This is a genomic window from Streptomyces sp. 2-1, assembly GCF_048564895.1.
Classification (GTDB): Bacteria; Actinomycetota; Actinomycetes; order Streptomycetales; family Streptomycetaceae; genus Streptomyces; species Streptomyces phaeochromogenes.
On record NZ_CP183383.1, the window covers coordinates 10,875,586 to 10,933,256 of the forward strand.

The 57,671-nt window shown below is 68.7% G+C and carries 47 protein-coding genes (2 of these 47 only partly in view); 16 read left to right on the forward strand and 31 right to left on the reverse strand.

What is annotated here, in order from left to right; translation table 11 throughout:
* A protein-coding gene (locus ACN20J_RS47545; protein ID WP_419668533.1) for a hypothetical protein crosses the window boundary here: on the reverse strand, positions 1-3,207 show its 5' portion. Its footprint begins 540 nt before the window's first position; 3,207 of the gene's 3,747 nt are visible here — the first part of the coding sequence; the start codon lies at positions 3,205-3,207; its stop codon lies beyond the left edge, outside the window.
* A 292-nt stretch (positions 3,208-3,499) separates the two neighbouring features.
* On the opposite strand from ACN20J_RS47545, the gene ACN20J_RS47550 reads away from it, so the two are divergent.
* A complete protein-coding gene (locus tag ACN20J_RS47550) occupies positions 3,500-4,138 on the forward strand; it encodes a DUF1707 SHOCT-like domain-containing protein (protein ID WP_361994037.1) in 639 nt (212 codons plus the stop codon).
* A 51-nt stretch (positions 4,139-4,189) separates the two neighbouring features.
* Here ACN20J_RS47550 and ACN20J_RS47555 read toward each other — a convergent pair whose 3' ends face one another.
* Complete coding sequence (locus ACN20J_RS47555; RefSeq protein WP_364180904.1) at positions 4,190-5,152, reverse strand: LysR family transcriptional regulator; 963 nt, start codon at positions 5,150-5,152, stop codon at positions 4,190-4,192.
* 123 nt (positions 5,153-5,275) lie between these two features.
* Here ACN20J_RS47555 and ACN20J_RS47560 point away from each other — a divergent pair, with 123 nt between their 5' ends.
* Together ACN20J_RS47560 and ACN20J_RS47565 are read left to right on the forward strand one after the other, a co-directional pair.
* The gene (locus ACN20J_RS47560; RefSeq protein WP_419668534.1) at positions 5,276-6,523 is read left to right on the forward strand and encodes an MFS transporter; all 1,248 of its coding nucleotides are present in this window, start codon (positions 5,276-5,278) and stop codon (positions 6,521-6,523) included.
* A gap of 204 nt (positions 6,524-6,727) precedes the next feature.
* Positions 6,728-7,465, forward strand: coding sequence for a hypothetical protein (locus ACN20J_RS47565; RefSeq protein ID WP_419668535.1), 738 nt, complete (start codon positions 6,728-6,730; stop codon positions 7,463-7,465).
* 111 nt (positions 7,466-7,576) lie between these two features.
* Here the strand turns inward: ACN20J_RS47565 and ACN20J_RS47570 are convergent, their stop codons facing one another.
* The 3 genes from ACN20J_RS47570 to ACN20J_RS47580 all read right to left on the reverse strand — a co-directional run bounded on the left by ACN20J_RS47570 (position 7,577) and on the right by ACN20J_RS47580 (position 9,956).
* Positions 7,577-8,371 carry an SDR family oxidoreductase gene (locus tag ACN20J_RS47570; RefSeq protein WP_189842475.1) on the reverse strand — a complete coding sequence of 265 codons (795 nt, stop codon included), beginning with the start codon at positions 8,369-8,371 and terminating at the stop codon, positions 7,577-7,579.
* A gap of 332 nt (positions 8,372-8,703) precedes the next feature.
* Positions 8,704-9,180 carry a nitroreductase/quinone reductase family protein gene (locus ACN20J_RS47575; RefSeq protein ID WP_419668536.1) on the reverse strand — a complete coding sequence of 159 codons (477 nt, stop codon included), beginning with the start codon at positions 9,178-9,180 and terminating at the stop codon, positions 8,704-8,706.
* Positions 9,177-9,956 carry a glucose 1-dehydrogenase gene (locus tag ACN20J_RS47580; RefSeq protein WP_419668537.1) on the reverse strand — a complete coding sequence of 260 codons (780 nt, stop codon included), beginning with the start codon at positions 9,954-9,956 and terminating at the stop codon, positions 9,177-9,179. The genes ACN20J_RS47575 and ACN20J_RS47580 overlap by 4 nt, the downstream gene beginning before the upstream one ends.
* A gap of 145 nt (positions 9,957-10,101) precedes the next feature.
* Between ACN20J_RS47580 and ACN20J_RS47585 the strand changes: the two genes are divergently transcribed.
* The gene (locus ACN20J_RS47585; RefSeq protein WP_361994053.1) at positions 10,102-10,746 is read left to right on the forward strand and encodes a TetR/AcrR family transcriptional regulator; all 645 of its coding nucleotides are present in this window, start codon (positions 10,102-10,104) and stop codon (positions 10,744-10,746) included.
* A 317-nt stretch (positions 10,747-11,063) separates the two neighbouring features.
* Here ACN20J_RS47585 and ACN20J_RS47590 read toward each other — a convergent pair whose 3' ends face one another.
* Positions 11,064-12,050, reverse strand: a complete 987-nt coding sequence (locus tag ACN20J_RS47590; RefSeq protein WP_419668538.1) for a helix-turn-helix domain-containing protein — start codon at positions 12,048-12,050, stop codon at positions 11,064-11,066.
* 170 nt (positions 12,051-12,220) lie between these two features.
* On the opposite strand from ACN20J_RS47590, the gene ACN20J_RS47595 reads away from it, so the two are divergent.
* Complete coding sequence (locus ACN20J_RS47595; RefSeq protein WP_190231441.1) at positions 12,221-13,006, forward strand: SDR family NAD(P)-dependent oxidoreductase; 786 nt, start codon at positions 12,221-12,223, stop codon at positions 13,004-13,006.
* Between the two features lie 90 nt (positions 13,007-13,096).
* On the opposite strand, the gene ACN20J_RS47600 is transcribed toward ACN20J_RS47595, so the two are convergent.
* Complete coding sequence (locus ACN20J_RS47600; RefSeq protein ID WP_419668539.1) at positions 13,097-13,924, reverse strand: GntR family transcriptional regulator; 828 nt, start codon at positions 13,922-13,924, stop codon at positions 13,097-13,099.
* 137 nt (positions 13,925-14,061) lie between these two features.
* On the opposite strand from ACN20J_RS47600, the gene ACN20J_RS47605 reads away from it, so the two are divergent.
* On the forward strand, positions 14,062-14,361 hold the full coding sequence (locus ACN20J_RS47605) for a hypothetical protein (RefSeq protein WP_361911203.1): 300 nt from the start codon (positions 14,062-14,064) through the stop codon (positions 14,359-14,361).
* Here ACN20J_RS47605 and ACN20J_RS47610 read toward each other — a convergent pair.
* From ACN20J_RS47610 to ACN20J_RS47645, 8 genes are all read right to left on the reverse strand, one after another.
* Positions 14,358-14,891, reverse strand: a complete 534-nt coding sequence (locus ACN20J_RS47610) for a CbrC family protein (protein ID WP_419668540.1) — start codon at positions 14,889-14,891, stop codon at positions 14,358-14,360. The two genes, ACN20J_RS47605 and ACN20J_RS47610, sit on opposite strands and share 4 nt — an antisense overlap.
* 103 nt (positions 14,892-14,994) lie before the next feature.
* A complete protein-coding gene (locus ACN20J_RS47615; RefSeq protein WP_189842583.1) occupies positions 14,995-15,315 on the reverse strand; it encodes a hypothetical protein in 321 nt (106 codons plus the stop codon).
* Between the two features lie 173 nt (positions 15,316-15,488).
* Positions 15,489-16,490, reverse strand: coding sequence for a hypothetical protein (locus tag ACN20J_RS47620; protein WP_189842466.1), 1,002 nt, complete (start codon positions 16,488-16,490; stop codon positions 15,489-15,491).
* 66 nt (positions 16,491-16,556) lie between these two features.
* Positions 16,557-17,864 (reverse strand): TRAP transporter large permease subunit, encoded by a 1,308-nt coding sequence (locus tag ACN20J_RS47625; RefSeq protein ID WP_189842465.1) that lies wholly within the window; start codon positions 17,862-17,864, stop codon positions 16,557-16,559.
* Between the two features lie 3 nt (positions 17,865-17,867).
* Positions 17,868-18,467: a hypothetical protein gene (locus ACN20J_RS47630; protein ID WP_364180945.1), complete on the reverse strand. Its 600-nt coding sequence runs from the start codon at positions 18,465-18,467 to the stop codon at positions 17,868-17,870.
* On the reverse strand, positions 18,464-20,593 hold the full coding sequence (locus tag ACN20J_RS47635; RefSeq protein WP_419668541.1) for a hydantoinase/oxoprolinase family protein: 2,130 nt from the start codon (positions 20,591-20,593) through the stop codon (positions 18,464-18,466). The genes ACN20J_RS47630 and ACN20J_RS47635 overlap by 4 nt, the downstream gene beginning before the upstream one ends.
* Positions 20,594-20,691: 98 nt before the next feature.
* Entirely contained in the window at positions 20,692-22,290 is a 1,599-nt protein-coding gene (locus ACN20J_RS47640) for an FAD-dependent oxidoreductase (RefSeq protein WP_419668542.1), read from the reverse strand.
* A gap of 51 nt (positions 22,291-22,341) precedes the next feature.
* Positions 22,342-23,439 (reverse strand): LacI family DNA-binding transcriptional regulator, encoded by a 1,098-nt coding sequence (locus ACN20J_RS47645; RefSeq protein WP_419668543.1) that lies wholly within the window; start codon positions 23,437-23,439, stop codon positions 22,342-22,344.
* 824 nt (positions 23,440-24,263) lie between these two features.
* Here ACN20J_RS47645 and ACN20J_RS47650 point away from each other — a divergent pair.
* Complete coding sequence (locus tag ACN20J_RS47650; RefSeq protein ID WP_419668545.1) at positions 24,264-25,397, forward strand: serine hydrolase domain-containing protein; 1,134 nt, start codon at positions 24,264-24,266, stop codon at positions 25,395-25,397.
* A gap of 49 nt (positions 25,398-25,446) precedes the next feature.
* Here ACN20J_RS47650 and ACN20J_RS47655 read toward each other — a convergent pair whose 3' ends face one another.
* Together ACN20J_RS47655 and ACN20J_RS47660 are read right to left on the reverse strand one after the other, a co-directional pair.
* The gene (locus tag ACN20J_RS47655) at positions 25,447-26,190 is read right to left on the reverse strand and encodes a spermidine synthase (protein WP_419668546.1); all 744 of its coding nucleotides are present in this window, start codon (positions 26,188-26,190) and stop codon (positions 25,447-25,449) included.
* A gap of 143 nt (positions 26,191-26,333) precedes the next feature.
* Entirely contained in the window at positions 26,334-28,019 is a 1,686-nt protein-coding gene (locus tag ACN20J_RS47660; RefSeq protein ID WP_189842459.1) for a ribonuclease J, read from the reverse strand.
* A 424-nt stretch (positions 28,020-28,443) separates the two neighbouring features.
* Here ACN20J_RS47660 and ACN20J_RS47665 point away from each other — a divergent pair, with 424 nt between their 5' ends.
* The 4 genes from ACN20J_RS47665 to ACN20J_RS47680 all read left to right on the forward strand — a co-directional run bounded on the left by ACN20J_RS47665 (position 28,444) and on the right by ACN20J_RS47680 (position 31,480).
* A complete protein-coding gene (locus ACN20J_RS47665; protein ID WP_419668547.1) occupies positions 28,444-29,547 on the forward strand; it encodes a hypothetical protein in 1,104 nt (367 codons plus the stop codon).
* Positions 29,548-29,685: 138 nt separating this feature from the next.
* Positions 29,686-30,714: an RNA polymerase subunit sigma-70 gene (locus ACN20J_RS47670; RefSeq protein ID WP_419668548.1), complete on the forward strand. Its 1,029-nt coding sequence runs from the start codon at positions 29,686-29,688 to the stop codon at positions 30,712-30,714.
* A 5-nt stretch (positions 30,715-30,719) separates the two neighbouring features.
* Entirely contained in the window at positions 30,720-31,016 is a 297-nt protein-coding gene (locus tag ACN20J_RS47675; protein ID WP_419668549.1) for a hypothetical protein, read from the forward strand.
* Positions 31,013-31,480, forward strand: coding sequence for a DUF6069 family protein (locus ACN20J_RS47680; protein WP_419668550.1), 468 nt, complete (start codon positions 31,013-31,015; stop codon positions 31,478-31,480). Before ACN20J_RS47675 ends, ACN20J_RS47680 begins: the two co-directional genes overlap by 4 nt.
* Positions 31,481-31,513: 33 nt before the next feature.
* Here ACN20J_RS47680 and ACN20J_RS47685 read toward each other — a convergent pair whose 3' ends face one another.
* Positions 31,514-33,508: a hypothetical protein gene (locus ACN20J_RS47685; protein WP_419668551.1), complete on the reverse strand. Its 1,995-nt coding sequence runs from the start codon at positions 33,506-33,508 to the stop codon at positions 31,514-31,516.
* 253 nt (positions 33,509-33,761) lie between these two features.
* Here ACN20J_RS47685 and ACN20J_RS47690 point away from each other — a divergent pair, with 253 nt between their 5' ends.
* Entirely contained in the window at positions 33,762-34,757 is a 996-nt protein-coding gene (locus ACN20J_RS47690; RefSeq protein ID WP_190231456.1) for a LacI family DNA-binding transcriptional regulator, read from the forward strand.
* 137 nt (positions 34,758-34,894) lie between these two features.
* On the forward strand, positions 34,895-36,751 hold the full coding sequence (locus tag ACN20J_RS47695) for a right-handed parallel beta-helix repeat-containing protein (RefSeq protein ID WP_419668552.1): 1,857 nt from the start codon (positions 34,895-34,897) through the stop codon (positions 36,749-36,751).
* 136 nt (positions 36,752-36,887) lie between these two features.
* Here the strand turns inward: ACN20J_RS47695 and ACN20J_RS47700 are convergent, their stop codons facing one another.
* Both ACN20J_RS47700 and ACN20J_RS47705 read right to left on the reverse strand, forming a co-directional pair.
* On the reverse strand, positions 36,888-37,538 hold the full coding sequence (locus ACN20J_RS47700) for a response regulator (RefSeq protein ID WP_190231457.1): 651 nt from the start codon (positions 37,536-37,538) through the stop codon (positions 36,888-36,890).
* Complete coding sequence (locus tag ACN20J_RS47705; protein ID WP_419668553.1) at positions 37,535-38,680, reverse strand: sensor histidine kinase; 1,146 nt, start codon at positions 38,678-38,680, stop codon at positions 37,535-37,537. The genes ACN20J_RS47700 and ACN20J_RS47705 overlap by 4 nt, the downstream gene beginning before the upstream one ends.
* A gap of 132 nt (positions 38,681-38,812) precedes the next feature.
* On the opposite strand from ACN20J_RS47705, the gene ACN20J_RS47710 reads away from it, so the two are divergent.
* Positions 38,813-39,538, forward strand: a complete 726-nt coding sequence (locus ACN20J_RS47710) for a class I SAM-dependent methyltransferase (protein WP_419668554.1) — start codon at positions 38,813-38,815, stop codon at positions 39,536-39,538.
* Positions 39,535-40,215 (forward strand): DedA family protein, encoded by a 681-nt coding sequence (locus tag ACN20J_RS47715; RefSeq protein ID WP_419668555.1) that lies wholly within the window; start codon positions 39,535-39,537, stop codon positions 40,213-40,215. Before ACN20J_RS47710 ends, ACN20J_RS47715 begins: the two co-directional genes overlap by 4 nt.
* Here ACN20J_RS47715 and ACN20J_RS47720 read toward each other — a convergent pair.
* The 11 genes from ACN20J_RS47720 to ACN20J_RS47770 all read right to left on the reverse strand — a co-directional run bounded on the left by ACN20J_RS47720 (position 40,185) and on the right by ACN20J_RS47770 (position 56,464).
* Positions 40,185-40,841 (reverse strand): response regulator, encoded by a 657-nt coding sequence (locus tag ACN20J_RS47720; RefSeq protein ID WP_189842448.1) that lies wholly within the window; start codon positions 40,839-40,841, stop codon positions 40,185-40,187. The genes ACN20J_RS47715 and ACN20J_RS47720 overlap by 31 nt on opposite strands.
* Before the next feature lie 71 nt (positions 40,842-40,912).
* Complete coding sequence (locus ACN20J_RS47725) at positions 40,913-42,118, reverse strand: sensor histidine kinase (protein ID WP_419668556.1); 1,206 nt, start codon at positions 42,116-42,118, stop codon at positions 40,913-40,915.
* Positions 42,119-42,702: 584 nt separating this feature from the next.
* Positions 42,703-43,638, reverse strand: a complete 936-nt coding sequence (locus ACN20J_RS47730; protein WP_419668557.1) for an SGNH/GDSL hydrolase family protein — start codon at positions 43,636-43,638, stop codon at positions 42,703-42,705.
* A gap of 432 nt (positions 43,639-44,070) precedes the next feature.
* Positions 44,071-45,378 (reverse strand): sensor histidine kinase, encoded by a 1,308-nt coding sequence (locus ACN20J_RS47735; RefSeq protein ID WP_419668558.1) that lies wholly within the window; start codon positions 45,376-45,378, stop codon positions 44,071-44,073.
* Positions 45,379-45,517: 139 nt separating this feature from the next.
* Positions 45,518-47,968 carry an MMPL family transporter gene (locus ACN20J_RS47740; RefSeq protein ID WP_419668559.1) on the reverse strand — a complete coding sequence of 817 codons (2,451 nt, stop codon included), beginning with the start codon at positions 47,966-47,968 and terminating at the stop codon, positions 45,518-45,520.
* A gap of 304 nt (positions 47,969-48,272) precedes the next feature.
* Complete coding sequence (locus ACN20J_RS47745; protein WP_419668560.1) at positions 48,273-49,394, reverse strand: phosphotransferase; 1,122 nt, start codon at positions 49,392-49,394, stop codon at positions 48,273-48,275.
* Positions 49,395-49,533: 139 nt separating this feature from the next.
* Positions 49,534-52,005, reverse strand: a complete 2,472-nt coding sequence (locus ACN20J_RS47750) for a CBM35 domain-containing protein (RefSeq protein ID WP_419668561.1) — start codon at positions 52,003-52,005, stop codon at positions 49,534-49,536.
* Positions 52,006-52,105: 100 nt separating this feature from the next.
* Positions 52,106-52,948, reverse strand: a complete 843-nt coding sequence (locus ACN20J_RS47755) for a carbohydrate ABC transporter permease (protein WP_419669084.1) — start codon at positions 52,946-52,948, stop codon at positions 52,106-52,108.
* Positions 52,949-52,992: 44 nt separating this feature from the next.
* Positions 52,993-53,922: a carbohydrate ABC transporter permease gene (locus ACN20J_RS47760; protein WP_419668562.1), complete on the reverse strand. Its 930-nt coding sequence runs from the start codon at positions 53,920-53,922 to the stop codon at positions 52,993-52,995.
* Positions 53,923-53,952: 30 nt separating this feature from the next.
* Positions 53,953-55,287 (reverse strand): ABC transporter substrate-binding protein, encoded by a 1,335-nt coding sequence (locus ACN20J_RS47765; RefSeq protein ID WP_419668563.1) that lies wholly within the window; start codon positions 55,285-55,287, stop codon positions 53,953-53,955.
* Positions 55,288-55,396: 109 nt separating this feature from the next.
* On the reverse strand, positions 55,397-56,464 hold the full coding sequence (locus ACN20J_RS47770; protein ID WP_419668564.1) for a LacI family DNA-binding transcriptional regulator: 1,068 nt from the start codon (positions 56,462-56,464) through the stop codon (positions 55,397-55,399).
* Between the two features lie 85 nt (positions 56,465-56,549).
* Between ACN20J_RS47770 and ACN20J_RS47775 the strand changes: the two genes are divergently transcribed.
* Positions 56,550-57,671, forward strand: the 5' portion of a protein-coding gene (locus ACN20J_RS47775; RefSeq protein WP_419668565.1) for a glycoside hydrolase family 36 protein. Its footprint extends 1,014 nt past the window's final position; the window shows 1,122 of its 2,136 coding nt (coding positions 1-1,122); it begins with the start codon at positions 56,550-56,552; its stop codon lies off the right edge, out of view.

Consider the following 57,671-nt stretch of genomic DNA (forward strand, 5'->3'; position numbering starts at 1 on the left):
GGAGACGGTGAGCCGGAACGGTGCCTCCCGGCGGCAGAACGCGAAACCGACCTCCAACGTGCCGCCGATGAACGGCACTTGGAGGGAGGCGCTGAGCGCGATGTTCTCCAGGCTGAACACCCCGACCGCCGCACTCGGCAGCGGCATCGAGTAGTTCGCCGTGATGCCGGACCTGGTCACCTCGATCGCCGGCGGGTCGCTGAAACCGTCCAGCGGGATCAGCTCGCGCAGCGTCTCCACGAAGGACAGCTCGTTGACGAACCGGACGCGCCCGAACTTCACCTCGATGTCCGGCTTCTTGCCGATCCGCATGATGAAACGGATCCGGTCGAAGTGCAGTTCCAGGCCCGTGAGCACACCGGGAACCAGGATCAGGTCGAAGTTGGACAGCGTGCAGGTCACGTCGGCGCCCTGCGGGACGCCCTCGCGCAGCGCGCCACGCCGGTCCACGACGAGGGTGAGGTGCCCGGCCGCTTCACCGGGCAGATGGAAGACGGGGCACTTCGGGGGCTCCGGCCAGTCCCTGAGATCGGGCGCCCATTCCATCCGGGCGTTCATCACGTCGGGCAACTTGGCGCCCTTGGCGGCGAGTTGGATCGCGTCCTTGAGCGCCAGGGCGCCGCCCACCGTGTCCTGCCAGGTCGCCACCTGCTGCTGCACGCGTTCCAGTACGCCGCGGACGCCGGCGTCCGCGGCGGCGGGGAGGTTGTCGCGCAGCAGGGTCAGCGCGGTCGAGAAGGCCCGGAACGCGTTCTCCACGTCGTCGAGTCCGGGTGCCTCGTGGTCGTCCTTGAGCCGGCCCACGATGAACGCGGTCAGGGTCTCGGCGAAGATCGCCGCCGAGTCGGTCGTCCTGATCACCAGGGTGGCGATCTCCGGGAACAACCGTTCCAGCGAGGCGGTGAGCCCGCGCACCCGGCGCAGATCGCTGAGGAAACCGGTGACGGCGTCGACCGTCTCGGCGAAGAAGTTCGGTGCCTGGAGGTTGTCGAGACCCGTCGCCTTGAGCAGTTCCACCAGCGGGATGACCCCGAACAGCTTGGCGTTTTCACCGAAGAACGCTGTCGGGTCGAAGCCGCCCCCGGCGATCGCGGACCAGTCGTATTCATCCACCTCCACAGCGCTCACGCCTGGGCGGCGGGGCACCGGTGGCGCCGCGACCGGGCCGGTCAACCGGGAGACGCCCGCAACCGAGAAACTCGGCGTCACCAGGGCGCCGGACTTCTCGCCCGCGTCATGGAAGGTCATCGGCGCGGAATCGAGGAGCTCCACGAACACCTCTCCGCGGTTGCCGTCCCCGAACCCGTGCTTGACGAAGGGAGGCGGGTAGCGCAGGGGCACCGCCGACCTGAACCCGCTCAGATTGCGGACCTGCGGAAGCACACCGCGCGCCCAGCGCAGCCGTGGCACGAACCGAGGAGCGGCCTCACTGTCCCCGGCCAGCAGCTCCTCGGTGGTCTCCATGCCCCATACGGCTTCCGCGACATCGAGAGCGGTGTCACCCGGTGTCCTGCTCGGAGCCAGCGCCATCGACTGGCCGCGCAGGGCTGCGGTCACGCGCCCGATGGATGCGGTCTCGTCCGGCGGGCCGGGGGTGGGCCGACTGTCCTGCTTGTTGTACTGGTCGACGACGGTGGTCACATGGGCGGGCTCGTCGTGTGCGGTCTTCCCCAGGAACAGCAGGGGCACCTGGAATTCGACCAGCTTGCCGTCCCGGTCGACTGCACTGACGGAGAACCGGAACGCGTCCTCGGGCTTGGTCGGATCCTTGCCGTACGGAACGGCGAAGAAGGCGTACTCGCTCGGCAGGATGCCGTCCAGATTGGCGGGCACGGCCAGATCCGGGGTCACCGAGGTGAGCAACTGCACGCTGGTGAAGGGGAACAGCAGATGCAGCTGATCCCGCGGCGGGTCGCCAGGCCCGTACACCTCACGGTCGTAGTTGATGACGGGCTCGCGCACCACGATGAACATGCGCTGAGACAGATAGGCGCCGCGGTCCGGACGAGCATGGTCGAACTTGCGCTCGGTGACCTTGACCAGCTCGGCCCGGTGGCCGAACGGACACAGCCGACCGGCGTACATGACCCGCACATAGTGGTCCCGGCCGAGGGCCACGCGGTGCCGCCACTGGGTGACGTCCAGGTCCGCCGGTGGCGCCGGCCAGCGGCCGATCGAGTCCAGGCCGCCGCCGAGGCTGGACAGGGTCAGGTTGCGTACGTCCACCGGCTCGGGCGGCCGGTCGCCGGTGAGTGCGAAGTTCGAGGTCAGGTGCACCAGTTGGTGGCGGTCCCGGGAGTCCAGGGGCATGCGGAACTCGTACTGGCGCGGCGGGGGCAGGCTGACCCGGTCCGGCACGAAGTCGGGGTCCCGGGTCCACACGACCCTGGCGGTCTCCTGGCGCAGTCCGGTGTGCCACAGCGCGATCCGCTCCTGGGGCTGCGGCGGGTCGAGCGCGACGGTGTGGGTCCAGCGCGCGTCCTGGGTGGGCGACAGCAGCAGGCGGTAGGGGAGTTCGATGCCCGTGCGCGGGTTGGAGGGGTCGGCCAGGGGGTTCGCCGGCCCGGGCTTCGGTTCCAGGCTCGGTTCCGGCCTCGGTTCCGGGCCCGCTTCCGGTGCGGGGACGGCGGGTGGGTGCGCGACGGGGCGGCCGGTGCCGAGCACCGCGGACAGTGCGGCCTCCGCGTCGAACCGGGCGGTGAGTTCGGCCAGGGTCCGGACCGCCCGCAGGACGTGTTCGGCGCGATGATCCGCTACGGCCATCGCCTCGGCGAGTCGTGTGGTGACCGTGGGTGTGACCGGCGCCCGCGCCGCGTCGACCACGCGCATCGGCAGAGTGCGCATCGCGCCCAGCAGGCCGGCGGGTGAGTAGTCGATCCGGTCCTGCTCACCGACGACGAAGACCAGGGCGCTGCGCCCGCCGATCCGTGCGGGCACGGGCGGCGCGGGGTGGGGTTCCCCCGCAGCGGGCTCGCCCTCGACCGGCAGTCCGGGTCCCGCGGACTCGAAGAACGCCTGCTCGGTGACATGTTGAGGGCCGAACTCGACCACCACCCAGCCTTCGACCGCCGGGTCGGCCCGCAGGAGTGTTCGCCTGCCGAGCAGCGGATCGTCCAGGCGGAGCCCCAGGAAGCTGAATCTGAGATCCAGCAGATCTTCCGTACGTAACAGCCTGATGGGTGCCGGATTCGGATTCGAAGAGGTCACCAGCCGCTCCTGCCCAGGTGAATGAGTGTCCGCGCCGGTCGACGACGGTAGCCGCGGCCCCATATTTGACTCAATAGGCCAATTAAGCTGTATGGGTGATTAATCCTCGAAATGCATCCGAACGAGTGGGTGGCCTTCGAGTGGAAGGTTTGGCGTGCGCACCGGCTTGTGTCGGACCGCTGGCTTCATGGGGAGTTGGGGCCCGGGACTCGCATCGCGATATAGCGCTAGTCTTCTGGTCGCGCCGCTGCCCGCGTCGCGCGGAGACGTTCGACTGGACCAGGACGGAAGCATGTCGGGAGAGATTTCGCCCACCGGAAAGAGCTCCGGCCCCGGCTCGTCGCCCGAGTTGCGAGCCTCTCACGCGGACCGGGACCGGGTGGTGGATGTGCTCCGCATCGCGGCGGGCGACGGCCTGCTGACCGCGGACGAGTTGGACGAGCGCCTCGAAGCCGCCCTGTCGGCGCGGACACTGGGTGAACTGGCCACGCTCACCGCCGACTTGCCGCCCGTATCGGCCGCGACCGGCACGACTGTGGCCGAGGTCAAGGACGTGGTCCGGATCGAACAGGTCCACAGCGGTGCGATCGAGCGCGTGGGGCGCTGGGTGGTACCGCGGAGGCTGGAGCTCGCGGTGACGTTCTGCGAGGTGACACTCGACTTCACCGACGCGGTGATCACACACGACACCTTGCGGATCGACGTAGCCATGACTGGCAAGACCCTGACGCTGGTCACGAGGCCGGGCGTCGTGGTCGATACCGATGGTCTGCAGCTGATGCACAGCAGCGTCAAGTACCGCCAGAATCCAGCGAATCCGGACACGCCGGTCGCTCTGCGAGTGGAATTGGTCGGCCAGAAGGCCCACGGCCGCGTGGTGGTGCGGCCTCGGCGCCGAACGTTCGGGCAGTGGCTGCTGCGCAGGCCCTGATCCCTTTCCGCAGGCGCTGGCAGCTGCCCTCGCAGCTCGCGACCGTCGGTGTCAGGTGTGTTCGGCGGGTCCGTCGCTGCGGCGTGGTGTCGTTGCCCAGGAGGGGCGCCAGACGGTTTCGGGGAGCGGTGCCAGGCTTCCGAAGTGGTTGATGATCGCCCGGAGTCCTGGGTGCGGGTTCTCGCGGGGGAGGATGAGCGAGAGCGGGTACGCGAGGGTCGGATTCACGATCGGGATGCGGCGCAGGTCGTGGTTCGTCGGCCAGATGTACCGGTCGCGCGAGCCGACGAGGGTTGCCACGTCCGCGGAGTCCGCGAGGATGTCGAGGAGTACCTCGTTGCCGAAGTTCGGGCCCGTGGCGTCGATGCGGAGGTCGAATTCGGTGGCGAGCTGATCGTAGAAGTCCGCCCACTCGCTTCGTGGCGCGATACCCGGCACCCAGATCCGGTGCCGGCGCAGCTGGGTCGGTGTCAGTGTCCGTGCGGAGGCGAGCGGGTGCCTCGGGCCGACGAGGAGTTCCGACGGGGAGTCGAAGGCGTGGATCATCTGCACGTCGCGCGGCAGCGTGGCCGGGTCGGTGACCGAGCGGAACGAGGCGTCGATATCGCCGGCTTGGACGGCGGCGACCACCAGGCGCGGATCATTCACCCTGAGCGTCACCACGTCGAGGTCGGTTTCGGGATGCGACCGCCAGTAGTCGTGCAGGACGACGGCCTGCGCGGATCGCAGGCCGAGAACGTCGATCCGAAGGGCCCGCGAACCCGGTCTGATCGCGGTGATCGCGCGATCGACACCCGTGACGATGCTCCGGGCGTGCGGGAGGAAGGCCTGGCCGTCGAGTGTCAGCTCGACCCCCCGGGCGGTGCGGGTGAACAACCGGACGTCGAGTTCGCGCTCAAGGGTCGCGATCCGCTTCGACACGGCCTGTTGCGTTACGCCGAGCTCGTCGGCCGCGTGTTGCAGCTGCCCGAGCTCGGCCGCGCGGACGAACGATCGCACCGCCTCGGTATCCATTGATCGAGCATAGGCGTGCCCAACCGATGGTTGTGGCCGGCCCGGGAGCCGGTTGTTTGATCCCTCGGCGGTGGGTCCGGTGTGATTCAGCGACCCGAACATCGGTTGTCACGAGGGAGTCAGATGCGCGTGCGGTTGGGGCGCAGTTTCGGTTGGCTGTGGTCGGCCTACGCCGTCAGTACGTACGGTACGTGGCTTGCCTTCGGCGCATTTCCGCTGATCGCGGTTCAAGTGCTGCACTCGTCGGCACTTGCCGTGTCGGTGCTGGAGGCGGCCGGGCTTGCCGTCGCGGCGGTCGTCGCGTTCTCGCTGGGGCCGTGGGTCGAGCACCGGGCCAAGCGTCCGGTGATGATCGCGATGGACCTGATCCGGTTCGTCGCGGTGGTGAGCATCCCGATCGCGTACGTCCTCGGTCTGCTTTCGTACGGGCAACTGCTGGTTGTCTCAGTGATCTCCGGCACCGCGAGCATCGCCTTCTCCGCCGCATCCGGTGCGTATCTGAAGCACCTCCTCCGTGGCGATCAACTCCTCGTGGCGAACGGGAGATTCGAGGGCACGAGCTGGGTGGCGACCGCGGCGGGCCCGCCCCTCGGCGGTGCGCTCATCGGGTTGCTCGGCCCGGTCATCACGGTCATGGCCGACGCCCTCAGCTACCTGCTGTCCGCGCTGGGTGTCCTCCGCATCCGCGGAGGCGACACCGCGGCACCCCGCGACCGGGCCACCGGACTGCGCGGAGCCGACCTGCTCTGTGGCTGGCGATTCATCCTGCGTGACCACGCACTGAGACGTCTGTTCCTCAACTCGATCCTCGTCGGCGGTCTCATCATGGCCACTGCCCCGCTCCTGTCCGTCCTCCTGCTGGGCCAGTACCACTTCCCGGCCTGGCAATACGGTCTCGCCTTCGGCATCCCGGCACTCGGCGGCTTCGTGGGCGCCCGCCTCTCCGCGCGCCTCGTGACCCGCTACGGCCGATACCGGATCATGACCGTCTTCGGCTGGCTGCGATCACTCTTCCCGCTCGGTCTCGCGTTCGTCGGCCCCGGCATCCCCGGACTCCTCACCGTGATCATCGTCGAGGGCCTGCTGATCACCTGCATGGGCATCTTCAACCCGATCTACGCGACAGAACGCCTGCAGCGGACTCCCGTGCATCGCACCGCCCAAGTCCTCAGTACCTGGAGCGCCATCAGCAAGCTCATGCAAGCTGCCCTGATGGTGATCTGGGGCATCCTGGCCACCCTCACGAGCCCGCTCACCGCGATCACCATGTCCGGCGTACTCCTGCTCGCCACGCCGCTCTTGCTGCCCAAACGGATACATCTGTCGGCCCCTGAGCCCGCCTTGTCGGCCGAAGGTGTCAGGGCCGCATGACCCAACTCGGTGCCCTGCGTACGTGCGGTGCTTGAGACGGTCGTAGGTGAGACCCCTCGGTCGACTGGCGCGGGCGGTAGAGTCCGCACGTGCGTTGATCTTCCGGGTGGCGGCCAAGCGCCGCCGCAGACGGTGTGGGTGACCCCGATGAGTTTCGGGTCGCCCGGCTGGCATGCCCGTCATCACAACGCCGGAGATCACGCAATGACTGCTCAACAGCCCTTCACGTACGACGCGTTCGTCGAACTCGCCTCCACTGATTCAGCTGTCGTCGGCCTCGTCCTCAAGGGTTCCCGGGCCCACGAGGGCATGACCACCGAGTACTCCGACCACGACCTGTACGTCGTCCTCGCGGATGGCGCGACGACAGCCCTGACCCGGTTCACGGGACACCGCACTCCAGAGCTCGACCTCGTCATCGTCTCCCTCGAAGAGTTCCGCGCCGCCGGAATGCCCGGCTTCGAGCGGTACGCCCTCGCCCGCGCGCGGATCGTCCTCGACCGGCTCGACGGAGGCATCGCCCAGATCCTGACCGCGAAGGCACGGCTCGACGCCGACGTTGCCTTCCGGGAGGCGGGCGAGTGGCTCGACGCCTACGCCAACTCCGTCTACCGCTCGGTCAAGAACGCCCGTGACGGCCATGCGCTCGCGGCCCGGCTCGACGCCGCCGACAGCATCCGGTCTCTGCTGGAGTTGCTCTTCGCCCTCGACCGTCGTGCCCGCCCCTACAACAAGTACCTGGAATGGGAGCTGGCCCGATTCCCGCTGCCAGCCTGGGACACCGGCATGCTGCTCGACGCTGTGGACCGCATCTCAGGAAGGGGCGACGTGTCCACACAGCGTCGTCTCTTCGCCCAGGTCGAGTCGGTGGCCCGCCGGGCCGGGCACGGCGCGGTGCTGGACGCATGGGGTGAGGACTTGGCCCTGATGCGACCGCAGTAGGCGCGCACGAAGGGAAACCGTGTAGGAGCCTTTCTCTCTGGAAACCTCGACATCCATCTGGGACCGCCGCGCCGGCTGCACCCTCATCTGGCGAAGAGCCGCTCAGGCGGCCTACGCGGTTGTGGCGATGCCGCCGTCGACGGGGATCACGGTGCCCGTCAGGTACGCGCCTGCCCGGCTGGCGAGGAACACGGCGACACCCGCCATGTCGTCGTCGCGGCCGATCCTGCGCAGTGGGGCCGACGCCGCGATCGCCTCGCCGAACTCATCGAGGATTGCAGTCATCATCGTCGACGGGAACGGTCCCGGCGCCACGGCGTTCACGGTGACGTGCTGCGGTCCCAGTTCCTTGGCGAGCACTCGGGTGAGTTGATGCAGTGCGGCCTTGCTGCTGGAGTACGAGTAGTTGGGCCGCTGGGGGATGTGGATGGCGGCGATGCTGCCGATGTTGATGATCCGCGCGGGATCGTCGGCGGTGCCGGCCTTGCGAAGTGCGGGCAGCAGCGCCTGGACCAGCCAGAACGGCGACTTCAGGTTGAGGTCGACGACCGTGTCCCAGGCCGCGTCCGGGAACGTCTCCAGCGGCTCGTCCCAGATGGCGCCCGCGTTGTTGACGAGGATGTCGAGACGCTCCGAGTCGGCGGTGACGAGGTCGGACAGCCGCCGGCACTCGTCGTGGCGGGACAGATCGGCGGGGATGGCCCGCACCTCACCGAATGCGGACAACTGCTCCTGCGCCTGGGCGCACGCTTCTGCGTTGCGTGAGCTGATGACCACGCGGACGCCCGCCTGGAGAAGGCCACGCGCGATCATCATCCCGATGCCTCTGGTGCCACCGGTGACGAGCGCGCGCTTTCCACGCAGATCGAAGAGTTCTGCATGCGTTGTGAATTGGTTGTCCACCACTTGCCGTCTTTCTCGTTGGTCGTGCGGGTTGACGCGTCGACGCGTCGGGTGTTCGGTTCAGCTGTCTCGACGCTATGGCCCTGGGGTGCACTCCAAGCAAGCGGACAAGCCCCTACCCTCGCCCGTACGACGCGCCCGCCGAGCCGGTCACCACGCAGGGAGCCGACGAACACCTGCTTGTGATGGCGGGTCAAGGGCGATGATCGCGAGCCCGATCCGGCGGACGGCCCGACTTGATGCCTCGCGGCAACAGCGGCTCAAGTCGGGCCCACTGGCCGTTCGTCAGATCCCCACGTCCCACAGGGCATGATCATCTGTCGCGGGATCCGCGATCACGGCCGATGGCGGAAGTTGATGCGCATCAGCCGACTGTCGGCCCAGTCTTCGAGCCGAGTCGGCCGGATGGTGCCGGGGTCGTGGGGCTGATTGAGATCCGCCACGATCTCCGCCAGCACGGCCTGACGTTCAGCTGGGTCGGTGACAGGCGTGGCCCGTGCGGGCAGATCCGCACGGATCCCGTTCTTGAGGTGGAAGGTGAAGTCGGGATTGGCGAGAAGGTTCGCATGCCAGTCGGTCGCGGCGCCGCCGGCGCCGCTGCACAGGTAAGTGGTGCCCGCGGCTCGGTAGAAGAAGATCTCGATGCGGCGTGCTCGGCCGGTGCGGCGCCCCACCGTCGTGATGTCGATGATCCGTTCTCCGGTGCCCGCGGCGGGGGTGATCTCGATGGCTCGTCGGATGTGGTCGGGCAGGTGGGACAAAGACGCGTCCTGTGCGGAGTCGTTCGACCCGGTCGTGTCCGGAGTGCTCATGCGGTCTCGGCCTGAAGGGCGGGGCCGAGGAGGAGCCCGCCGTCGATGACGTACTCCGACCCCGTGACGAACGACGCGTCCGATGACGTGAGGAACAGGAGAAGCCGGCTGATGTCGGTCGGTTCCCCGAGCCGGGGGACGGCGAACGGCTCGGGTGAGTAGAAGTCGGCGATTGCCGCGACCGCGCCGGCTGCCGGTTCGTGGATGAAGGGGGTCGATATCACGCCGGGGTGGATGGTGTTCACCCGGATGTGGTCGCGGCCGAGCTCGAGTGCTGCCGTCTGGGTGAGGCCTCGTACGGCCCACTTGCTGGCGACGTACGGCGCGTAGTGAGCCGTGCCGCCCAGGCCCATGGTCGAGGCGATGTTGACGATGGCTCCCCCTGCCGCGCGGCGCAGAGCGGGGGCTGCGACCTTGATGCCGAGGAAGGTCCCTGTGAGGTTGATGTCGAGGATGCGCGACCATGTGGCCTGCTCCGTGTTTTGGATCGTTGCAGGCGGATTCTGTACGCCCGCGTTGTTGACGAGCACGTTGAGGGAGCCGAAGGCGCTCTCGGCGGCCAGCACAGCGGCGGACCACGAGCTCTCGTCGGTCACGTCAAGACGGGCGAAGAGGGCGCGGGTCCCGAGCTCGTCGGCGAGAGCGGCGCCGCGTTCCGCGTCGATGTCGCCGATCACCACGTTCGCCCCCTCCGCGTGAAAGGCGCGCACGTGGCTTGCGCCCTGGCCGCCGGTCCCACCGGTCACGAGCACGGTCTGGTTGTCGAAGCGGGGCATCAGCTGTTCCTTCGGTACGTGGGTGAACGGCCGGGATCACCAGTGATGAGCGGCGGCCAGTGGTGAGCCGGGCGACTCACCATCCACCGTGACACTAGGTCGGCGGCAGTGGTGAGTCAAGCCACTCACCTCGTATGCTCGACCCATGAGCAGAGTCGTGACGACGTATCACCAGCGCGTCGCCCAGGAGAAGCGCGCGCAGATCGTGACGGCCGCGACCGCACTGTTTCTCGAGCTGGGCTACGACCGGACGTCGCTGGCGCGGATCGCAGAGCGCTCGGGCGTTTCGCGGGCCACCTTGTTCAAGCAGTTTCCGAGCAAAGCCGCCCTGTTCGACGCCATCGTGACCGAGTCCTGGTCGACCGCTGACGAGGAGGATCCTCCGCCGGCAGGTAACGTCGTCGTCGGTCTCGGCATCATCGGTCGCCGTTACGCCGAGCTGCTGGGCCGTGCCCAGATGACCGACCTGTTCAGGATCGTCATCGCCGAGCTGCCACGGTTCCCCGAGCTGGCCCATGCGCAGTTCTCGCACGGGAAGATGCCCTACTTCGAGTCCGTACGCAGCTACCTCCTGGCTGAGCACGAGGCGGGAACGGTGCGGGTCGAGGACGTGGACCTCGCAGCCACCCAGTTCCTGGGCATGATCTCCAACTACGTCTTCTGGCCGACACTCCTGGTGCCGGGCTGGGAGGTGAGCGCCGAACGCGTCGCTCAGGTGGTCGACGAGGCCGTCCGCACCATCGCCGCCCGGTACGCCGTGACTGGACCAGGGGCGTCCACCAACGACTGAGTCCCGCAGACCGCGACAGGGTCCCGCCGCCGTCAAAGGAGCTGATGCCTACGCAATCGAGGCCGTCGGCACCCAGGGCGTTCGCGGGGCATCCCGGGGCATCCCCGGGGCGGACACCGAAGGAGGGAGTCTCGATGAAGTGCCGCATTCGGGGGAGGCTGCCGCGCGCGATCGACCGTGCGACGCTCCTGACGCACGCCACGACGCGGAAGGCGACGATCGCCCCCGGGCGCAGGACACCCCGTTGGATGGAGTGGCAGTGCTGGCCGCATTGGTGACGCCGATCGGTACCGCTGTGTTGCGCAGACGGAGTTGGTTCAGCTTCCGGTCGGCCGGGTCGAGCGGGCGTACTCGGTGGGGGTCTGGCCGTAGCGCTTCTTGAAGGCCCGGATGAAGTGGCTGCTGTCGGCGAACTGCCAGTGGGCGGCGAGTTCCGAGACGCTGAGTCGGCCCGATGACGTGGTGAGGGCGAGTCGGGCCTCTTCCAGGCGCCGGTGGCGGATGTAGGAGGTCGCCGACTCTCCCGTCGTGGCGAAGGCCCGTTGCAGGGTGCGTACGGAGACGTTGAGTTCACGCGCCAGCATCGGTGGAGACAGTTCAGGATCGGCGAGTTGGCTGTTCGCGAGGTCCTTCGCGGCCTGGGCGAGCGCGGGGGCCAACCGGGGCTCCACGTCGTCGAACCGATGCAGCGCCACCGCCTTGGCCAGCTCGATCAGGCTGCTGTGCGCGGCTTCCACACCGGCCGGACTCAGGTCGGACATCGTTGCGTGGACCATGCTCGAGTGGGCGGCCAGAAGGCGCACCTCGGCCGAGTCCGCCGACCCGGTCATGATCCGGTTCCCCAGCAGGGGCTTGAGCATTGCGGCGGGCAGGACGAGGACCTGCGCCGTCGTGTGGGGCACCGTCTCGAAGTGTGACGGCCGCCCGACGTGCCGGAGGAGGAACTGCCCGCCCTGAATGCTGTGTTCGGCACCATCATGCGAGCCGCCCAACGTCCACGCTCCGCGCCGCACCACGTACATCCGCACCTGATCCTCGACGCCGCCCGGGGTGCCGGCGGTCCGGATCGCCGACACTCCGTGGACATCGGTGATCGCCACGTCACGCAGCTTGGCGACGCGGCCCTTGACTCGGAAGTCGGCGATCGTGGCCGGGCTGTAGGTCGGCTGTGGGAAGCCGTCGCCGATCCGCGTCTCCCACTCGCGCAGGAAGGCGTCGAACCCCCGCGGTACGGCGCCCGGGACGGTGGAGTCCACGGAAAACGCCCCGAGCGTCCCGTCGCCCTCCACTCCAGTGCTGTTCATCGCAGGCCGGTCCCCTTCGCGGTCGTTGCTCCGACGCTGTCATGTGGCGCATACGTTCTGCGCGGACGCCGCGCCGGTTCAAGTGCGGGCAGTGCCAGCATTCCTAGGCTTCCGAGGAGAGGCAAACGCGGGCCGTTCCGGGCCCGGCGCATACGAAGGGCGAGACACCAGTGAAGCAAGAGAAGTCCAGCCGAGTAGCTGTCATCACGGGTGCCGGCGCCGGCCTCGGGGCCGCGACAGCGCACCGGTTCGCCACCGATGGATACACCGTGGTGCTCGTGGGCCGGACTGAAGCCACTCTGCGGCAGACAGCCCAAGAGGGCCCGGACGGTGCGGACATGTATCCCTGGGTCGGGGACGTCTCGGACCTGGCTGCCATCACCGCGGTCATGAACGGCGTGGCCGATCGGTTCGGACGCCTGGACGTACTGGTCAACAACGCGGGCGTGGCGATTCCGGGCACCGTCGACCAGATCGACATGGACAGCTACCGGACCATGATGAGCACCAACGTCGACGGTGTCTTCTTCGCCTCGCGGGCCGCCCTGCCCCATCTGCGGGCGGTCCGTGGATGCATCGTCAACGTCGGATCCGTGGGCGCCGTGCGCGGCGATTGGTCCCAGGCCGCGTACAACGCGACCAAGGGCGCCCTGGCGAACCTGACCAACGCGATGGCGCTGGACCACGGTCATGAGATCCGGGTCAACGCCGTCCACCCCGGCGTGACGCTCAGCAGCCAGTTCATCCGCGACGCACTCGCCGAGGAAACCGCGCTCCGCAGGCGCTTCGTGGATCGCGTGCCCATGGGCCGGCCGGGCGAACCGGCGGAGGTCGCCGCCGTCGTCGCGTTCCTCGCCGGTCACGACGCCGGGTATCTCAATGGCGTGCACATTCCAGTGGACGGCGGCCTGACCGCGTCGAACGGCCAGACCGACCTGTACAGGATCGACAACTGACCCGCCGACAGCGAGGATCCGTTCGCACCAGTGGCCGACCTTGCGTGGATGGCTTTGTAGGTGGGCGCGTTGTGGTGGGTCTGGTGTCTGTCAGCCTGTCGTACCGTCCTGGCCCAGGAGGTTCCAGGTCGTCTCGAACCAGTCCTGCATGCTCGTGAAGAACATCGAGTCGTGTGACTGCTCGTCCTCTACTCGACGGTGGTACGAGAGGGTCGAGCCCAGGCCGATTACGTCCAGCGCCTCGATGCCGGTGCCGTCGCCGACGGTGACCGTGCGCTCGACCACGTCGTAAGTTCCGTACAGAATCTCGGAGTTGTTGAGGACGTACAGCTTGTAGTGCGGGGTCAGTGGCACTCGGCGGATTTCCAGCCGGGCGTCCACGCCTGCGTGACGCAGTGCCTGGACGCACTTCTGCATGTCCTTGAGGTGCGTGCGGGTCATCGTCCGCCAGCGTTGCCAGACCCGGTGATCGTCCGTGGCCTTGGCGCGTGGGTAGGCGAGCGGCTCGTCCTCCCAGGGAAGGAGCACGCGGACGAGTAGGCGCTCCGGTGAGATCTCCTCGGCCAAGGCGCGCTCCGTCTGGTGCCTGAGATGGCGGGCCAGAGTTTCGGAGGTGAGCGTGAAGACGTCCAGGGACACTGCGGGTTTCTGGAACGCCGCGTCCATCAGCGGAAGGAGCAGCACGCGCCCGCGCCGCTCGGTACCCGGCCTGGCCGGGTCCGCAGAGGGGAGCCTCACCACCCGACTGCCGCTGCCCTGCCTCGACTCGATCCAGCCCTCGGCGGCCAGTTGCCGCAGGACCCGTTGGACCGTGTCGCGGGAGACTCCGTAATCGGAGGCCAGGTACCGCTGCGGGGGCAGCAATTCGCCCGGCCGGAACGTTCCGTTCGCCAACTGCTCGCGCAGGGCGTTGTCCACCCGACGGAACTCTGGGCCCCTATCGTCCGCGCTTTCTGACGACACCACATACCGAAGCTACCGCCTCGGCCCACCTCGGGGGAGATCGAGTACCTGGACCTGGTCGGTCCGGCGTGGCCGGTGGTGTACTGCAATACATGCCGTCCATGGACGAAGAACGGGAAGTGCTGAAGACGGGGGTCTTCCTCGCGGTGTTCTCGTCCGCGCTGCTCGTGGCGGTCGGGCTCTTCTGGGGATTTCCATGGCAGGTGTCGCTGCTGCTTGTTGTTGTCTCGTTCGCGATTGCCGGCCTGATCTCCGGCATGACGCTGGCCGGTGTGCGAAGCGCCGCACGTCGGAAGGCGTTGACTCACGGAGCTCTGGTCATGTGGGCAAGCCACAACGAGGGGCGCTTCGGCACCACCGTGGCGGAGTTCACCGGCGACGCGCCCAGCTAAGAGGCATCGATGTAAGCGAGATGAGTGCCGCAGACGGTGCAGCGGAAGAGCATGGCGGATGCCCCCTCGCCCAGGTGTGTCAGGAAGTGTTCAAGCTTGGCTGCGTCGTGCCAGCCGCCCATACGCAGGTCGAGCCGGAGGCGGTCGAGAGCATCGGGGTGTGCCGCCAGTTCGGTGTAGCCGACCTCGCCGAGGAAGGCGGACGCGTCGCCGCAGTGGACGAGCCAGTGCGGATCCTGCCAGGCGTGGAAGCCGGGCGTGCGGTGGGCCACCTCCTCCAAGGTCTCGTCGCTGACGGCGCCGAGCCCGTAGGCGTCGATGAAGTCACCTTCGAACCGTTGGGCGGCGCTGCCGTCGGCGATGCACCAGGGGCAGAAGCTCCCGTCGACCTCTTGGGCGGTGTAGAAGGTCGCGGTGTAGATCCACCCGGTGCTGCGGTGGCAGCACGCGCACTTCTCGGTGCTCGCGCGGATGGATCCGCTGGCGAGCGGGTCCGGGTGGTAGCGGAAGACGGGCAGGCCGGCGCTCACCACTGCTGCCCGATCTGCGCGCCGACGCCCATGCCTGTCAGTGCCATGGGCGGCAGTCTGTCCTCAAGGAGATCCGTGATCAAGTGCGATGCCTCGCCGTGCCCTACGCGGTGTCAGGACCGTCGAGGAACGCAAGCAGCACTGCGGCCTCCGCGCGGAGCCGTGCGGCTCGGTCGGCGTGCGCGGGTGCGGTCAACTGCTCCGCGGCCTCCAGCCGTTCGGCGGCCTCGGCGCGCACGACGTCCACCACACCGCGCTCGCTCAGTTCACACCGCGCCGCTTCGGTGGCGCCCGCACCGACCGGCGACTGCTCAAGGGCCATGCCGCGCAGCTGGGACTCGTCCACGGGCGCCGCCTCGGCGTTGTCCAGCGCGGCGAGTGTTGACCGCAGGGCGCTCACCGCGGCCTTGTCACGGGCACGCATCGCTTCCGGCAGTGCTTGACGCATTCGAAGACGTACAGACATGCCGGTGACCTTATGGCGGGCGCCCCTGGAGCCACAACGCGATATACGACGGCCGGCACCGGACGTGCCGCCGAGCCTGGGCGCCCCGGCTTGCCGAGTCAGCCCAGAGTCGGCCCTGGATGAGCCCCGGATCAGCCTCGTGCCACCGCGATGGCTCCCGAGAGCCTCTCTCCCGCCTCGTAGATCATGTACGGGACGCCGCCGTCGGTACCGAAGGACGGTGCCGCGGCGCGCCCGTTCTCCGGAGCGGTGCCGCGAGAGTTGTAGAAGACGCCGAGATGGGTGCGCTTGCTGAAGTCGTTGCCGACCTCGGTGATCATGATGTCGCCGCCGCTCTCCTTGTCCTTGTTGTAGACGACGTACGTGCTGTTGTTGCGGTAGAGAAGGTGCGGGCCGCCGACGTTGACGGCGCCGACGTCGCCATGCCGGATCAGCGGCTGCTGGTCGTAGCTCCAGGTGCGCCCGTCGGCGGACCAACCCCAGTGGATGTCACGGTGGTTGGTGGTGTTGTTGAGCATGAAGACCATCACGTAGCGGGCACCGCGCGAGGGCAGGTCGTGGCGGAAGACCCGGGCGTACGACGTCTCGTTGGTGCCTGCCGGGAGCATGGACGCCGACAGCACGACCTTGTCGTACGTGAAATGGATCCCGTCGGCCGAGCGGGCGAGACGGGTCGTGGTGTTCTCTCCGTGGAAGTACAGCCAGAACTCCTTGGCGTCCGCGTTCCACAGCACATGGGGGGACGAGACATGGCTGACGGAGTAGTGCGGGGACCACTTGTTGGAGACGATCGGGTTCGACGGGTACTCAGTGAACGGCCCTTCCAGCGAGTCGCCGTAGGCCAGGCAGATGCCACCGGGCGCGTCGTGCGGCGCGTAGTACAGGTAGTAGCGGCCGAGCGGGGAGCTCAGCTTGTCGTAGACGCCTCTGATGCAGGGGAAGATGATCTCGCCGGTGGGGTTGTACTTCAGCTGAGACGGCGTCAGAAGCGTACGTACGTATGTGTAGTCGGGGAATCCGCCGGGTGCTGCGGCCGAGGGCTGCGCGCCCACGGTCGTCCCGACGGCGAGGGCGGCTCCCGTGGCCGCGGTGGCGCGCAGGAAGAGACGTCGGTCGAGGTGTTGCTCCTGCATGGTGGCTCCAATGACAGAAGGGTGGCAGAAGGTGTGTGGCTCGGCGGGCCCGGACGGTGCCAGGGCTCAGAGATAGGTGGCCGCGGTCACGCACAGGCCGCCGAGGGCGACCGCCCAGACGTACGGCAGGGTGCGCACCATGACCTGCTGGGGAGAGACGCCCGCGTACTGGGCGCTCCACACGGTCTGTGTGCTGGTGGGGTCGGCGACGCCGAAGACCTGGTTGTACGAGGTGGCCATGCCGAGGACGGCGACCGCGGGGTAGATGCCGGCGGCGATGAGGACGCCGGCGATGCCCGCGCCGAGCCCGAACACGTTGAGGGGGCCGCGGTAGAGACACAGCGGGACGAGGAGCGTGAAGACGAGCACGAACACCACGGGGTTGTGCGGACTGACGGCCTTGACGAGCGGTTCGAGCGCGTCCACGGCACCGGGCAGCTTCACGGCCGCGAGCAGGATGCCGATGGCGATGAACAGGACGAGCGGCGGGGCGGCCACCTCGAAGCCGCCGTAAAGGGTGCGCAGTAGCCGCTTGTTCATCCCGCCGGGCCGCGTCGTGGTGACCAGCGCGTACAGGACGCCCGCCAACAGGGAAGGGATGATGGCGAGTTCGAAGCCCAGGGCCAGAACGAGCGGGACGGCGGGGGCGAGCAGCGCGTACCAGGGCGCGTCGCCCAGTTCCTCGCGTCGTGAACGAGGCTTCGCGCCGGAGGAGTCGGAGGAACCGGGGGAGTCGACGGACTTGAGTGACCAGGCGTGCTCGGTGCCCCGCCGTCGCGTCTCGACGAGGACGAACGCGAGAGCGGCGGCCAGGGCGAACGGGAAGAGCTTCACCATGAAGCCGCGCACGGTCGGGATCGGCAGCTCCAGCGCGGTGGAGAAGAACTGCCACAGCGGCAGCTCGAAGGGGATACCCACGGCGATGCCCATCAGCACCGTGCCCGCGGCGGTCACCTTGGGCACGCCGACGGCGATCATGGCGGGGATGCCGATGATGCCGGCGAGCATGGCGGCGGGCGCCGAGCCGGTCACCGTACCGACGAGTGCGGAGACGGCCAGGACGCCGAGGGCCACCACGGTCGGGCGGTCACCGCCGAACTCGACGATCTTGCGGACGAGCGTGCCCGCGATGCCCGTTTCATCGAGGAGCTTGCCCAGCCAGGACCCGAGAATGATCGCGATCATGGTGGCGGCCAGGGCCGGCGCGCCTTCCTGGAGGACGGTGTCCAGCACGCTGTTCTTGCCGGTGAACGGTGCCCCGGCGAGAAAGGCGATGGCGACGGCGAGCAGGACCAGCGCGAAGGCGGTAGGTAGTTTGCGGGTGAGCATCAGGGCGACGCCGGCCGCCATGACGAGAAGGATGACGACACCCATGGGTCACTTCTCTCTTCCGGGCCGGGTGAGTTCCGCGCGAAGCGCGGCGGTGAGGAGCAGGGGGCTGCGGCCGAGTCCGCAGACGGTTCGGGCGTAGGCGTGCGCGGCGACCTCTTCGGCACCGGCGACATGACCGGCCACGCGGTGGCGTCCGAGGCGCAGCACGGTGTGGTCGAGCGCCTGCTTGAGTGCGGCCTTCGCCGGGCCGTGGTGGAGGTGAGCGTGCACCGCCTCGTGGGCCAGCGCGGCGGCGCGCACCGAGCCCGGCGGGTACCAGGCCCGCCAGCCACGCGCCTCGACCAACTCCTCGGCGAGAGCGAGCGTGTCGGTGTAGAGCTCGACGGTCGGGGGCCGTGACGTGTAGCGGGCGAGCAGCATCCGCTCCAGGCCGTCGTCCCGCTCGACCACACGTGCCGTGGACGGGACGGGGGCGAGCCTGGACCCGAACTCATCGGCTCTACGGGCCCATTGGCGCAGCAGCTCGCGGTCCCGGCCCTCGTGGGTGGGCGTGGCGGCCAGCAGCCGTACGCCCCATTCGACGTCGTCGACGGACGCGAGATCCCTCAACTCCCGGGCACTGGAAGCAAGTTCGATGGCCGTCATGACCGCACCTCCAGGACCGCGACCACCGGCTCGTCGGCCGCTCGGGACCGCAACTCGCTGCGGGCCAGCGCCAGTAGAGGCTGGGGATCGAGGACGCCGGACAGGTCGGCGATACGGGCGCCGAGCAGCAGCCGCAGGGCGGGAGCGCGTACTCCGCCGTCGCCGTACGAGGTGGACTCGCCCACCAGCCGGGCCAGCACCTCCGGGGCGCCGGCCACGGTGGTGGTCTCCACCCGGGCGTCGGCGGCGTGGTGGCGTACGACGCCGTCCACGTCGACGATCCGTATGGGGCGGCGGGTCGGCCGCAGGCGCCGGTGCGTCTCGGTGCCGTAGACGGTGTGGGCGGAGGTTCCCGCGAGGACGTGGACCGCCGCGGGGTCGGTCTTGAGGCTGGCCGCCGCGGCGCGGAGGCGCTCGGTGTCGTCGGCGCGGTGGGACCGGTCCTGGGTGCGCAGTTCAGTGGCGCCGGTCGCGACCGCGCGCACGGTGTTGGTCTGCGGGTCGACGGTGACCTCGACCTCGACGCCTTCAGCGGCGGCGCCCTGGGCGACGACCGCCCGCTCCGCCTCGGCCCGGACGGCGAGGATCTGCTCCTGCGTGGCGCCGGGCACGATCCGCTCGACCTGTTCCCGTACGAGTGCGAGGGCTACGCCGATGGGGCTGATGACCTCGTTGTGGCGGGCGATCCGGCCTTCCATGCCGCTGGTGTCGGCGAGGTGCGGCGTGACGGACGCGGCGCCGCCGCCTCCTCCGACGAGGATCGCCGTGTCCTTGTCCAGGCGGTAGTCGCGGATCATGGCGTCCACCACCGTCTTCACCTGGGAGGTGCCCGCGTCGAGGATCCGCGTGGCCGCGGTCGAGACGTCGGTGCCGAGATGTGCGGCCAGCGGCGCGATCGCGGCACGCGCGCTCTCGGGGTCGCAGCGGGCGAAGTCGCCCTCGGGGACGCGGCCGAGGGCATTGGCGGCACAGGTCATGGTGATGGCGAACCGACCGCCCGCCGCGTCGATCACGGCGTAGTCGGCGGGGTCGCCGTCCATGGGCCGGACAGTGTCCACCTGCGCATCGCGCAGCTGCTCCGGCGAGGCGAAGCAGGCGTACGGCAGCCCCGCGATGTGCGCGCTGCGCGGTCCCACACCCGTCACCCGGCCGCCGCTGATCCGCACCATGGAGCCACCCCCGACGCCGACCGTCCGCACGTCGAGGGCGCTCAGGTACGAGGTCTTGCCGAGGATGGTGGCGTGCCGGACGGCGACCTTGCCGCGGCGCACGACGCTGATGTCGGTCGACGTGCCCCCGGTCTCCAGGAACACGCCTTCGCTGACCCGTTCCTGCATCAGAGCGCCCGCGACTCCGGCAGCCGGTCCCGACAGGACCGTCAGGAGCGGTCGGCGGCGCATCTCGTCGAGCGCCATCACGCCGCCGTCGCAGCGCATCACCATCAGCGGCGCGGTCACGCCCGCCTTGGTGATGGAGGCGTCGACGAGATCGGCGGTGGCCAGCATGCGGGGCAGGATCGCCGCGTTGACGACGGCGGTGCGAGTGCGCTTGTGCAGCCCGTACAGCGAGGTGATCTCGTGCGCGGCGGTCATCGGCAGTCCGTACGGCCGTGCCGTGTCCAGGACGGCCTGCTCGCCCTCGGGGCGGTCGACGCTGAACGGCTGGCTGGCGACGAGGACTTGAGCGCCTTCGCCCTTCAGTCCTTCGACCGCGCGGCGGACGTCTGCCGTGTCCTGAGGGTCGGTGACATGGGTGTAGGCCAGCGGAAGCCTTTTGCCGGGGGTGAGTTCGAGCTTTGCGAACGACGCGAGGCGGCGAGTGAGGACCGCTGCGGGGCCGGTCCCGATGCCGATCAGTCCGACGGTCGCCACGTCACCCTCCAGGAGGGCGTTGGTGGCCTGGGTCGTGCCGTGCGCCAGGAAGGCGACGTCGGCAGGGGCGCAGCCCGTCTGTTCCAGGAGCCGGTCGAGCGCCTCGACGATGCCGTGCGCGACGCCGTCCTCGTGGTGGTGGCTGGTGGGGACCTTGACCTGCCCCAGAAGTTCGAGAGTCGTGGCGTCCACAGCTACGGCGTCGGTGAAGGTTCCGCCCACGTCGATGCCGACGCGGATGCGGGGTGTGTTCATATCCGTGCACCTCCTTGTGCTGGATCGGTTCGCGCGGGCGGTCGCCGGGCGGCGGCGGGTGGAGCCGCGGCCCGAACTCCCGTCCACGCGGGGGTTGTTCAGTAGCCGCGTACGTCCGGCCAGTGGCGTTGCACTCCGTCGCGGTCGAGCAACCGCGCGAACTCCTCGAACCGCTTGTCCTCGGCCTGCACCTGGTGCGGCTCGACGTCCTCGGCCACGCAGTGCGCGGCCAGGGCACCGGCGACCTCGCCGACGTTCCACTCCACCGGATGGAGCCGGTAGCAGCCGTTGGTGATGTGCGTGGTGCCGATGTTCTTGCCGGCGGGCAGCAGGTTGCGCACCCGGCGGGGCACGAGCGCGCCGAGCGGGATCTCGAACGGCACGGACCCGATGTCGATGTAGTCGTCGCCGCCGGTCGAGGGATGCAGGTCGATGCGGTAGCTGCCGACGCCCACCGAGTCGCGGTGGGGCGTTCCGCCGCGCGGGCCGACGAGGTCGATCGCCACGTCGTGCTCGGTGACCGTGGTGACCGCCTTGATACGGCGGGACTCACGGACGTACGCCGCCTTGGCCAGGCCGTCCGCCGTACCGGTCACATCCGGGCGGATCCGCAGACCCGGAAAGCCGGTCCCGCCGTCCGCCCGAGGCGCCTCCGTCTGCAGCCAGTACAGCAGCGACAACGACAACTGCCGTGCCTCGCGCAGCGCTTCGGCCTCCTGGCCGATGTATGGCCTGAGCCAGTAGTCGTTGAGTGGCCAGTTGACGAGCGTGATGTCGGAGTCGAAGGCCCCCGGCGAGTGCAGCTTGCGTGCGAGGATGCGGCGGAAGCCCCACAGTTCCTTGTCGCCGGCGTCGGCGCTCTGGTCGGCCGAGACGCCGAGCGGATCGAGATCCGGATTCGGTACGAAGGTCCGCGGCACCGGCTCCAGCGTGCGCGGGTCCGGCGCCTCGAAACCGAGCAACGGGCCCGGCCAGAACGAGGGTTGGTAGGTGCGCCAGAAGCCGTAGTCCTGCGGCCGGTCGATCGTGTGGTCCTCGCCCTCGTGGTGGGAGAGCGCGAAACAGACCGTGATGCCCTGCTGGTTGAGAGGCTGAGCCTCGTCCGGGGCGTGCGGCTCGTCGAACTCGGCGCGTGCCTCGGCCCCGTTCGCGTGCTCGACGCCCGCGAGGTGGAGGAGTTCGCCCGTCTCGGTGGCGTCCAGGACGTACCGCGCGCTGAGGGTGCGGCGCGTCCCGTCGCGCAGGTCCTCCAGAGTCACCGACCGTACGACATCGTTGTCGGACTCGGCAGAGATCGGCCGGTGTTCGGTGAGTACGGTCAGTCGTCCCGCCGTCCGGTGGGGCGCGAGCATGCCCTCCAGGACGGCGAGGGCGACCCTTGGCTCGTGGCAGAGCTTGCTGACGCGGCCCGCCCCCGGGTTGAGGTCGGTGAGCGCCAGGGCCTCGGCCCGCAGGGGGTACCAGTGGCGGTAGTACCTCCGGATCTCCTCGCGCAGCCGCCGGTACGAGGCGGTCGTGCCGAACTGCTCGACCCACGGGTGCTCGTCGGGCGGTACGGCCTGGCTGGTGAGCTGGCCGCCGATCCAGTCCGTCTCCTCGGTGAGCACGACGCTGCGTCCTGCCCGGCAGGCGGCGAGTGCGGCCGCAACGCCACCAAGACCGCCGCCCACGACGAGGATGTCGGCTTCGGGTATCACGCTTCTCCTAGCTGCTGGTTCGGGTTCATCGGGGGTCTGGGGAGACCGTGCTCAGGAACGGGCACGCGGCGGTGTGGCCGTCAGGCCCGGGCGGAAGACACAGCTGACGAGCGGTTCTCGCGCCTCCTGGCCCGCGACGAGCGCGGCCAGGAGACGTACGGCGGCGGCGCCCAACTGCGGCCGGGGGATGTCGAATCCGGTGGGCTCGGGCTCACCCGCCAGGTCGGCGGGCGGGCTGCCGAGCAGGGCGAGAGACACATCGGTGGGGCAGTCGAGGCCCGCCTCGCGCACGGCGGAGAGCAGGCTTCGCCAGGCCGCCCCGGTATCGGTCTCCTCGGCGATGAAGGCCGTCACTCCTTCGTCGACCCAGGCGCGCAGCCGTTCGGGAGTGAGGTCCCGCTGCGGATCCGCGGACCGGAAGACGGTCGTGGGCCCGGAGGGCAGGCCTGCCGCTTCCAGCCCTTCCAGGAAGCCGCGTTGACGGTCCGCCGAGGCGGGCGCGTCGTCGTCCTCGCGGACGAGAACGATCCGCCGATGCCCCAACTCGGCAAGATGGCCCACGACTTCACGCGTGGCCTCGACATAGTCGGCACCCACCCATGCCACGCCCTCCAACTCCTCGCGGCGGCCCAGGTGCACGACAGGGAAGCCGTCCTCGACCAGCCGCTTCAGCTCCGCCCGGGGTGTGTGCCGACCGATGAAGAGACAGCCGTCGGCGAGCCGGACCCGGCTCAGGGCGTCGGGACCGGCGGCCCCCGCGCCGCCGGTGCTCGACCCGGTGAACAGCACCAGGTCGTAGCCGAGCGCCGCAGCCTCGCGCTCCACGCCGACCAGGAAGGGGTAGTACGAGTGCTGCACATCGGTCGGGAACGTGGCGGTGAAGCTGAAGACCCCGAGCAGGTTGTTGCGGGCGGCGGCCAGCCGCCGGGCGGCCGGATCGGGCACGTAACCGAGGCTGCGGGCCGCCTCCAGGACCCGCTGCCGGGTCTCCTCGGAGATGATGCGCCCCTTGCCGTCGGGCTTCGGGGACAGCACCAGGGACACGGTCGCCTGCGACACCCCCGCGAGCCGAGCCACCTCGGCCTGCCGGGGCCGTGACGTACGACCGGCCGGAGCGGGCGTACGTCCGGGCCGCTTCCTGGGTTCCACAGTGCTTCTCTCCTCCGGGCAGGGCCTGGCGCTGTTGGCGACGGCATCGCGTTAATGCGTATTACCTAATGCGTATTGACGAGAGATTGCACCTCCCTGCCCGGTGGGTCAAGAGGTGGGACAGAAGTGCCGCGGAAGAGAGTGACGACGGTCAGGCCGTCCCGCAGCGCCAGGGTGACGCGGCGGGTGGCCCTTGCCTGCGTGCTTCTCGTCCCGTCGGCTCGCGGCGGGGTTTCGGGCCATGGCTCAAGGCGAGGCGCACGAGTGACAGTTCGGGGCAGGGCGCGCGTCGATGCGCAGTACGGTCTGCTGACCAGCATCGCCAGTGAGGCGAGGGTGTCGCTCAGCACCGTGTCCAAGGTGGTGCACCGGCGTCATGACGTCGGTGCGGCGAAACGTGCCGGGTCGAGGAACTGGAACGGGGCGCCGGTACTCCCCAGGGCGACGAGCACGGCTCCGGTCAGACGACTCATCCCATGCCGGAACCGAGGCGTGTCGATCGCCGTGCGCGCGGTGGCGTCGCACCCCAACGAGCCGCGTGCTCACGATCACCCGCTGGGTGACAAGCGTGAAGCTCGTGCCGGGAATCAATGTGAGGGGTGTGACTGCGGCTACGAAGCCGAGTATTTGTTGCCACTGCACACGACAAGCCTAGACAGCGGGCATGCTCGAAGCTGCCGGTTCCCGCGGTCCGTTCTTGGAAGGTGCCCTTCGCCTTGACCGAACGGCGAGGTCGGCGCCGTCGTTTCGCATGGGGGAGAGTCGAGTCGGTCATGAGGTTGCGAACACATGGATCGCGGCGGATCGCTTGGGCAGCAGTGCCGATGCTGTCGCTCCTGGCGTTGACCGGGTGCACCGACGCGGCGTCGTCGAAGTCGACGGCTACGGGGGCGGCCACGGCGGCGGCCGTCGATTGCGACCGGATCGCGGGCAACGGCCGGACGTTCTATGAGAGCAATCCGACGTACACGGATCCCCAGGACGACGGTGGGGACTGGTCGTCGACCGCGCCGGAGACCCAGGGGATGGATTCCACCAAGTTGCGCACGGGGCTGACCAAGCTCGGGAACAACCCTTCTCTGCTCAGCGCCCTCGTCATCCGACACGACCGTCTCGTGGCCGAGCGGTATTACGACGGTGGTGGCGCGCAGCGGAGCAACAACGTTCATTCGGTGTCGAAGAGTGTTCTGCAGGCGTTGGTCCACATCGCCGTCGAGAAGGGCGACTTCCGGAGCCTGGACGATCCGGTGGCCGACTATCTGCCGGAGTACTTCAGCGATGCGTCGCCGGACAAGAAAACGATCACCATCCGGCACATGTTGACCATGAGGTCAGGTCTCGACTGGACGGAGGATTCAACAGAGAGTCGGGTCGAGAAGACGTCGAACTGGGTCCGGTCGATTCTCGGCCGTGAGCTCGTCTCCGCTCCTGGCACGACCTACAACTACAGCAGCGGCAATACGCACGTCGTCTCGGCCGTGCTGCAGAAGGCGACCGGCATGAGCACCTGTCAGTTCGCTCACCAGTACCTGTTCGGCCCGATGGGCATCACGGCCGAGCATTGGGGCCGCGACCCGCAAGGCGTCTTCTCCGGCGGGTACAACGTCTACCTGACACCACGGGAAATGGCCAAGTTCGGCTTGCTCTACCTGCACGACGGCAAGTGGGGTGGCCGACAACTCGTGCCACGTGCTGCTGTGCGTGCGGCGCAAGCCCGGACCGCCGAGGTCGACGACGTATTCGCCTATTCCGAGGGTTGGTGGACGCAGACCATTTCCGAACGCTCGACGTACTTTGCCTGGGGATTCGGCGGGCAGTTCGTCTACGTAATCCCCAGCGCGGACGTTGTGCTCGTGACCAGTGAGGACACGAGCGACAACAGCATCAACAAGGAGATCAACCCAAGGGAGTTCATTCGCGACTATCTATTGCCCGCCATAACCGGACCCGGGGCCTGATTTCGGTGCGGCAGGCTTCGCCAGACGGTGCAGCGAGTCGGAGAGCTGCTCAGGGTTCCGTCCTGGCCACATACACGGTGTTGGTCGAGGTGCCGCCCTGGAGGGGATTGTCGAAGTCGACGACATGGGCGGCTGATTGCGGGAAGACCTTTGCGAGTACGGAGGTGAACTGTTCGTCCGGCGGGTCGTTCGACCACAGGGCGAAGACCCCGCCCGGGTGGAGGTGTTCGGCGAGAGCGCGGAGCCCGGCAGGCTGGTAGAGCGCCGCGTGGCGCGGGTGGAGCACATGGCGCGGCGAGTGGTCGACATCCAGCAGGACGGCGTGGAAGCGGCGGCCCGGTTCCTCCGGGTCCAGCCCGCGCGAATCGGCCGCCATCGCGAAGAAGTCGCCTTGAACCAGGCGGCAGCGGGGGTCCGAAGACAGCCGGGCCCCGAGCGGGACCAGGCCCCGCCGATGCCAGTCGATGACTTCGGCGAGTGTGTCGATCACGGTCAGCGAGCGCACGCGGGGGTCGTCCAGTGCGGCCACGGCGGTGTACCCGAGTCCGAGTCCGCCGACGACTACGTCCAGTTCGGCCTCCGGCTCGGCGTCCGGGTCGACGTCCGGCAGTTCCGCCAGTCCGAGTTCCGTAAGCGCGATCTCGCCGGCTGTGAAGAGGCTGGACATCAGGAACTCGTCGCCGAGCTTCACCTCGTACACATCGATGCCCGATACCGGGTCGCGTCGGCGCCGCAGACTGATGTCGCCCATCGCCGTCGGGCGCCAGTCGATCTCCTCGAAACGCGCGCTCATCCGTCTGCCTTTCTGAGGCACCGTCGGTGCCGGAAGTCAATGCCTGGAACGCTGCTCTGTGCAGGTGTGGACGCAGGTGCGAACCCGTCCCTGCCCTGCCGACGGGGGGAGGCAGGGCAGGGACGGAGAGGGAACGGGCCCGGTCAGGCGTCGATGATGACCGGGATGATGAGAGGCCTGCGGCGGTGGGTACGGAAGGCCCAGTTCGCCACGGCGCGGGCGATCAGCTGTTCCAGCTGGTGCGCGTCGCCGACGCCTTCCTGGGCCGCCGTTGCCAGAGTCTTCTCGATAACAGGGATGACCGGTTCGAAGGTGGTGTCGTCGTGGACGAATCCGCGGGCCAGGAAGTCGGGAGTCTCGGCAAGGGCGCCCGTGTCGGCGTCGACGATCGCCACCACGGTGACCACGCCCTCCTCGGCGAGGGTGAGGCGGTCCTTGAGGGACGCCTCGGTGGCGCCGCCGACCTCCATGCCGTCCACATAGACGTTGCCCGCGGGCACCTTGCCGGTGATCGACGCACGCCCGTCCACGAGGTCGACGACGACGCCGTCCTCGGCGATGACCACGCGCTCGGGATCGACCCCCGTACGGATGGCCAGGTCGGCGTTGGCCCGTAGATGGCGCCATTCGCCGTGTACGGGCATGACGTTGCGGGGCTTGACGATGTTGTAGCAGTAGACGAGCTCACCGGCGCTGGCGTGCCCGGAGACGTGCACCTTGGCGTTGCCCTTGTGGACGACATGGGCTCCCCACCGGGTCAGCCCGTTGATCACTCGGTAGATGGCGTTCTCGTTGCCGGGGATCAGGGAGCTGGCGAGCAGGACGGTGTCGCCCTTGCCGATACGGATCACATGGTCGCGGTTGGCCATCCGGGACAGGGCCGCCATCGGCTCGCCCTGGGACCCGGTGCACACCAGGGTGATCTTGTGGTCGGCCAGCTTCTCCATTTCCTTGGTGCTCACGACGAGGCCGCTGGGAACCTTCAGGTACCCGAGGTCCCGGGCGATGCCCATGTTGCGGACCATGGACCGGCCCACGAAGGCGACCTTGCGGCCGTGCTGGTGCGCGGCGTCCAGGACCTGCTGGATGCGGTGCACATGGCTGGCGAAACTGGAGACGATCACCCGCCGCGGGGCCGTACGCATCACCTGTTCGATCGCTGGGTTGAGCTCGCGCTCGGAGGTGGTGAAGCCGGGGACCTCGGCGTTGGTGGAGTCGGTGAGGAAGAGATCGACGCCTTCCTCGCCGAGGCGGGCGAAGGCGCGCAGGTCGGTGATGCGGTCGTCCAGCGGGAACTGGTCCATCTTGAAGTCGCCGGTGTGCAGGACGAGCCCGGCCTCGGTGCGGATCGCGACCGCGAGGCTGTCCGGGATGGAGTGGTTGACCGCCACGAATTCGCAGTCGAAGGGGCCGAAGCTGCGCCGGTCGCTCTCACGTACGCGCACCGTGCGCGGCCGGATTCCGTGCTCCTTGAGCTTGGCCTCCAGGAACGCCAGGGTCAGCTTCGAGCCCACGACGGGGATGTCGGAGCGCTCGCGCAGCAGATACGGAACGGCGCCGATGTGGTCCTCGTGGCCGTGGGTGAGGACGACGGCGACGATGTCGTCCAGGCGGTCACGGATCGAGGTGAAGTCCGGCAGGATCACGTCCACGCCGGGCTGGGTCTCTTCGGGGAACAGCACGCCGCAGTCGACGATGAGCAGCTTGCCGGCATGCTCGAAGACGGTCATGTTGCGGCCGATCTCACCCAGACCGCCCAGGGCGACGACCCTCAGCCCTCCTTTAGGCAGGGGAGGGGCGGCTTTGAGTTCGGGATGTGGATGGCTCATATTCCGACGTTACCGGAGAGTCTGCCGAGGTGATCCACTGGCTGCCCCGACCAGCCGGTTCTACGCGGCGCGGCCCGAGGCGGTCAGCGGGCGGCAGCGAGCGGAACGGGGCTGCTACGGCGGCGGACGGGACAGCCTGCTGAGCGTTCGGTTGAAACGAACAGAACTCCAGCAAGGAGACCTCGTCGGGCCCGCAGTCGACCCGCTGGGGCCCGGCGTCTCATCGTGTACGCACGCGTATGCATCGGTATCACCGGAGTATGTGCCACCTGGCCGACTTTTGGTTGAATCGCGTCGGGTTGGTGATCAATTCGGGGCAGCCGCAAGGGAACTGGCCGCCCAGTCTCCTCCGCGACCGTCGAGTCGATGCTCAGCGGTGTCAGTTCCCATCAATCAAGTCGGCCCCGTATCCGGGAAGGCCCCCGTGACCACCAATGAGATCTGGCATTTTCCCCCTGACCTCAGGGGAACCTTCGAACCAGAAGGCCTCACCCCTCGGCAGGCCGATGAAGCGCTCGCCTGTGCCTGGGAATATGTGCGAACGATCGTTCCAGCCTACGCGGACCGTGCGCGATACATTGCCCTAGCACGCCTCACGGAAATTTCCACCGTGACGGAGTTCAGGGGCGAGCATATTTCACCTCTGGATTCCCCGATCATTGCAGGATATGACACCCGTGAACTGCTGGCCACACTCTTCGCTGGAACCGCCGTCCACGAGACCATGGCCCGCGAGTACTACTCCTCAATTCTGATCACCGCCGAAAAGTCTTCCCCGCACGGGAACGCCGAACTCCTGAGCCGCTACACGGCAGCGATCGCCCACAGTCCGGCTCAATGGTTTCGAATACGCGACTGCGACGCCCAGGCCCGCCTCTTCATCGCCGCCTCCCTGGCCTGCAACAACATCCAAGACGCTTGGCTGACCGAAGAGCAGAACCAGATCCTCACTGAAATCTGCGACGCGATGTACGACGCGGTGGCCTATCACAAACACCGGGCCGAAGGTGAAATATGCAACACCTTCGCATACGCCCACCCCGGCCTCCGTCAAAACACTTATCGCACCTATCGCGAGACACTCTGGAATATCGATTCGCACTGGGCCGACACCCCCGAACGTACTCCTGTCGTCAACTTTATCCGCAACATCGCCGGCCCCATCCACATGACGATGCGCCGCTACCGATTCGTCGAGGACAGCCTCACCATCGGAAATCCCGAAACGGCTCAGACCGTCGATCAGGCACGCAAGAACGTCAAACTCTGGTACCGCCTAAGCCCGACCCCGCAGAACAACGACCACTACCAGGACATCCTCGCCCGCCAAGACCGAGTACTGTTCCCGGGATTCGCTGCGATGCTCGAGCGCGCCGGACAGACCTGCCCTGACTGCGAATACCCTTCGCAGTACACGCCCTCACCTGGTCAATTCGCAGGCGTCCGCGTGTGCGCTGCGCACCAGGAGGAATTCGATACCCACCTCGCGGAACTACCCGGACGCGCTCGGCGTGTCCTCGGACTATGAACTGATCAGAGAGCTCCGGACGACCGCAATCCTGCGGGCCATACTCGTTCTCCACCACGTACCGACCGTAGTGATGAGTTTTCGCGCCCGCGCCCGTCACACCTACGACAGGACACGACGAGGCGGAAGGATGACGTGATGAGTGCGGATACGCGGCCGGAGGAGCTGGGCGTGAGCGATCTGGGCAAGGACGGTCTGGGCAAGGGCGGGCTGGGCGAGGTCGACGAGTCCGAGTTCTCGGGGCTGGCGGAGCGGCACCGGCGGGAGCTGCACGTGCACTGCTACCGGATGCTCGGGTCGTTCGAGGACGCCGAGGACGCTGTGCAGGAGACGTTCCTCCGTGCCTGGCGGCGGCGGGAGACCTTCGAGGGGCGGTCGACGTTCCGTGCCTGGCTGTACCGGATCGCCACCAACGCCTGCCTGGACCTGCTCGCCAAGCACCGCCCGGAGCCCGCGACCGGCGGCGAGGTGCTGTGGCTGCAGCCCTACCCGGACCGGCTGCTCGACGAACTGCCCGCGGGCGGCACGGACGAGCCGGAGACCGTCGCCGTCGCGCGGGAGACGATCGAGCTGGCGTACCTGGTCGCGGTCCAGCACCTCGCGCCGCGCCCGCGGGCCGTGCTGATCCTGCGGGACGTGCTCGGCTGGCCGGCGAAGGAGGTCGCGGAGATCCTCGGGGACTCCGTCAACTCCGTGAACAGCGCGCTGCAACGGGCCCGCGCCGGTATGCGGGAGCACCTGCCCGCCGAGCGGCAGGACTGGACCGGCGGCGAACAGGACGCCGGGACGCGCGAGCTGGTGCGCCGCTACACCGACGCCAGTGTGGCCACGGACATCGACGTGCTCGCTGCGATGCTGCGGGACGACGTCCGCTCCTCGATGCCGCCCACGCCGGGCCTGTACGTCGGCCGCGACGCGGTGGTGAACGACTGGGTGGAGGGCGGATTCGAGGGCATGAAGGGCCTGCGCGGAGTCCCCACCTCCGTCAACCGGCAGCCCGCCATCGCCTTCTACCTCTGGCAGGAGCAGGAAGGCGCGTACCTGCCGCTCACGATCGACGTCCTGCGCGTCACCGGCGGGGCGATCACCGAGATCGTCACGTTCCACGACGACCAGTTCCCGCGACTCGGGGTGCCGGAGCGCCTGCCTGCGGACGGCACGGAGTAGTCCCGGTGCAAACGCTCACGCTGCGCGGTGGCGCGCGTGTCGCGGTGGTCGAGGCGGAGTGGTACGACGCGTTCTGCGTTGTCACTCGCGGGCGGGTGCAGCTGGAGCTGCGCGACGGCGAGCCCGGGCCTGTCCTCGGACGCGACGCCGGGTTCTGGCTCCGCGGCACCGGCGTCCGCGCCCTGCGGAACCCCGGGCGCCGCACGGCGAGAGTGCGCGTCGTCACCCCCAGGGCCAGGACCGTCACACGCCAGTCGGCAGACCCCGTACGCCAGTTGCCGAACGACGGAGGAAGGACATGAACAGCATGAATGACACCGGGGCCGTCGCAGGTCCGGCATCGGGCCCGACCAGCCACACCCACCGATTCCGCGGGCTCGTCGCCACCGGCTTCATCGCCACGCTCGTGGCGATGGCGGCCACCACCCTCGCCGCGGCGCTCGCCCAGGCCGTTGGTGTTGGCTTCGAGGTCTCCGATGGTGGCGAGACGATCCCGTTGCCCGGGTTCGCCGTGGTGACCGGCTTCTTCTCGGTCGTGGGCATCGTCATCGCCGTCGCTCTTCTTCGCTGGAGCGCTCGCCCCGCCGAGCGATTCCTGTGGACGGCAGTGTCGCTGACCGCGATCTCGTTGGTCCCGCCCCTCCTCTCCGGGGCGGACACCGCCACCATCACCGCCCTCCTCGGGCTACACCTCGTCGCAGCGGCGGTGATGATCCCCACCCTGACGCGGAGCCTCCGCACCCGGGTCGCGTCTCACCCTGACTGAACGACTCGGTGCGGAACAGGGACAACGGTCACGTCAGTCCGTCACCCGTACCACCGCCGTTGCCCCCGCCCGCACCGTCGGCGTCGCGTACGTGTACGTCACGCCGCCGACCGTCTTGGTGCGCATGCGCTGCGGGACGCCGTTGACCTCGATCTTCTTGTGGACGCCGGGGAAGCGGGCCTCCCAACGGTAGGCGCCACGGCGGGCGTTGTTCGTCAGCTTGGTCTTCGTCGCGCCGTCGTGCCGCACGGTGATCGTGCTCGTGCCGATGGGTACGTCCGCGGCCTGGAGCCACTGCATGCCCGACGGCAGCCGCGACTGCGTGGTCACCGTGCGGTTCGCCGCGTCCGGTGCGATGCCCATCAGGCCCTCGACGGTCTGACTGACCAGGGTGAACGACACCTCGGGGTAGTCACCGTTGGGGCCCTGGCTGGAGTTGATGTGCTGGAGTTCCCGCTGGCCGTAGATCTTCTTCATCCACGTCCAGGCGGTGTCGTTGCGGTTGTTCTTGAAGAACATGTCGGGCAGGTACGTCGTCGACTCGATGTTGGGCGACCCCTCCGGCCCCAACTCCTGCTCCTGGATGTAGTCGAGGTAGGCGTCGTTGCGCGGGCCGGGATCGAGGATCTGCTTCATCAGCACGAACACGCTGTTCTCCTTGCCCCAGCCGGTGACCGGGGTGTTGGACGTGGTGTACGCGCGGACCATGTCGGCGCCGCTTCCGCTGCCGCTCCACTCGTCGTTGAAGTACGCCTTCAGCTCGGCGGCGCTCCGGTCGTACTTCCTGGCCAGCGGGGTGTCGCCCTTGCCGCGCGCGAGTGTGGCCAGCGCCAGATACGCCTGGTACTGCGAGGCGATACCGTCTCCGGCCTCGGCGAGGCCGTCGCCGTCCTGCTCGTTGTAGCTGGCGGTGCCCGCGAAGATGCCGTTCCCTGTGCCCTCGGCGACCTTGACCTTGCCGTTGGGCTTGGCGCTGTTGTGAAGGTCGATGAACTCCTTGGTGGAGTGCCGGTAGAAGTTCCACATCGTCGGGTCGTCCACGTAACTCTGGTCGCCGGTCCAGAGGTACGCCTGGCCTGCCTTCTCAACGAGTTCGAAGACGGCAGGCACCTCGCGCACGTAGTTGTCCGGGCTCTTGTAGTCGATGCTCAGGTAGGTCTTGGCGTCGAAGTTGAGGGCCCAGACCGGAAAGTACTTGTGTGCGGCGGTGGACGACGCCGCGAACGAGCGGAGCATCGTCTTGTTCGCCTCGTCGAGGCCGAGGATGTGGGCGCCGGTGAGCTGGTGGGTCATGTCGCGGGAGTAGTAGGCGCTGCGGTTGGCGTATCCCGCCCAGTAGGAGGCCGCGTACTGCGCGGTGCCGGTGCCGCCGGTCTGGTACTCGTCGACGTTGATCGGGCCTGTCGTGCCGGGCAGTTGGGCCCAGCTGTTGGCCTTTCTCTTGGCCCAGCCGAACATCTCGACGACCTCGGGATCGGACGAGGTGACCTTGGGGTCGGCGGGCGCGGCGGGGGAGATCATCAGGTCGTCCGCGTTGACCCAGGCGGTGCCGGAGCCGAAGGCGATCTGCAGCCGGTCGCCGGCCTTCAGCTCGACGCGGCTGATGGTGTAGCGGGCGTACCCGCGGCGCTCCGGCAGGGTGATCGTCTCGACGGTCGAGCCGTTGCGCCGGACGCTGTACGTGCCGCCGGTGCCGGCGCTTCCGATCCACGCGGAGAAGTCGTAACTGCCGTTCTGCGGCGCGACGATGGTCAGCTCCGCGCTCCTGCCGGCTCCGGCGTCGAGGTAGAGGAAGCGGGAGCCGCCGTGGGAGTTTCCGGTGCCGACCCCGGTGCCCGCGCCGAAGGTCCAGCCCGTGCCGCCGTTCTCGAACCCCGGGTCGGGGATGGCGAGTTGAGGACGGGCGGCGGTGGCTGTGCCCGACACGGGAACCCCGCCGTCTCCCGGCGCCGCCGCGGCGGACAGTGCGGGGGTCATCGGCGTGAGCAGAGCAACAGCGGTGAGCAGCATGAGCCTTGAGGGCTTCATCGGGTCTCCCGGGTCTTCGGTCACGGCGAGCGAACGAGCGGGCAGGCGGGCGAGCGGTGGCGGGAAAGCTAGCAGGGGCCGAAGAGGCTATTCAATGGTCATGCGCAAGAAACATGGAAGACACGCAAGTTGACTGCTACGTTGAACGGAAGTTCTAGCTGAAAGTTTTCAGTGAGAACTTGCAAGTCTGTCCCGGCCGGTCTCGTGAGCGTCCTGTCGGCCGGTGGGCACCAGGGGTGACGGAGGGAACCGTATGAAGGTCGGCATCACCGAGGTCGCGGACCGGGCGGGGGTGAGCGAGGCCACGGTCAGTCGGGTCATCAACCGGCGTCAGGGTGTGTCGAGCAAGACCCGCGAGGCGGTCGAGCAGGCGATGGCCGACCTGGGGTACGAGCGGCAGATGCGGGGTCAACTCGTCGCGGTCGTCACCGAGTTGGTCTCCAACCCGTTCTTCGCCGATGTCGCAGAACGGATCGAGTCCATCCTCGCCCCGCACGGCCTCAAGACGGTCCTGTGCCCGTGCTTCCCCGGTGGAGTGCAGGAGCTGGACTTCGTGACCTCCCTCGCCGACCGGGGTGTCGCGGCGGTCGTGTTCCTCTCGGCAAGCAACACACTTGAGGGCGCGGACCCGCAGGCGTACGAACTCCTGCGCTCCCGCAGAATCCCGTTCGTCGGGATCAACGGCCAGTTCGAGGGCGTGAGCGAGGCGCCGGTCTTCTCCACCGACGACCTACTCGCCGCTGAACTCGCCGTCGACCACCTCCACCGGCTCGGCCACCGCCGTATCGGCATGGCGTCGGGCCCGGTCGGCAACCGCCCGGCCGACCGCCGTGTCAACGGCTTCGTCGCCTCGCTCGCCAAACGCGGTGTCCAGGACCCTGAACAGTGGGTGGTCCGGCAGTCCTACACCGTCGAGGGCGGCCAGTCCGCCGCGATCTCGCTCCTCGGCCGCGGCGCCACGGCGATCGTCGCCGCCAGCGACTACATGGCCCTGGGTGCGATCCGCGGTGCGCGCCGTCAGGGGTACGACGTCCCGGGCGATGTGTCGGTCGTCGGCTACGACGGCTCCATGATCATGGACTTCGTCGACCCTCCGCTCACCACGGTCCGTCAGCCGGCCGACCGGCTGGCCTCGGAGGTGGGACGCAGCATCCTCGCCCTGGTCGGCAACCGGGACGTCCCCGTCGGTGAACTCCTCTTCGACCCCGAACTGGTGATCCGCGCGAGCACGGCGGTACCGAAGGCGTGAGTTCCCCTTGTTCGTCCAGACCATTGACCTAGAGGTCGGGTCTATGGACACTCCATTCGGGGATCCGGCCAGATCATTGGCGGCAACTCTGCTTATTCATCGGGTGTTTGGTGGCTCATGGGTGCTCCGGAGGGGCTATGTCTCGGTTCGTGTTTCTCGGGGTGGCGCTCGCGCTGCTCGTAGGTGGCGGGAGTCCTGTCGCCGCAGCGCCGAAGACGAGGCCTGTGGTGGTCGACGTGGACGCCTACGGAGCCGACCCCACCGGCAGGAGGGACTCGACACCCGCCGTCGTCGCGGCGCTCCGGCACGCCAAGAGAGTCGATCGTGATCGGCCGGTCAGGATCGTGTTCTCGAAGGGCACCTACCAGATCTACCCCGAGCGGGCCGAGACACGTGAGCTGTACGTGTCCAACACCGTGGGGGCCGACCAGCGTTACCGCGACAAGAAGATCGGGCTGCTCGTCGAGGACATGCACGATGTCACCATCGACGGTCGCGGGGCGAAACTCGTCTACCACGGCCTGCAGACGGCGTTCGCGTCGATCCGCTCGACCGACGTCACCTTCACGAACTTCTCCTTCGACTACGCGGCCCCCCAGGTCATCGACGCGACCGTCGCCACCACCGGTGTCGCCGACGGGCACGCCTACCGCGTCCTGAAGATCCCGGCAGGCAGCCCGTACGAGGTGAATGGCACGCACATCACCTGGCTCGGCGAGAAGAGCCCGGCCACCGGGCAGCCGTACTGGTCAGGTGTCGACGGACTCCAGTACACGCAGATCCACGACCCCAAGGCGCAACGGACCTGGCGCGCAGACAACCCGCTGTTCAACGACGTCGCCGCGGTCACCGACCTCGGCGGACGCCGGATCCGGATCGACTACACCACCGCGGCACGGCCGGCGGACGCCGGGCTCGTCTACCAGATGCGCCTCATCGAGCGAACGGAACCGGGGGCGTTCATCTGGGAGTCCAAGAACGTCACGATGCGCTCGATGAACGCCTACTACCTCCAATCCTTCGGTGTGGTGGGCCAGTTCAGCGAGAACATCTCCATCGACAAGGTGAACTTCGCGCCCGATCCGAGGTCCGGCCGGTCGACGTCCTCGTTCGCGGACTTCGTGCAGATGTCCGGCGTCAAGGGGAAGGTCTCGATCACCCGGAGCGTCTTCGACGGTCCGCACGACGACCCGATCAACATCCACGGCACGTACCTCGAAGTCGTGGGGAAACCCGGGCCGTCCACCCTCACCCTCGCCTACAAGCACCCGCAGACCGCCGGATTCCCGCAGTTCGCCCCGGGTGACAAGGTCGAGTTCGCCACCAAGCGCACGATGTCCGCGCTGGCGTCGGCGCACGCGAAGGTCACCGCCGTCGACGGGCCGAGCGGGATGGACCACGACAAGCCGCTGACCACCATGACCGTCACCTTCGACCGTCCGGTTTCCGCCGAAGTCGAGATCGGCGGCACGGTCGTCGAGAACATCACGGCCACCCCGTCGGTCGTCATCTCCGGCAACGTGTTCCGCAACGTGCCGACCCGCGGCATCCTGGTCACCACCCGCAAACCCGTCCTGATCACCGGCAACCGGTTCGACGGGATGTCCATGGCCAGCATCTACGTCTCCGCCGACGCCTACCAGTGGTACGAGTCCGGCCCGGTCTCCGACCTCACGATCCGCGGCAACACCTTCACCCGGCCCACCGGCCCGGTCATCTTCGTGGAGCCGACCAACCAGGTCATCGCCCCGGCGACTCCCGTCCATCGCAACATCTCGGTCGAACACAACTCGTTCGACATCGGTGACGTCACCATCGTCAACGCGAAGAGCGTCGGCGGGTTCGCATTCACCGGCAACACCGTCCGGCGACTGGACGGACCGGCTCACCCGCCGTACGCCTCTCCACTGTTCGTCTTCCACGGCAGTTCAGGCCTCCGGATCGCCCACAACCGCTACGACAAGGGCCTGAACACATCAGTGGTCACGGACTGACTTGGCTACTGGATTCGGCAACTGCCTTGGCGTCAAGCGGCCTTCGACGTAGGTGAAGTCGGTCAGCGGCAGCCTGGAGACGATCACGTCGTATCGTTCGTCGGACCTCGGCTGCCGTGTTTCCGTACTCCGCTCGTCAGGCTGTGAGTCCCGCGTCGCGAGCCAGCAGGGCGGCCTGGACGCGGTTGGTGACTTCCAGGGCGGTCAGGACACGGCTGACGTGGGCCTTGACGGTGCTCTCGCGCATGGCGAGGCGGGCGGCGATGTCGGCGTTGGTGTCGCCGTGGGCGAGCAGGGCGAGCACGTCGCGTTCGCGGGGGGTGAGCTGGTCCAGCCGGGCCTTGGCAGCGGTTGCTTCGGGCCGGCCGGCCGCGTGGTAGCGGTCGATGAGCCGGCGGGCCGCGGTGGGGTGGAGCATGGCCGAGCCGGCGGCCACCAGGTGGACGGCGCGCAGGATTTCGGCGGGGTCGGTGTCCTTGAGCAGGAAGCCGTCGGCTCCGGCGGCGAGGGCGTTGTAGACGTACTCGTCGAGGTCGAAGGTGGTCAGGGTGATCACCTTCGGCGGATGGGGGAGGGCTCGCAGGCGGGCGGTGGCGGTGATGCCGTCCATGCGGGGCATGCGTACGTCGACCAGAGCGACGTCGATGCGGTGGGCGGTGGCCAGTTCGATGGCCTTGAGGCCGTCCGGGGCCTGGGCGACGACCTCGATGCCGGGGTCGCCGTCCAGGAGGTCGGCCAGGCCGAGGCGGACCAGGGCGTCGTCGTCGACGATCATGGTGCGGATCATGTGCGGGTGCCGTTCTGTTCGATGCCGGCGGGGTGGGGGATGCGTGCGGCCAGCCGCCAGGCGCCCGCACCGGCCGGGCCGGAGTTCAGGTGCCCGCCGAGGGCGGTGACGCGTTCGCGCAGGCCGACGAGTCCGTATCCGCTGCCGACGGTGTCCGTGCGGGGAGTGCCAGGGGGGTTCGTGGCCTCGACGAGTGTGGCGGGCGGCCCGTAGTCGATGCGTACGGTCACCGGGGCACCGTCGGCGTGCTTGCGGGCATTGGTCAGTGCTTCCTGGACGATGCGGTACACGGCCAGTCGGTGGGTGGTGGGAGCCTGTTCGGGAAGGCCGTCGGTGGTCAGCTCGATGTGCTGGCCGGCGGCGCGGGCCTCGTCGGCCAGTTCCCCCACTTCCCTCATCATCGGCGTGAGGGCCGCGCTGGTCGGCGCGGCGTCGTGGTCGCGCAGCACACCGAGGACGTCGCGCAGATCGGTGAGGGCCTCGACGGACGTCGTGCGCAGCAGTGCGAGGCGTTCGGTGACCGGTGCGGGCAGTGCGTCGCTCTTGGTGGCCAGGACACCGGTGTGCAGGGCGATCAGGCTCAGACGGTGGGCCAGGACGTCGTGCATCTCGGCGGCGATACGGGACCGCTCCGCGATGCGGGCCGCCTCCTCGCGCAGCTGGGCCTCGATTCGTAGGTGGTCGACGTCGGCTGCCAGTGCCTGGAGCAGACGGCGTCGGCTGCCCAGCCACAGCCCGACGAGCACGGCCAGCACCGGCAGGAACACCGTGGACGCGTAGGACTGGCCCGTCCACAGGGAGGTGGCCCGGTAGCTGAACAGGTTGGCGCCCAGCGCGGCGACAGCACAGCCCACCGCGATCCGCGCCCGGCGGTTCACGGCCAGGTCGTACAGGGCGACTGCCAGCATGGGCAGCAGCAAGGATCCCCACCACGCCGTGGCCACGGTGACCAGCACCGGCGCAGCGGGCCATCGCAGCCGGGGCACGAGCAGGGCCGCTCCGCACACCAGCGCCGTGGCCGTGACGGCGGCCAGGTAGCGCCCCTGGTGCGCCGCGTCGTTGAGCACGGCGGCCAGTACGCACAGGGCCACGAGGGCCCCACGCCCGTAGGCCGCCCATCTGCGGCTTTCTCTGCTGCTCACCCGGGCCATCCTAGGCAGACCGGTGCGCTGTTCCGTCTGACGATCGTTGATGTCCTCCCCCTACTTTCGTAGGGGGACGCCGTCGCATAACGGCGGATCGCATGTCGGGCACGGCTTTCTAGCGTCAATTCCATGAACGACCGGACCACCTCCCACGACCGTGCCCTTACGCAGCGCAATGCCGAAGGCTGGATGTTCCTGATCGAAGCGGCCCGTGATCTGCGCACCACGGGTGCCATAGCTCCCAGCGGCAAGTCCCTGGCTCGCGTGCTCACCGACCCCGTACGGGCTCAGGCACCCCACCCGCTTGCAGTCCTGGAAGCCGGCGCCGGCACCGGCCCGGTCACCCGGGCCCTGATACCGCAGTTGTCCCGGGGCAGCCGCCTGGACATCGTCGAGGCCAACCCACGTTTCGCCGCGCGACTGCGCGGTCTCGTCACCACGCACCCGCACCTGACAGCCGCGTCCGCGCAGGTGAACGTGCATCAGACCTACGTCGAGCAGCTCGACACCGATCAGCGGTACGACGTCATCGTCTCCGGGCTGCCCCTGACCAACTTCACGCCCGTGCAGGTCGATCGCATCATGGCCCGCTACATGGAGCTCCTCCATCCCGGCGGCACGCTGACCTACTTCGCCTACCTCGGCACGCGCAAGGCCCGCGCCCTGACGGCATCGCGAGCGGAAGCACGCCGCCACGCCGCCGTGGACGAGATCATGGCCGCCTACCAGCGCACCTACGCCACGGGCCGCTGGACGGTATGGGCCAACGTTCCCCCCGCCTACGTCTGGCATCTGCAACGTCCCCTCGTCTCCGCGGACCAGCTCGAGCCGCGGCTGGACAGGTTGAGTCGGTGAACGCGCTCTCCGACATCCTCGGCCACCTCTCGCCGGCCGCGGCGTACACGGTGGTGGCCGCTGCGGTCCTGGCCGAGTCGGTCCTTCTCGTCGGCGCTTTCGTGCCGACGCTGACCCTGCTCCTGACCGCCGGCGCGCTGGCCCGCACCGGCCACGTCAACCTTCTCCTCGTCATCGCAGCCGCATCCGGTGCCGTGATGGCGGGCGACTTCCTGGCCCACCGCACCGGCAGGTATCTCGGTGACCGGCTGCGGGGCGGCCACATGGGCCGTCGCGTTCCGGATACCGCGTGGGACCGGGCCGAGACGCTGATGGCGCGCCACGGTGGCCGAGCGGTCTTCGTGGCCCGCTTCGTGCCGGTGGTGCGCACCCTCGCCCCACACTCCGCGGGGGCCACTCGCCTGCCCTACCGGCGCATCGCTCCGTACAGTGTCGTCGCCGCTTGTGTGTGGGCCACAGCGGAAGCGGGTGTCGGATACGCCGCCGCGACCTCGCTCCAGCGCGTCCTCACGCTGGGCGGTCCAGCCCTCGCCCTGGTCGCTCTGATGGCGATCGGGGGCTCGCTGCTGTGGCGAAGAGGGCGCCGTCCGTCTCCTCCGGCCCAGGAACCGGAGCCCGAGCCCGAGCCGCAGTCTTCCGGCCACGCTCAGGCGGGCCTGACGAGGCCGGCGTCGTAGGCGAAGATCACGGCCTGGACCCGGTCCCGGACCTCGATCTTGGTGAGGATGCTGCCCACATGTGACTTGACGGTGGACTCGGCGAGGGAGAGGCGTTCGGCGATCTCGGTGTTGCTCCAGCCGGACGCGATGGCGGTGAGTACCTCGCGTTCGCGGTTGGTGAGACGGGCCAGCTGCCGTTGTTGGCCGGGTGTGTGGCCCGGCAGACGGCTGCCGAATGCATCGATGAGCTTGCGGGTCAGACCGGGCGAGATGACGGCGTCGCCGACGGCCACCGCGCGGATGCCGGCGACGAGTTCGTCGGGCAGGACGCCTTTCAGCAGGAACCCGGACGCCCCGGCGCGCAGGGCGTCGTAGGCGTACTCGTCGAGGTCGAAGGTGGTCAGGACCAGGATGCGGGAGCGTCCTCCGGACTCGACGATGCGTCTGGTGGCCTCGATGCCGTCCATGCCGGGCATGCGGACGTCCATCAGGACGACATCGGGCTTGAGCTCGGCGGTCTTGCGGACGGCTTCGGCACCGTGGGTGGCTTCACCGATGACGGTGAGGTCGGGTTGCTGCTCCAGGAGCATGCTGAAGCCGAGACGTTGCAGGGCCTGGTCGTCGACGATGAGCACGGTGGTCATGTGCGGGGGTTCTCCGTTCCGGAAGTGGGTGGGGGTACCTCCCTGCTAATGGAGGGGGGAGGAGTCGAGAGCTAGAGGGAGGGCGGGATGGTCAGGAGGCGGGCGTGGACGCTCCAGCCGCCTTCACGGTTGGGTCCGGCGGTTACCTGGCCCTGGTAGATGGCCGCACGTTCACGCATGCCGATCAGACCGCGGTCGCTTCCGGTGCTCCGTCTCCGGGCCCGGGGCGAGCGGAGGGGGCCGGTGTCCTCGACGTCGACGTGGACCGTGCCGTGCGCGACGGTTACCCGGACGCTGCTGGAGGTGTCGGCGGCGGCGTACTTGAGGGTGTTGGTGAGAGCTTCCTGGACGATGCGGTAGACGGCGAGCTGAATGCCGGGGGCCAGCGCGGTGAGGTCACCGTCGGTGCCGAGGGTGACGCTGGGGCCGGCGGCGCGGACGCGTTCGATCAGCGGGTCGAGGTCGGCGAGGCCGGGTTGCGGGGCGAGCGGGCCATCGTGCGGCCGGTCGTTGTCGTCGCCGATGACGGCGAGGAGTTGGCGCAGTTCGGTGAGGGCGCCGCGGCCACTGTCGGCGATGGTCCGCAGGGTCTCGGCACCGCGCTTGGGCTTTGTCTCCGTCAGGCCGGCTGCGCCGTCGGCGAGGCCGACCATGACGGCGAGGGTGTGGCCGAGGATGTCGTGCATCTCCTTGGAGACGCGGGCGCGTTCCTGGGCGACGGCGAGGCGGGCCTGCTGGTCCTTCTCCTTCTGCAGGGCGGCGATGACGACGTTCACCAGGCGGGTGGCGAGGCCGAGGCCGACGACGGCCGTCACCGTCACCATCCCCAGCAGTATGAGGATTTCCGGGCGTGCGGCGAACTTCGGCTGACTGTCGCCCCAGAGCCCGGCGGCCCAGGCCACGAGCTGTGTCAGGGAGACGGCCAGGGCGATGAGCAGACGGCCGGGGGTGGCGAAGCGGCCCACGTTGAACAGGGCTACGAGACGTGCGAGGTCGGCGCCGGCATTGGCACTGTCGAGGACACCTGTGTAGGCCGTCAGTACAGCGGTGGCGGTGGTGAGCGCGAAGACGAGCATGGGCCTGCGCTCCCGCCACAGCAGGGGAACAGTCAGTGCGAGGGTGAGGGCCAACTCTTCGGCGACGCCGGACTCGCCGGCGGAACTGAGTACGGAGGGCAGGCCCAGGGCGACGCAGAACAGTGGTACGCCCCACCGCCGGACCCAGGGGTGGGTCCGGTCCGCCCACCGCCAGGAAGACAGCCGGGCGATGATGGACACGATCACACGCTGCTCGTCATCGGTCGTCAGTGCCTCGGGCAACTCGGGGCGACCGGAGAGGTGTCGACCGGGCCGGGAATCCTGTGGGGTCGTGGGGGTCAAGGTCTGTGCCCTTCGCGGTGCAGGCGAGCCGCTCGCCTGTCCCGGGGGGAATGGACGGACGGGCGGCGACTGGGGGAGAACGCCGACCGGGGCCGACAGCTCTTTCGCGATCGTACGGCTGACAAGGGTTCGGGATCGGCCGTCGTCCTGCCCTGGTCACCGCCCCCGCCGCGGGAGCCGTGCACCGAACATCGGGAGAAGGCAGCACCTTCAGTGGTGGTGGGTGACACGCCGACCGGCCCCAGTCGGTGCGGGACGATGGCCACGAAGTTGCTCCCGCCGGGTAAAGACGTCATTGCCTGGACGGGCCCGCTCTGTCCCGGGCTTCAACCTAGAAGCGGAAACGACCGATGCCACGGCACCGCGGGAGGGAATGCCGCGGCGCCGACTAGTACCGGGGTACCAGATGGCGGGCGCGGTGGAGCGGGCAGGTCGGACAGGCAGGCCTCCGGAGGCTGGAAGTTCCTGTCTCCTACGAGCGTTCAGGCGCCGATCGCACGGAGCACGGCGTCGGCCATGCCCTTCTCGCCGTGCGCGTTCGGGTGGACGGCGGCGGCCGGGCTGCTGGGCTGGAGGGGCTCTATCCAGCGGGTCTTCTCCGCGGAACAGGCGTCGTGACCGACTGACGGGGAGTAGGTGTCGACGTACGTAGCTCCAGCGGCCTCGGCCTGCCCGCGCAGCATGGTGTTGAGCTGCTTCCCCTTGTCGTGGAGGTAGGTCGCGTCGCCGGGTGCGAGGGGCAGTTCCCTGCCGCAGCCTTTGCCTTCGACGGGCAGGATCGCCGGATAGCCGACGACGTAGACCCGGGCCTTCGGCGCACGCCGTTCGATCTCGGCCAGTGCCGTGGACAGCTTTCGGCTCGCAGTCCGGATCTTCTGTGTCACTTCGTCGGTGCCGCTGTCGGCGTACTGCTTCTTGCAGGGCGCATCGTCGGAGAAGAGGCGGTCGCTGCGGATCGCACGGTACATCGCACCCATCGTGACGCATTTCGTGACCGTCGAGCCGAAGCCGATGTCGTTGCCTCCGATGCCGAGGGTGACCAGCCGCGTCCCCTTCGAAAGGGCCGAAAGTTGGGCGGGGTTGATGCCGTTGGACGTCTTCTGCGGCGCGGTGAGGTCGGTGATCGTGGCGCCGCTGCAGGACACGTCACGGAAGTCGGCAGCCGTGACACCGAGTTGGCGTGCCACCACCGCCGGATAGTTGTGGTCGGAGCGGTCGCATCCGGCCGGGGTTCCGGACTGTCGGGGGATCTTCGGGCCGGAGGTGTAGGAGTCGCCGAGAGCGACGTAGGGCCCCGGCCGCGGTCGCTCGCCCCCGGAGCTCCCGTGGTCGTCGTCCGGCCGTCCGACGAGGACGGCGGTGAGCAGAACACCGCAGCTCACGATCCCGGCCAGACCTGCGCGTGCAAACGGTCCCATGGGTTTCTCCTGTCGTCGTCACAGATGACCAACTGCTGGGCGGACACCGCGCGCAGGGGACTGGGGGCGATGGGCGGTGGTGCCCGGAGCGGAGCGGGACCGGTAGGGCCGCCGGGGTGGTGGAAGGCTTGCCCGGATCACGGCGGGGAGGGGGTATTTGCGAACCTGCGGTCAACCTAAGTGGGGAAACACGCTTGTCGTCGGCACCGCGGGACCGATTGCGGCAGTGCCGAGTAGTACCGCGGTAGGAAGGCGCGTCGACTCGGGGCGGTCAAGGCCGGACAGGCCGGTCCCGTGTAGTGGGGCGCGCGCCGCTCCTGACCGGGCGGCGACAACGGCCAAGAGCTCGCGCCCTCGCCGGGATGGGCCCCTTGCGGGCTGCCGAAACGCCAAGCCGCGGCAGGGCTTGGCGTTTCTGCCATGAAGACAGTGTCAATCGGGGCGTTTCTCCATGGCGTCGGCAGGCGCGTCGGGCATCAGCAGGGCGTGGACGGTCCAGCCGCCCTCACGGTTGGTTCCGGCGGTGACCTCGCCCCGGTACAGGGTGGCGCGCTCGCGCATACCGGCCAGGCCCCGGCCGCTGCCCGTCCCGCCACGGCCTACGTGGGTGCGGGCCGGGCCGGTGTCCTCAACGGTGATGCGTACGATGCCGGGGTCGGCGGCGACGGAGACGTGGACCGAGGTGTCGGAGGCGGCGTACTTGACGGTGTTGGTCAGGGCCTCCTGGATGATGCGGTAGGCGGACAGCTGGAGCCCAGGGGTCAGGCCGGTGAGATCGCCGTGCGCGTACAGGGCGACGGTGGGGCCGGCGGCGCGGACCCGGTCGAGCAGCGCGTCGAGGTCGGCGAGGCCGGGCTGCGGAGCGAGCGGGGCGTCGTGCGGCCGGCCCTGACCTTCGCGGTCGTCGCCGATGACGGCGAGCAGGCGGCGCAGTTCGGCCAGGGCGTCGCGGCCGCTGGCGCTGATGGTGCGGAGGGTTTGGGCGCCGCGTTCGGGCTTGGTCTCGGTGAGGCCGGCTGCGCCGTCGGCGAGGCCGACGATGACGGCGAGGGTGTGGCCGAGGATGTCGTGCATCTCGCGGGAGACGCGGGCGCGTTCCTGCGCTGTGGCGAGACGGGCCTGTTGGTCGCGTTGTTTCTTCAGCGCGTCGATGTAGGCGTAGGCCAGCCGCAGGAGCAGGCCCAGTGCCGCGAACGCCACTACGGCGACCATCACCATCAAGGTCACGGGCTCCGGACGCGTGACGTACTCCAGCTGCTGGCCGCGCCAGAAGAAGTAGGCCCGTGCGACGAGTTGTACGAGGGTGACGCCGGTGGCGACCGCCAGTTGGCGTGGGCTGCAGTGACGGCCGACATTGAAGAGGGCGACCACCCGGGCGAATTCGGCGCCGGTCAGCACGCCCAGAGGAAGAGCCACGACGGAAACGGCCGTGGTGAGGGCGAAGACCAGCATGGGGCGTCGGTCCCGCCACAGCAGCGGGATGCAGAAGGCGAGGATGATCGGCAGCTGGGGGTCGCCGACGTTGTGGGGATTGGTGTAGGCGTCGCTTCCGACCGCGAAGCAGAACACCGGGACCCCCCACTGCCGGACCCAGGGACGGGCCCGGTCGGCCCGACTCCAGGAGGAGAGCCGGGAGACGACCGAGACGATCACCCGCTGCTCGGGATCGCTCGCCAGGGTCTGAAGGAACTGGCGCTCGTCCGGGCGTGGGGCGGGAACGGGGGCACTGGGTGCGGTCACGGGACAGGTCCTTCGCGATGTCGGGCCGCCCGCCGGCCCCGGGGGATCGGGCCGACGGGCGGGGCAGGGGAGACGGCCGATGAGAGTCGGCCGCCACGTCAGGAGCCGGTGCGGAAGCCGGTGCTACGGCTCGCTCTCGTCAACTCCTGCGCATCGGGTTCTTCAGCAGCTTCCTGCGGGCCGGCGCCTCCGACTCCGCCGAGTCGGCAGGGGTTGTGGCCTCGCCGCCCCGTGCGAGGCGCTGCTTGAACCTGGACAGTCCGCGTGCCTTCCCCGCGGCCCGCTGGGCAGGTACCGGCGTGTCCGGGTCGCCAGAAGCGTGGAAGCCGGTGAAGGCGTGGGCGGCGCCGTGGCCGTCGGAGCCCGCGTTGACCCCGGCGGCGACGCCGGCGAGTACGGGTTCAGGAGCGGGGTCCGTCTGCTCGGCTTCGAGCGCGTGGCGCAGTTTCTCGCCCTCGACGTCGACGTTCGGCAGGACCCGGTCGAGCCACTTCGGCAGGGTCCAGGAGCGGTGGCCGAGCAGGGTCATCACCGCGGGGACGATGGTCATCCGGACGACGAAGGCGTCGAAGAACACGGCGGTGGCGAGCCCCAGGCCGATGGACTTGATCAGAGCTTCGTCGTCGAGGAGGAATCCGGAGAAGACGGAGACCATGATGACCGCGGCGGCGGTGACCACCCGGCCGCTGTGCCGGAATCCCTGCACGACGGCCTGTGTGGGTTCGGCACCATGGACGTACTCCTCCCGCATGCGGGAGACGAGGAAGACCTCGTAGTCCATGGCGAGTCCGAACACTACGCCGATCAGCACGATGGGCAGCAGGCTGACGATGGGGCCGGTCTGGTCGACGCCGAAGAGATCCTTCAGCCAGCCCCACTGGAAGACCGCGACCAGGACACCGAGGGTCGAGACCACGCTGAGCAGGAAGCCGAGGGCGGCCTTGAGCGGGATCACGATCGACCGGAAGACCAGCAGGAGCAGGACCAGGGCCAGGCCCACGACGATGGCCAGGTAGGGGATGAGCGCGTCGGAGAGCTTGGTGCTGACGTCGATGTTGACGGCGGTCAGGCCGGTGACCATCAGGTCGGCGCCGGTGTCCTGGTGCAGGGCGGTGCCATGGCCGCGGATCTCGCCCACGAGGTCCTTGGTGGCCTCACTGGTGGCGGCGCTCTTGGGGACGGCGCCGATCAGGGCCACGTCGCCCGACTCGTTGAAGGAGGGAGGACGGACGGCCGCGACATCGTCGAGCTTGCCCAGCATGCTGTACGCGCTCTTTGCGGCTGTCTTGGGATCGTCGCTGTCCCGGGCGTCGACGACCACGGTGAGCGGGCCGTTGAAGCCCGGTCCGAAGCCCTTGCTGAGGGTGTCGTAGGCGATGCGCTGGGTGCTGCCGGGCGGCTTTCCCGAGTCGTCGTTCAGGGCCATCTTCAGGGACATCGTGGGGATGGCCACCAGGGCCAGGCCCACCACCGAGACGGCGAGCACCTTGACCGGGTTGCGGGTGACGAACCTCGCCCAGCGCACCCCCGTCGACTCGCCCTCGCCGCGCTCCAGCGCCTTCATACGGCGGGTCAGCATCCTGCCCTTCATGATCCGCATACCGGCGAAGCCGAGCATGGCGGGCAGCAGGGTCAGCGCGATGACCACGGCGACGGCCACGGCGAAGGCGGAGGCCAGCCCCATGGAGGTGAGCATGGCGATGCCGATGACGCTCAGGCCGCTCAGCGCGACGATCACGGTCAGACCCGCGAATACGACCGCGGACCCGGCGGTGCCCACGGCACGTCCGCAGGCTTCCTCGGGTTCGTGGCCGTCGCGGATCTCGTTGCGGTAGCGGGAGACGATGAACAGGGCGTAGTCGATGGCGACGGCCAGGCCCAGCATCAGTGCCAGGGTCGTGGAGGACGAGGCCAGGTCGAAGAAGTGGGTGGCGAGCGTGACGGACAGGACGGCCGCGGCCACCCCGAGGATCGCGGTGAGCAGGGGCAAACCGGCCGCGATCATCGAGCCGAAGGTGATCACCAGAACAACGGCGGCGACCCCGACGCCGATCAGCTCGGCCGCCTTGCTCGCGGCCTTGTCCTTGACGGCGTTGCCGCCCAGGCTCACCTTCAGACCGGCCTTCTCGCCCTGGGCGACGACATCGGTCTGGACGGAGTGGGCCGCGCCGCTGACGTCGGCCTCGGCGACCTTGTAGGACACCTGGGCGTAGGCGATGGAGCCGGACCTGCTGACCAGGCCGCTGCTGAAGGGGTCGGAGACGCCCGACACCTGCGGCGACTTCTCCAGCTTCGCCACCAGGGACTCGACCTCGGCCTTGTTGGCGGCGGAGGTGAGCTTCTGCCCGCTGGGCGCCTCGAACACCACCCGCGCGGTGGCGCCGTCGGCGGAGGCCTGCGGGAACTCCTTCTGCAGCAGGTCGATCGCCCTCTGCGATTGCGTGCCCGGAACGCTCAGGGCCCCGGAGGATGTGCCGGGCGCACTCATGACGCCGATGCCGATGGCAGCCAGGACGGCGACCCACAGCATCACGACGAGGCGTCGTCGCCGGAACGCCAGTCGGCCGAGCCGATAGAGGAAGGTGGCCACGGATTACTCCCACCAGAAGAAGAGATCATTGGGTGAGCTGGGCCTGACTGACCCGCGATCTCAACCTAGGAGCGGTACCGGGCGACCATCCCGTACCGCGGAACGGAATCCGGCGGAAGCGGCTAGTACCGCAGTACCACTGACTTCGGAGCTCCCCGGGATCGATCCAACCTGCCTTCACCGTGAGTCTGTTGTCCGCACAGTCCCCCAAAAAGCGCTGTGGCGCGGGCGTCCATCACGGTGGCTGCACGCGGTGTGCCATCGTCCTCGTCGTCGGCAGGGACGAGGCCCGAAACCGAGTACGTCATCGCAGTGCGCGAGCCAGGACGCCCCGGTGGTCCAGCACCCACTGCCAGGCAGCCTGGACATCCGTGACTGCGCCGGCGTCTCGAAGGCCGATCATCGCCCGGTCACCCGCCTGCGCAGCAGCCTCGATGCCGCGCCAGCACCTGTCCTGCCACCACAAGACGGCCGGGACGAGGTCATCCCGATCGGCCAGCCCATAGGTGTCGGCGACCAGCCGCAACCGCCGCGCGCTTTCGTCGATGTCTCTCACCCCTGGCCCGAGACCGATGTACTGCCAGCACACGTGGGCGACATCGTGAATACGTGCGCCCGGGGCCGCCAAGTCCCAGTCGATGAACGCCACCGGGCGCAAGGCGCCGCCGACTGATCGGTAGACCGTGTTCTTCGGCGAGAGATCGTTGTGACAGACGACCTCCTGTGACCCGGCCAGTTCGGTGCCTGCCGTCAGATCATGGAACTTCCGCACGAGCCGGGTGACCAGCAACAGACTCTCCTCGGAGCCCACGGCTGACGGCTGCTCCCGTTCCCAGGCCACGTGCCCGTCAAGGTAGGTGAGAACCTCACGCCCGTCCTCATCGAGACCCAGGTACCGCGGTGCACCGGACCAGCCACGGGCCTCAAGCAACCTCAGCAGTTCGGCGACGAACTCCGTCCTGGCTGACACAGGGCGGCGCACCGTGGCACCGACCCGTACGACGTGATTGACGAAGCCACCCGGCAAAGAGGATTCAGACATCCCTCCACTCTGAATCATCGTGGTCCCCACCACAGCCGCCGATCGCGTCGTGCGGCGGCGATAGGTGACCAGGCGCGATACCGCGGCGAGCAGAACGTGGAGCTCTTCGCCGACATCGGCCTGCTCGTCCCACGCCTGTCCGGTGTCGCCGCACACGGGATCGTCGGCGTCATGGGCGGCGCCCTCATCACCATGGGGTTCCTCGTTGACGGCAGCTTGGTCGCCCCGCTCGTCTGGCCGATCTGCGCCGCGATCACCGCGCGGTTCCGCCGTGACCCACACACTCGCGCTGACCCGACAGCTCCGGGCCGCGCTCACCAACCGGGAGTTCAGCTCCCAGCGCCCTACTGTCGTCCCCATGACGGAGTCAGTGGCAGCGCTCATCCCCGCCCACTACCTCCTCGGCCACCACCCTCGCCGTGTCCCGCGACGGCCGGGGCCGACACCCTGACCTGCCCGGTGTCGGCCCCGGCCTCCCCGACGACGAGCGCAACGTGTGTGCCGTCAGGGGGGAGTCGGCCGGTTAGCCGATGACTCGCCCCAGTTCGATCCGGTCGATGTTGGGAGCCCAGGCGCTCGCGTTCCCGAACGTGACCTTGGTGGAGCCCTTCTTCAGATCGACCGGGACGCCCACGGTCCAGTAGTCGTCCCAGCTCCAGGTGTTCTTGAAGGTGACCTTCTGGGGAGCGGAGGTCCCCACTGTGATGTCCGCCGTACGGGACATGATGTCGGTGTTGTAGGAGTGGCCGTTGTCGCGCCGGTCGTTGTGCGCGTAGTGGACGACCAGCATGTAGCGGCCGGACTTGGGCGCGTCCACCGTGAACTCGGCAGTGCTGGAAGCGCTGTTGCCGAGCCAGCCGATGTAGGAACCGGCGGAGGCGTGGGCGGAGTCGACGAGCTTGGCGCCGCCCGCGAGGGTGGCTGAGGCGCCCTCGTAGGAGAGGGTGCCTGATGTCGAACCGGCGCCCGAGACGTCGAGGGAGCGGACGGAGGCTCCCTTGGCCGTCATCGCGATCCGGTTGTTGCCCGCCACGAGGTACAGCCGCAGGGCCCGGCCGGGTGACGCCGTCACCTTCTCACCGTGCAGTTCGAGCTTCACCGCCTCGGAGGCGCGCGACACCACCGTGTAGTAGCCGTCGCGCGGTGCGTAGGCGTCGAAGACCGCCTTGTCACCGGAGCGCAGGACCAGGGCGCCCGTGCCGACCTCGGCCGAGGAGGAGTAGTCGTACGACGGCTTGCCGCTGATGTCGGCCAGCGTGGCCTCGTACGACGCGGAAGGCGCGGCGCCGGTACGGGCGGTCAGGTCGATGCGGTCGAGGGTGACCTCGGCGTCGCCCTTGGCCAGCGTCAACACATGCCGACCGGCCGGGAGTTCGATGCCGACGTCCTTCTTGGCGCGGTAGGTCCAGTTCTCGGTGGAGGGATAGGAGACCGTGACCGGGTCCCCGCCGTCGATCGAGAGCTTCTGCGTGGCCGGTGTCCCGGACTGGTTGCCGTACAGGATCGCCAGGTCGTACGTCCCGGCCGAGGGCACGTCCACCGTGAACTCGACCTTGCTGGAAGCGGTGTTGAGCGAGCCGACGTCCTTCGTCCCGGAGGCCGCGTAACCGTTGGCGTTGCTGACCGTGCCCTGGGTGTAGACCTGGCCTCCGGTGATGGCCGCGTCCTCGGCCTCGTACGAAGCGGACCAGGGGACGGAAGCGGTGGACGGGGTGCCCGAACCGCCGGGGGTGAGGGCGATCCGGTAGGCGGACATCTTGTGCATGCCGCGCAGCGGGACCGTCACCGAACCGTCGGCCGCCACCTTCACCTTCGTACGGGTGAGGACACGCGGAGCCGCGTGCTGACCCTCGTAGCCCGACCAGGCGGACTCGGCGACGGTCGCGGTGACCGTACGGCCGAAGACGGACCGGGAGACGTTCTGGACGACGACGTCGGAGTCACCGGCCGAGCCGCCGAGCAGGACCTGCGCCTGGCGCCGCTTCTTGTCGTACGAGGCCAGACCCTGGAGGGTGTCGATGGTGTTGGCCTGCGGCGGGGTCACCTTGACGGTGTTGCCGGTCAGTCCGGCGTACCAACGGAAGAACCACCAGCCGCCGTTGGGGATGTTGGAACGCACCACGTTGCCGTCGAGGTTGCCGGCGGCGTCCCAGTAGGCCTGGTTGGCGTACACCTTGTTCCGCTCGAACATCGAGACCCACTGGGCGAGTTGCCCGGGCACGGACAGGTCGCGGCGATTGGCGTACTCGTCGATGTTGATTTTCAGCGGCGCGATGCCGAGGTTCTTCTCGATCGTGCGGTAACTGTCGTAGTTCCCCTGGAAGTTACGCAGCGAGCTGGAGTCCAGCTCGTGCCAGGTCATGATCTGGGGAAGGACGTTCTCCCGCTTGGCGAAGGCGAGGAAGTCGGTCAACAGGCGTGTGTGATAGCCGGATTCGTTCGGACCGGCGATCCTGGCGTCGGGGTCGATCGCGCGGATCCGCTCGTACACCGTCTTCCAGTCCTTGAAGAACCGGTCCCGGTTGATCTCGTACTGCGCCTGGTTGGAGGTGCCGAGGTTGTACCAGATCTGGTCGGGCTCGTTGAAGGGGATGTAGACGAAGCGTTCGCTGTTCGGGTCGGCCGACACCTCCTCGACGATCTTGTCGACCTTGGGGAGGTAGTCGTCGATGCCGAGATCCTCGTACGGCCACTTGGAGTAGATGTCCTGCATCATCACCAGGATCTCGCCGCCGCCGTTGCGGAAGAACGACTTGGAGACGGTGAGCGCGTCGCCGTTGGGGTGCTGGGCGCCGCCCTCCGGCTTCTGCGAGACGCTGGTGATCTTCAAGGGCGCCAGCACGGCGTCACTGGGTACGCCGTCGTCGCTGAGCCCGTACAGGGTGCCGTTGGCGCCGTGCATCACCGGGCCTTCGGACGCGTCGAGGTCGACGGTGACGCGCTGCGGGTCGGCTGCGGCGGTCGCGGTCCCCGCCGCGGGGAGGGTGCCTGCCATGGCGGTGACTCCAAGTACGGCTGTGACAAGGGCGGTTCTGGTGCGGGACCCGGTGCGGGATCTCGTACGGGTGGGGGTGCTCACGCTGTTGGACCTCCAGTCATTTGACGGCTCCACTGGTGATTCCGGACACGATCCTTCGCTGGGCCACCAGGAAGATGGCGACCATGGGCAGGCTCATCACCACGACGTACGCGAAGACGAGATGCCAGTTGTTGAGGTAGAGCTGGGCGCTGGCGACCTTGTAGAGGTTGAGCGGCAGGGTCGCCTTCTCTCCGCCGCCGAGGACGAAGAAGGCGTAGAAGATGTCGCTCCAGGCGTAGAGCATCACCATGATCGTCGCGGTGGCGATGACCGGCCTGAGCAGCGGCAGGATGATCTGCCGGAAGACCCGCAGCGGCGTCGCGCCGTCCATCCGCGCGGCCTCCTCCAGCTCCACGGGGATGGCCCGGATGAAGCCGGTCATGAAGAAGATCGACGTCGAGAGGTACATCCCCGTGTAGACGGCGATCATCCCGGGCCGGGTGCCCGCGAGCCCGAGCTGCCGCAGCTCCATGACGATGGTGATGACGGCCGGCGGCAGCAGCAGCCCGCTGATGCAGAGCGCGTACGCCGTCGAGACCAGCTTCGACTTGCGGCGCGCGAAGACCCAGGCTGCGCCTGCCCCGAGGATCAGCACGAGGGCGACCGAAGGCACCACGACCAGCAGGGAGTTGAGGAAGCCGCGCAGCATCTCGCCCTGGCTGACGGCGTCCTCGTAGTTGCTGGCCGGCTGCCACTGCCGCGGCAGGTCCAGGTTGGGCGTGATCGCTTCGGCCTGCGGTTTGGCGGAGGTGACGGCGACCAGCCACAGCGGTACGCCCACGGCGAGCCCGGCGATCAGCAGGACGAGCGCCGGACGGCCGTAACGCCAGGCGGGGTGCACGGCGGACGCGCGACGCACAGCGGACACGGGAAACGCGGCGGACGGGGTATTCGCGGTGGTGCTCACAGCAGTTGCTCCCTTCGGCGCAGTCCGATGACGAGGGGGATGGCGACGGCGACCACGACCAGGAAGAGGACGAGGCTCATCGCGGAGGCCTGGGCGTACAGGCCCTGTCCGAAGATGCGGAACATGTAGATGTTGAAGACCTCCGTGGAGGCCGCGGGCCCGCCGCCCGTCGTGGCCTGCACGATGTCGAACGTGTTCATCGAACCGATCAGCGCCGTGGTGACGTTGAAGGTGAGCGCGGGCGCCAGCATCGGCCAGCGCACCGACCAGAAGGTCCGCCACGGCCCGGCCCCGTCGCACTTCGCGGCCTCCAGCATCTCGCCGGGGATGCCCTTGAGACCGGCCAGATAGATCAGCATGGAAAGGCCCATCCACTTCCAGCCGTGAATGACGGTGACCAGGACCAGCGTCCAGGTCGTCGAGCCGAGCCAGGGGATGTTCGTGCCGAGGAGTCCGTTGACGGCGCCGTCCTGGTTCAGCAGCGCCTGGAAGACGTAGCCGGTGGCGAGCGCCGAGATGAGCACCGGCAGGAAGAAGACGGCGCGGAAGAACCGGTTGAACCGGGAGTCCGCCTCCAGCAGCAGCGCCAGCACCAGCCCGAAGCCGTTCTGGAAGACCGCCGCCAGCAGGGCGTACACCAGGGTCGTACGGATCGCCCGGAGCAGTGAGCCGTCGTCGGCGATGGTCTTGAAGTTGTCGAGGCCGGTGAAGGCGATGTCCGCGTGGTACGAGGACCAATTGGTGAACGGGTAGTAGAAGTTGAGCAGGTTCGGCACCAGGAAGAAGGCCGCGAAGACGGCGATCGCGGGGAGCGCGAACCACCAGGGGTGGTGGACGGCGGCGCGGGGCAGCCGTCCCACCCTTCTTGCCCGTCCCTTGGCGGGCGCCGGTTTCTGCGTGCGCGTGCGTATGGCCGTGTCCGCCATCGGAAATTCCTGCCCGTCGGGTCGGTCGGTCTAGAAGCCGGTCGCGCCCTGGGCCTTGGCCACCTGGGCGAACTGGTCCTGGATCGCCTGCGCGACCTGCTGCGGGCTCTTCTTCCCGTAGAGCATGTCGGCGAGGTACAGGTGGGTGTCGGGCGCGACGATCGCCTTGGCCTGGAAGACACCGATGGCCGTCGGCAGCGCGGCGACCTGGTCCTTCGACGCCTCGGGAAGGCCGTCGGGGGTCGGCACGGACGGCTGCACGGAGGGGATCTTCATCGCCTTGATGTAGTCGGGGTAGTCCGGCCCGAGCCAGAAGGCCATGAACTGGCGGGCGGCGTTCTGCCGCTTCTCGTCACCCGTCTTGAACGCGACCACGCCATTGGTCTGGTCGGGGGAATACATGCCCGTCGCGGAGGAGTTGGCGATCGGGAACCAGCCGATCTTCTTGTCGATCTCGGCCGTGGAGTACTTGGCCTGCAACTGGCTCTGGAACGAGGTGACGTTGAGGACCATGCCGGACTCGCCCTTCCAGAGGGAGTCGGCCTGCCCGGTGAAGGTGCCGGTCTTGTAGTTCTTCTGCGCGAGCCCGGCGTCGAGCAGCTTCTCCTTGTACTTCTTGATGGCGCCGACGACGACCGGGTCGGTCCACTTCTCCTTGTTCTGGTTGAGGTCGGCCCACCACTGCTTGTCGAGGTCGGTGAGCTGGACCTGCGTCTGCCACTGCAGCGGCCACTTGTCGCCGCCTGCCTCGTAGAAGCCGGCCGCGTCGGTCTTGTCCGTGATGGTGCTGCCGAGTGCCAGCAACTCGTCGTACGACTTCGGGAAGTCCTTCTCGGTGAGCCCGGCTTCCTTGAAGACGTCCTTGTTGTAGTAGACGCCGAGCATGGAGGGGCTGGTGACGATCGCCGCGTACCGCTTGCCGTCGATGATGCCGAGCGACTTCTCGGTGTCACCGAGCTTGGACTCCCACTCCTCCCCGTCGAGGGCCAGGAGGTTCTGCTTCGGCTGGATGAAGGGCAGCGTGGAGATGGACGGCTGCCAGAACATCAGGTCCGGCTTGTCGCCGGAGGCGAGCTTGGTCGGCACGTTCTGCTCGTACGGGTCGGGGATGGCCTGTGCCTCGACCTTGGCGCCGGTGGCCTTCTCGAAGGCGTCGATGACCTGCTTCGGCGCGTTGATGGTGTTCTGCGCGGTCCACATGGTCAGTTTCACGCCGTCCAGGCGTGCGGTCGGGTCGACCTTCGTCTGCTTGCCGCCCGGGTCGGAGGAGGAACCGGAGTCGCCGGCGGTGGGGTCGCTGCACGCGGTGACGGACAGAGCGGCGGCGCATATGAAAGCCAGCGCGGGCAGGGCTCTTCTCTTCATGGTGTGCCTTTCGCGAACGGGCTCAGGTCGGCGGATCGGAAAGCGGTCCAACTGAGGAGGTGCGAGCGGGCGGTTCGGGTGGAGCGAAGCAAGGGGAGCGGGAGAGGGGTCACTCGCGTCCGGGCGGTGGCCCCGAGCTCTCCCGAACGACCAGTTCCGGTACGGAGACGGGGTGCGGGGCGATCGGCGCGGACTCCTCCAGCACGCCGTGCAGCAGGGCGAACGCGGACCGTCCGAGCCCGGTGAAGTCCAGCCGTACGGTCGTCAGCGACGGGGTCAGATAGGCGGAGTGCGGGGCGTCGTCGAACCCGGCCACGCTGACGTCGCCGGGGATCGCCCGGCCCGTCTCGTGAAGGGCGCGGATGATTCCGAGCGCGAGGTCGTCGTTGCCGCACAGAATCGCGGTGACGTCCGGGTTCCCCGCGAGTTTGAGGCCCGCCGCGTGGCCGCCCGCCGGGCCCCAACTCCCTTGCAGCGGGCGGGGTTGCGGCGCTCCGGCCTCTTTGAGTGCCTGCTGCCAGCCGCTGGTACGGGCGCTGGTGCGCCGGGTGCTGGACGGGATGGCGACGTAGTGCACGGTCTTGTGGCCGAGGGAGAGCAGATGGCGGGTCGCCTTGTAGGCGGCCTCGCGGTCGTCTGCCCACACCCAGGGGCGGTCGTCGCGGGGCGGGCTCGCGGGGGTCTCCACCACGCCGACGACCGGCAGATCGGCGGGCACCGCGCCCAGGGCCCGTACACCGGCCGGGTCGTATGCGATCACGATCAGACCGCCGCCGGCGTCCGCCGACCGCTGGACCTGGGCGGCGACGTCCGCCTCGTCGGCGCCGTCGGCCGATTCGAGAACGCCGATGCCCACGGTGTAGGAGGCCGCCCGCGCCGCCTCCTCGATGCCCTGGAGGACCGAGGCATAGCCGTAGTGCGTGGTGTTGGAGGTGAGCACGGTCACGGCGCGGCTGCGTCCGCTGGCGAGGGCGAGCGCGGTGGAGTTGCGCCTGAACCCCAGTTCGTCGATGGCGGCGAGCACCCGCTCCCGGGTGGACGGCTTGACGCTGGGATGGTCGTTGATCACTCGGGAGACGGTCTGGTACGAGACCCCGGCCGCGGTCGCGACATCCCTGATACTCACCGAGCGCCTTGTGTGACCGGTCACATTCATGCCAGGATTGTGACCGGTCACATGAGGCTCGTCAAGAGACCGTAATCATGAATTCACGCGGCAGACTCAGACCGCCGTCAGTGGCGGTCAGCAGGAGGGGAAGACGTTGACCGTTACGTCGGACGCGGCGGGCACGGCCCCCAACGACACTCACCAGAAGGTCACTTGGGGCCACCGGGAGCTGGAGACGGAGTTCGCCACCGGCGCCGACGGGGTCCTGCGGTTGGTCCGGCTGGCACGCCCCGGCGACCCGGTGTCCGAGTGCGGCTCGGACGCCCCCCTCCACCTTGTGGAGCTCACTGCCCTTGGTCACGGAAGCGGTTGGTCGGGCCCGCGCTTCACCGGCACGGCCTTGGGCGCCCGCCTGCGGTACCGAGGCCACACCGCCCAGGAACGGGACGGCTGGACGTACCTGACCGTCGAACTCCACGACGTCCGGGCCGGGTTGACGGCTTTCGTCGAGTTGTCCTCGCCCATCGGACTGCCCGTGCTCCGCTCCCGAGTCCGCGTCCGCAACGACGGAGTGGAACCCCTCGTCGTCCAGTCCGTCAGCAGTCTGCTGCTGGGTGCCCTGCCGTCCCCGGACAGCCTCGACGTCCACCGCGCCCGCAACGACTGGCTGGCGGAGTGCCGTTGGTACGCCGAGCCACTGCGGGACACCGTCGCCGACATCCATGTCGACGTCCACCAGCACGACAGCCGGGCGGCATTGACCCTGGCCGGCCGCGGCAGTTGGCCCACCGACGGCCACCTTCCGATGGGCGCCCTCACCGAACGCGGGGGCGGCCGGGCCTGGTTGTGGCAGATCGAATCCCCGGCGGGCTGGCGCTGGGACCTGGGCGAGCGCGACCACGGTACGTATCTGGCGCTGAACGGACCCATGGACGCGGAGCACCAGTGGCGGGTCCGGCTGGCCCCCGGCTCCGAATTCACCACCGTGCCCGGCGTCCTGGCCCTCGGCGCCGGGCTGGACGACGCCTTCGGCGCCCTGACCTCGTACCGCCGTGCCGTACGCCGCCCGCACCCGGACCACACCACGCTCCCGGTCGTCTTCAACGACTACATGAACACGCTGATGGGCGACCCCACGACGGAGAAGCTGCTGCCGCTGATCGACGCGGCAGCCGAGGTCGGGTCGGAGTACTTCTGCATCGACTCCGGCTGGTACGACGACGGCACGGAGGGCTGGTGGGACAGCGTCGGCGAGTGGCTGCCTTCGCCGCGCCGC

Coding starts and splice junctions, on each gene's coding strand:
- ACN20J_RS47550 (WP_361994037.1), top strand. CDS start 3,500: ATGTCGGGAGAGATTTCGCCCACCGGAAAGAGCTCCGGCCCCGGCTCG.
- ACN20J_RS47555 (WP_364180904.1), bottom strand. CDS start 5,152: ATGGATACCGAGGCGGTGCGATCGTTCGTCCGCGCGGCCGAGCTCGGG.
- ACN20J_RS47560 (WP_419668534.1), top strand. CDS start 5,276: ATGCGCGTGCGGTTGGGGCGCAGTTTCGGTTGGCTGTGGTCGGCCTAC.
- ACN20J_RS47565 (WP_419668535.1), top strand. CDS start 6,728: ATGACTGCTCAACAGCCCTTCACGTACGACGCGTTCGTCGAACTCGCC.
- ACN20J_RS47575 (WP_419668536.1), bottom strand. CDS start 9,180: ATGAGCACTCCGGACACGACCGGGTCGAACGACTCCGCACAGGACGCG.
- ACN20J_RS47580 (WP_419668537.1), bottom strand. CDS start 9,956: ATGCCCCGCTTCGACAACCAGACCGTGCTCGTGACCGGTGGGACCGGC.
- ACN20J_RS47585 (WP_361994053.1), top strand. CDS start 10,102: ATGAGCAGAGTCGTGACGACGTATCACCAGCGCGTCGCCCAGGAGAAG.
- ACN20J_RS47590 (WP_419668538.1), bottom strand. CDS start 12,050: ATGAACAGCACTGGAGTGGAGGGCGACGGGACGCTCGGGGCGTTTTCC.
- ACN20J_RS47605 (WP_361911203.1), top strand. CDS start 14,062: ATGCCGTCCATGGACGAAGAACGGGAAGTGCTGAAGACGGGGGTCTTC.
- ACN20J_RS47615 (WP_189842583.1), bottom strand. CDS start 15,315: ATGCGTGCCCGTGACAAGGCCGCGGTGAGCGCCCTGCGGTCAACACTC.
- ACN20J_RS47620 (WP_189842466.1), bottom strand. CDS start 16,490: ATGCAGGAGCAACACCTCGACCGACGTCTCTTCCTGCGCGCCACCGCG.
- ACN20J_RS47625 (WP_189842465.1), bottom strand. CDS start 17,864: ATGGGTGTCGTCATCCTTCTCGTCATGGCGGCCGGCGTCGCCCTGATG.
- ACN20J_RS47630 (WP_364180945.1), bottom strand. CDS start 18,467: ATGACGGCCATCGAACTTGCTTCCAGTGCCCGGGAGTTGAGGGATCTC.
- ACN20J_RS47635 (WP_419668541.1), bottom strand. CDS start 20,593: ATGAACACACCCCGCATCCGCGTCGGCATCGACGTGGGCGGAACCTTC.
- ACN20J_RS47650 (WP_419668545.1), top strand. CDS start 24,264: ATGCTGTCGCTCCTGGCGTTGACCGGGTGCACCGACGCGGCGTCGTCG.
- ACN20J_RS47655 (WP_419668546.1), bottom strand. CDS start 26,190: ATGAGCGCGCGTTTCGAGGAGATCGACTGGCGCCCGACGGCGATGGGC.
- ACN20J_RS47660 (WP_189842459.1), bottom strand. CDS start 28,019: ATGAGCCATCCACATCCCGAACTCAAAGCCGCCCCTCCCCTGCCTAAA.
- ACN20J_RS47670 (WP_419668548.1), top strand. CDS start 29,686: ATGAGTGCGGATACGCGGCCGGAGGAGCTGGGCGTGAGCGATCTGGGC.
- ACN20J_RS47680 (WP_419668550.1), top strand. CDS start 31,013: ATGAACAGCATGAATGACACCGGGGCCGTCGCAGGTCCGGCATCGGGC.
- ACN20J_RS47685 (WP_419668551.1), bottom strand. CDS start 33,508: ATGAAGCCCTCAAGGCTCATGCTGCTCACCGCTGTTGCTCTGCTCACG.
- ACN20J_RS47690 (WP_190231456.1), top strand. CDS start 33,762: ATGAAGGTCGGCATCACCGAGGTCGCGGACCGGGCGGGGGTGAGCGAG.
- ACN20J_RS47695 (WP_419668552.1), top strand. CDS start 34,895: ATGTCTCGGTTCGTGTTTCTCGGGGTGGCGCTCGCGCTGCTCGTAGGT.
- ACN20J_RS47700 (WP_190231457.1), bottom strand. CDS start 37,538: ATGATCCGCACCATGATCGTCGACGACGACGCCCTGGTCCGCCTCGGC.
- ACN20J_RS47710 (WP_419668554.1), top strand. CDS start 38,813: ATGAACGACCGGACCACCTCCCACGACCGTGCCCTTACGCAGCGCAAT.
- ACN20J_RS47720 (WP_189842448.1), bottom strand. CDS start 40,841: ATGACCACCGTGCTCATCGTCGACGACCAGGCCCTGCAACGTCTCGGC.
- ACN20J_RS47730 (WP_419668557.1), bottom strand. CDS start 43,638: ATGGGACCGTTTGCACGCGCAGGTCTGGCCGGGATCGTGAGCTGCGGT.
- ACN20J_RS47745 (WP_419668560.1), bottom strand. CDS start 49,394: ATGAGCGCTGCCACTGACTCCGTCATGGGGACGACAGTAGGGCGCTGG.
- ACN20J_RS47750 (WP_419668561.1), bottom strand. CDS start 52,005: ATGGCAGGCACCCTCCCCGCGGCGGGGACCGCGACCGCCGCAGCCGAC.
- ACN20J_RS47760 (WP_419668562.1), bottom strand. CDS start 53,922: ATGGCGGACACGGCCATACGCACGCGCACGCAGAAACCGGCGCCCGCC.
- ACN20J_RS47765 (WP_419668563.1), bottom strand. CDS start 55,287: ATGAAGAGAAGAGCCCTGCCCGCGCTGGCTTTCATATGCGCCGCCGCT.